Annotated in this window: 50 protein-coding genes, 1 tRNA gene and 2 pseudogenes; 32 read left to right on the forward strand and 21 right to left on the reverse strand. The window is 68.0% G+C overall.

What is annotated here, in order from left to right; all coding sequences use genetic code 11:
* Positions 1 to 33: 33 nt before the first annotated feature.
* The 6 genes from AC5Y4S_RS28695 to AC5Y4S_RS28720 all read right to left on the reverse strand — a co-directional run bounded on the left by AC5Y4S_RS28695 (position 34) and on the right by AC5Y4S_RS28720 (position 5,506).
* On the reverse strand, positions 34 to 1,011 hold the full coding sequence (locus tag AC5Y4S_RS28695; RefSeq protein WP_500035923.1) for an NADPH:quinone oxidoreductase family protein: 978 nt from the start codon (positions 1,009 to 1,011) through the stop codon (positions 34 to 36).
* Positions 1,011 to 1,631 (reverse strand): TetR/AcrR family transcriptional regulator, encoded by a 621-nt coding sequence (locus AC5Y4S_RS28700; protein ID WP_500035924.1) that lies wholly within the window; start codon positions 1,629 to 1,631, stop codon positions 1,011 to 1,013. Before AC5Y4S_RS28700 ends, AC5Y4S_RS28695 begins: the two co-directional genes overlap by 1 nt.
* Positions 1,612 to 2,895, reverse strand: a complete 1,284-nt coding sequence (locus AC5Y4S_RS28705; protein WP_500035925.1) for an acyl-CoA dehydrogenase family protein — start codon at positions 2,893 to 2,895, stop codon at positions 1,612 to 1,614. Before AC5Y4S_RS28705 ends, AC5Y4S_RS28700 begins: the two co-directional genes overlap by 20 nt.
* A gap of 75 nt (positions 2,896 to 2,970) precedes the next feature.
* Complete coding sequence (locus tag AC5Y4S_RS28710; protein WP_500035926.1) at positions 2,971 to 3,735, reverse strand: SDR family NAD(P)-dependent oxidoreductase; 765 nt, start codon at positions 3,733 to 3,735, stop codon at positions 2,971 to 2,973.
* A gap of 1 nt (position 3,736) precedes the next feature.
* Positions 3,737 to 4,768 carry a phosphotransferase family protein gene (locus tag AC5Y4S_RS28715; RefSeq protein ID WP_500035927.1) on the reverse strand — a complete coding sequence of 344 codons (1,032 nt, stop codon included), beginning with the start codon at positions 4,766 to 4,768 and terminating at the stop codon, positions 3,737 to 3,739.
* A gap of 66 nt (positions 4,769 to 4,834) precedes the next feature.
* Entirely contained in the window at positions 4,835 to 5,506 is a 672-nt protein-coding gene (locus AC5Y4S_RS28720; RefSeq protein WP_500035928.1) for a class I SAM-dependent methyltransferase, read from the reverse strand.
* A 77-nt stretch (positions 5,507 to 5,583) separates the two neighbouring features.
* Here AC5Y4S_RS28720 and AC5Y4S_RS28725 point away from each other — a divergent pair, with 77 nt between their 5' ends.
* Together AC5Y4S_RS28725 and AC5Y4S_RS28730 are read left to right on the forward strand one after the other, a co-directional pair.
* On the forward strand, positions 5,584 to 6,222 hold the full coding sequence (locus AC5Y4S_RS28725) for a histidine phosphatase family protein (protein WP_500035929.1): 639 nt from the start codon (positions 5,584 to 5,586) through the stop codon (positions 6,220 to 6,222).
* 64 nt (positions 6,223 to 6,286) lie between these two features.
* On the forward strand, positions 6,287 to 7,333 hold the full coding sequence (locus AC5Y4S_RS28730; protein WP_500035930.1) for a phosphotransferase family protein: 1,047 nt from the start codon (positions 6,287 to 6,289) through the stop codon (positions 7,331 to 7,333).
* A 102-nt stretch (positions 7,334 to 7,435) separates the two neighbouring features.
* Here the strand turns inward: AC5Y4S_RS28730 and AC5Y4S_RS28735 are convergent, their stop codons facing one another.
* On the reverse strand, positions 7,436 to 7,783 hold the full coding sequence (locus AC5Y4S_RS28735; RefSeq protein ID WP_500035931.1) for a LapA family protein: 348 nt from the start codon (positions 7,781 to 7,783) through the stop codon (positions 7,436 to 7,438).
* Between the two features lie 102 nt (positions 7,784 to 7,885).
* Here AC5Y4S_RS28735 and AC5Y4S_RS28740 point away from each other — a divergent pair, with 102 nt between their 5' ends.
* The 5 genes from AC5Y4S_RS28740 to AC5Y4S_RS28760 are packed head-to-tail and all read left to right on the forward strand — an operon-like array spanning position 7,886 to position 11,963.
* The gene (locus tag AC5Y4S_RS28740; RefSeq protein WP_500035932.1) at positions 7,886 to 8,839 is read left to right on the forward strand and encodes an ABC transporter substrate-binding protein; all 954 of its coding nucleotides are present in this window, start codon (positions 7,886 to 7,888) and stop codon (positions 8,837 to 8,839) included.
* Positions 8,836 to 9,927 (forward strand): ABC transporter ATP-binding protein, encoded by a 1,092-nt coding sequence (locus tag AC5Y4S_RS28745; RefSeq protein ID WP_500035933.1) that lies wholly within the window; start codon positions 8,836 to 8,838, stop codon positions 9,925 to 9,927. Before AC5Y4S_RS28740 ends, AC5Y4S_RS28745 begins: the two co-directional genes overlap by 4 nt.
* A 2-nt stretch (positions 9,928 to 9,929) precedes the next feature.
* Entirely contained in the window at positions 9,930 to 10,616 is a 687-nt protein-coding gene (locus AC5Y4S_RS28750) for an ABC transporter permease (protein ID WP_068179942.1), read from the forward strand.
* Positions 10,613 to 11,359: an ABC transporter permease gene (locus tag AC5Y4S_RS28755; RefSeq protein WP_500035934.1), complete on the forward strand. Its 747-nt coding sequence runs from the start codon at positions 10,613 to 10,615 to the stop codon at positions 11,357 to 11,359. Before AC5Y4S_RS28750 ends, AC5Y4S_RS28755 begins: the two co-directional genes overlap by 4 nt.
* 49 nt (positions 11,360 to 11,408) lie before the next feature.
* A complete protein-coding gene (locus AC5Y4S_RS28760; RefSeq protein WP_500035964.1) occupies positions 11,409 to 11,963 on the forward strand; it encodes a putative glycolipid-binding domain-containing protein in 555 nt (184 codons plus the stop codon).
* Here AC5Y4S_RS28760 and AC5Y4S_RS28765 read toward each other — a convergent pair.
* A complete protein-coding gene (locus tag AC5Y4S_RS28765; RefSeq protein ID WP_500035965.1) occupies positions 11,926 to 12,864 on the reverse strand; it encodes a prephenate dehydrogenase in 939 nt (312 codons plus the stop codon). The two genes, AC5Y4S_RS28760 and AC5Y4S_RS28765, sit on opposite strands and share 38 nt — an antisense overlap.
* A gap of 114 nt (positions 12,865 to 12,978) precedes the next feature.
* On the opposite strand from AC5Y4S_RS28765, the gene AC5Y4S_RS28770 reads away from it, so the two are divergent.
* The 4 genes and pseudogenes from AC5Y4S_RS28770 to AC5Y4S_RS28785 form a co-directional block, all read left to right on the forward strand.
* Entirely contained in the window at positions 12,979 to 13,500 is a 522-nt protein-coding gene (locus AC5Y4S_RS28770; RefSeq protein ID WP_068179924.1) for a tRNA adenosine deaminase-associated protein, read from the forward strand.
* A gap of 53 nt (positions 13,501 to 13,553) precedes the next feature.
* Positions 13,554 to 14,012: a nucleoside deaminase gene (locus AC5Y4S_RS28775; protein ID WP_500035935.1), complete on the forward strand. Its 459-nt coding sequence runs from the start codon at positions 13,554 to 13,556 to the stop codon at positions 14,010 to 14,012.
* Positions 14,013 to 14,137: 125 nt separating this feature from the next.
* Positions 14,138 to 14,227 (forward strand) — tRNA-Ser (locus AC5Y4S_RS28780).
* Between the two features lie 108 nt (positions 14,228 to 14,335).
* A pseudogene (locus tag AC5Y4S_RS28785) lies at positions 14,336 to 14,788 on the forward strand (arsenate reductase ArsC); the annotation flags it as partial.
* 28 nt (positions 14,789 to 14,816) lie between these two features.
* On the opposite strand, the gene AC5Y4S_RS28790 reads toward AC5Y4S_RS28785, so the two are convergent.
* Both AC5Y4S_RS28790 and AC5Y4S_RS28795 read right to left on the reverse strand, forming a co-directional pair.
* Positions 14,817 to 15,977: a cellulase family glycosylhydrolase gene (locus tag AC5Y4S_RS28790; RefSeq protein WP_500035936.1), complete on the reverse strand. Its 1,161-nt coding sequence runs from the start codon at positions 15,975 to 15,977 to the stop codon at positions 14,817 to 14,819.
* Between the two features lie 206 nt (positions 15,978 to 16,183).
* Positions 16,184 to 16,570 carry a hypothetical protein gene (locus AC5Y4S_RS28795; protein WP_500035937.1) on the reverse strand — a complete coding sequence of 129 codons (387 nt, stop codon included), beginning with the start codon at positions 16,568 to 16,570 and terminating at the stop codon, positions 16,184 to 16,186.
* A gap of 123 nt (positions 16,571 to 16,693) precedes the next feature.
* Here AC5Y4S_RS28795 and AC5Y4S_RS28800 point away from each other — a divergent pair, with 123 nt between their 5' ends.
* From AC5Y4S_RS28800 to AC5Y4S_RS28830, 7 genes are all read left to right on the forward strand, one after another.
* A complete protein-coding gene (locus AC5Y4S_RS28800) occupies positions 16,694 to 17,080 on the forward strand; it encodes a DUF2237 family protein (protein ID WP_500035938.1) in 387 nt (128 codons plus the stop codon).
* A gap of 28 nt (positions 17,081 to 17,108) precedes the next feature.
* Entirely contained in the window at positions 17,109 to 18,356 is a 1,248-nt protein-coding gene (locus AC5Y4S_RS28805) for a sulfotransferase family protein (protein ID WP_500035939.1), read from the forward strand.
* 14 nt (positions 18,357 to 18,370) lie between these two features.
* Positions 18,371 to 19,609, forward strand: a complete 1,239-nt coding sequence (locus AC5Y4S_RS28810; RefSeq protein ID WP_500035940.1) for an MBL fold metallo-hydrolase — start codon at positions 18,371 to 18,373, stop codon at positions 19,607 to 19,609.
* Positions 19,606 to 20,355, forward strand: coding sequence for an SDR family NAD(P)-dependent oxidoreductase (locus tag AC5Y4S_RS28815; protein ID WP_500035941.1), 750 nt, complete (start codon positions 19,606 to 19,608; stop codon positions 20,353 to 20,355). The genes AC5Y4S_RS28810 and AC5Y4S_RS28815 overlap by 4 nt, the downstream gene beginning before the upstream one ends.
* A 16-nt stretch (positions 20,356 to 20,371) precedes the next feature.
* A complete protein-coding gene (locus AC5Y4S_RS28820; RefSeq protein ID WP_500035942.1) occupies positions 20,372 to 20,851 on the forward strand; it encodes a VOC family protein in 480 nt (159 codons plus the stop codon).
* Between the two features lies 1 nt (position 20,852).
* Positions 20,853 to 21,824, forward strand: coding sequence for an LLM class flavin-dependent oxidoreductase (locus AC5Y4S_RS28825; protein ID WP_500035943.1), 972 nt, complete (start codon positions 20,853 to 20,855; stop codon positions 21,822 to 21,824).
* A 65-nt stretch (positions 21,825 to 21,889) separates the two neighbouring features.
* Positions 21,890 to 22,156, forward strand: coding sequence for a hypothetical protein (locus AC5Y4S_RS28830; protein ID WP_500035944.1), 267 nt, complete (start codon positions 21,890 to 21,892; stop codon positions 22,154 to 22,156).
* A gap of 7 nt (positions 22,157 to 22,163) precedes the next feature.
* Here AC5Y4S_RS28830 and AC5Y4S_RS28835 read toward each other — a convergent pair whose 3' ends face one another.
* Positions 22,164 to 23,048, reverse strand: coding sequence for a PfkB family carbohydrate kinase (locus AC5Y4S_RS28835; RefSeq protein ID WP_500035945.1), 885 nt, complete (start codon positions 23,046 to 23,048; stop codon positions 22,164 to 22,166).
* 93 nt (positions 23,049 to 23,141) lie between these two features.
* Here AC5Y4S_RS28835 and AC5Y4S_RS28840 point away from each other — a divergent pair, with 93 nt between their 5' ends.
* Positions 23,142 to 24,611 carry a hypothetical protein gene (locus tag AC5Y4S_RS28840; RefSeq protein WP_500035946.1) on the forward strand — a complete coding sequence of 490 codons (1,470 nt, stop codon included), beginning with the start codon at positions 23,142 to 23,144 and terminating at the stop codon, positions 24,609 to 24,611.
* Positions 24,612 to 24,613: 2 nt separating this feature from the next.
* On the opposite strand, the gene AC5Y4S_RS28845 is transcribed toward AC5Y4S_RS28840, so the two are convergent.
* From AC5Y4S_RS28845 to AC5Y4S_RS28865, 5 genes are read right to left on the reverse strand one after another with little or no spacing between them, the layout of a single operon-like run.
* Positions 24,614 to 25,723: an NAD(P)H-dependent amine dehydrogenase family protein gene (locus tag AC5Y4S_RS28845; RefSeq protein WP_500035947.1), complete on the reverse strand. Its 1,110-nt coding sequence runs from the start codon at positions 25,721 to 25,723 to the stop codon at positions 24,614 to 24,616.
* Positions 25,720 to 26,325: a TetR/AcrR family transcriptional regulator gene (locus AC5Y4S_RS28850; RefSeq protein ID WP_500035948.1), complete on the reverse strand. Its 606-nt coding sequence runs from the start codon at positions 26,323 to 26,325 to the stop codon at positions 25,720 to 25,722. The genes AC5Y4S_RS28845 and AC5Y4S_RS28850 overlap by 4 nt, the downstream gene beginning before the upstream one ends.
* On the reverse strand, positions 26,322 to 27,095 hold the full coding sequence (locus AC5Y4S_RS28855) for an SDR family NAD(P)-dependent oxidoreductase (protein ID WP_500035949.1): 774 nt from the start codon (positions 27,093 to 27,095) through the stop codon (positions 26,322 to 26,324). Before AC5Y4S_RS28855 ends, AC5Y4S_RS28850 begins: the two co-directional genes overlap by 4 nt.
* Entirely contained in the window at positions 27,092 to 27,586 is a 495-nt protein-coding gene (locus AC5Y4S_RS28860; protein WP_500035950.1) for a VOC family protein, read from the reverse strand. Before AC5Y4S_RS28860 ends, AC5Y4S_RS28855 begins: the two co-directional genes overlap by 4 nt.
* The gene (locus AC5Y4S_RS28865) at positions 27,583 to 28,653 is read right to left on the reverse strand and encodes an NAD(P)H-dependent amine dehydrogenase family protein (RefSeq protein WP_068184577.1); all 1,071 of its coding nucleotides are present in this window, start codon (positions 28,651 to 28,653) and stop codon (positions 27,583 to 27,585) included. The genes AC5Y4S_RS28860 and AC5Y4S_RS28865 overlap by 4 nt, the downstream gene beginning before the upstream one ends.
* 93 nt (positions 28,654 to 28,746) lie before the next feature.
* Here AC5Y4S_RS28865 and AC5Y4S_RS28870 point away from each other — a divergent pair, with 93 nt between their 5' ends.
* From AC5Y4S_RS28870 to AC5Y4S_RS28880, 3 genes are all read left to right on the forward strand, one after another.
* Positions 28,747 to 29,604: an SDR family NAD(P)-dependent oxidoreductase gene (locus AC5Y4S_RS28870; protein WP_500035951.1), complete on the forward strand. Its 858-nt coding sequence runs from the start codon at positions 28,747 to 28,749 to the stop codon at positions 29,602 to 29,604.
* Positions 29,605 to 29,679: 75 nt separating this feature from the next.
* The gene (locus AC5Y4S_RS28875) at positions 29,680 to 30,108 is read left to right on the forward strand and encodes a hypothetical protein (RefSeq protein ID WP_500035952.1); all 429 of its coding nucleotides are present in this window, start codon (positions 29,680 to 29,682) and stop codon (positions 30,106 to 30,108) included.
* Positions 30,109 to 30,123: 15 nt separating this feature from the next.
* On the forward strand, positions 30,124 to 30,504 hold the full coding sequence (locus AC5Y4S_RS28880; protein ID WP_068100416.1) for a DUF1330 domain-containing protein: 381 nt from the start codon (positions 30,124 to 30,126) through the stop codon (positions 30,502 to 30,504).
* On the opposite strand, the gene AC5Y4S_RS28885 is transcribed toward AC5Y4S_RS28880, so the two are convergent.
* Complete coding sequence (locus AC5Y4S_RS28885; RefSeq protein WP_500035953.1) at positions 30,501 to 31,292, reverse strand: lysophospholipid acyltransferase family protein; 792 nt, start codon at positions 31,290 to 31,292, stop codon at positions 30,501 to 30,503. The two genes, AC5Y4S_RS28880 and AC5Y4S_RS28885, sit on opposite strands and share 4 nt — an antisense overlap.
* A gap of 136 nt (positions 31,293 to 31,428) precedes the next feature.
* Here AC5Y4S_RS28885 and AC5Y4S_RS28890 point away from each other — a divergent pair, with 136 nt between their 5' ends.
* Genes AC5Y4S_RS28890 through AC5Y4S_RS28905 form a run of 4 tightly spaced genes read left to right on the forward strand, consistent with a single transcriptional unit; the run spans position 31,429 to position 35,444 of the window.
* Positions 31,429 to 32,784, forward strand: a complete 1,356-nt coding sequence (locus AC5Y4S_RS28890; protein WP_500035954.1) for a WS/DGAT/MGAT family O-acyltransferase — start codon at positions 31,429 to 31,431, stop codon at positions 32,782 to 32,784.
* 6 nt (positions 32,785 to 32,790) lie between these two features.
* Entirely contained in the window at positions 32,791 to 33,276 is a 486-nt protein-coding gene (locus AC5Y4S_RS28895; RefSeq protein WP_500035955.1) for an NUDIX hydrolase, read from the forward strand.
* A 1-nt stretch (position 33,277) separates the two neighbouring features.
* Entirely contained in the window at positions 33,278 to 34,183 is a 906-nt protein-coding gene (locus tag AC5Y4S_RS28900; protein WP_500035956.1) for a haloalkane dehalogenase, read from the forward strand.
* A gap of 31 nt (positions 34,184 to 34,214) precedes the next feature.
* Complete coding sequence (locus AC5Y4S_RS28905; protein WP_500035957.1) at positions 34,215 to 35,444, forward strand: cytochrome P450; 1,230 nt, start codon at positions 34,215 to 34,217, stop codon at positions 35,442 to 35,444.
* Positions 35,445 to 35,751: 307 nt separating this feature from the next.
* On the opposite strand, the gene AC5Y4S_RS28910 is transcribed toward AC5Y4S_RS28905, so the two are convergent.
* Both AC5Y4S_RS28910 and AC5Y4S_RS28915 read right to left on the reverse strand, forming a co-directional pair.
* A complete protein-coding gene (locus AC5Y4S_RS28910; RefSeq protein ID WP_068132742.1) occupies positions 35,752 to 36,120 on the reverse strand; it encodes a hypothetical protein in 369 nt (122 codons plus the stop codon).
* Positions 36,121 to 36,160: 40 nt separating this feature from the next.
* A complete protein-coding gene (locus AC5Y4S_RS28915) occupies positions 36,161 to 36,610 on the reverse strand; it encodes a hypothetical protein (protein WP_500035958.1) in 450 nt (149 codons plus the stop codon).
* 229 nt (positions 36,611 to 36,839) lie between these two features.
* On the opposite strand from AC5Y4S_RS28915, the gene AC5Y4S_RS28920 reads away from it, so the two are divergent.
* The gene (locus AC5Y4S_RS28920; protein WP_500035959.1) at positions 36,840 to 37,235 is read left to right on the forward strand and encodes a hypothetical protein; all 396 of its coding nucleotides are present in this window, start codon (positions 36,840 to 36,842) and stop codon (positions 37,233 to 37,235) included.
* Between the two features lie 13 nt (positions 37,236 to 37,248).
* Here the strand turns inward: AC5Y4S_RS28920 and AC5Y4S_RS28925 are convergent, their stop codons facing one another.
* Positions 37,249 to 38,319 (reverse strand): ATP-dependent DNA ligase, encoded by a 1,071-nt coding sequence (locus AC5Y4S_RS28925; RefSeq protein WP_500035960.1) that lies wholly within the window; start codon positions 38,317 to 38,319, stop codon positions 37,249 to 37,251.
* A gap of 11 nt (positions 38,320 to 38,330) precedes the next feature.
* Between AC5Y4S_RS28925 and ligD the strand changes: the two genes are divergently transcribed.
* Together ligD and AC5Y4S_RS28935 are read left to right on the forward strand one after the other, a co-directional pair.
* Entirely contained in the window at positions 38,331 to 39,368 is a 1,038-nt protein-coding gene (ligD, locus tag AC5Y4S_RS28930) for a non-homologous end-joining DNA ligase (protein WP_500035961.1), read from the forward strand.
* Between the two features lie 127 nt (positions 39,369 to 39,495).
* Positions 39,496 to 39,903, forward strand: a complete 408-nt coding sequence (locus AC5Y4S_RS28935; protein WP_500035966.1) for a universal stress protein — start codon at positions 39,496 to 39,498, stop codon at positions 39,901 to 39,903.
* A gap of 118 nt (positions 39,904 to 40,021) precedes the next feature.
* Here AC5Y4S_RS28935 and AC5Y4S_RS28940 read toward each other — a convergent pair whose 3' ends face one another.
* Complete coding sequence (locus AC5Y4S_RS28940) at positions 40,022 to 40,156, reverse strand: hypothetical protein (protein WP_255404410.1); 135 nt, start codon at positions 40,154 to 40,156, stop codon at positions 40,022 to 40,024.
* 284 nt (positions 40,157 to 40,440) lie between these two features.
* On the opposite strand from AC5Y4S_RS28940, the pseudogene AC5Y4S_RS28945 reads away from it, so the two are divergent.
* The 3 genes and pseudogenes from AC5Y4S_RS28945 to AC5Y4S_RS28955 all read left to right on the forward strand — a co-directional run.
* Positions 40,441 to 40,551: pseudogene (locus AC5Y4S_RS28945) on the forward strand (ATP-dependent DNA ligase); the annotation flags it as partial.
* Positions 40,552 to 40,639: 88 nt separating this feature from the next.
* The gene (locus tag AC5Y4S_RS28950) at positions 40,640 to 42,454 is read left to right on the forward strand and encodes an ATP-binding protein (RefSeq protein ID WP_500035962.1); all 1,815 of its coding nucleotides are present in this window, start codon (positions 40,640 to 40,642) and stop codon (positions 42,452 to 42,454) included.
* Positions 42,455 to 42,552: 98 nt separating this feature from the next.
* Positions 42,553 to 42,856: hypothetical protein (locus AC5Y4S_RS28955; protein ID WP_500035963.1), on the forward strand; the 304-nt coding region annotated here is incomplete at its 3' end.

Here is a 42,856-nt window from a genome sequence, read left to right on the forward strand (position 1 = left end):
CGCCGAACCTGTGCGATTCTGCGTCTGCTCGCGCTACGACGCGTCCACGTCGATGACCACCTTGCCCAGCACCTTTCGCTCGGCCACGTGCCGCAGCGCGGCCGGGGCCTCGGAAAGCGGGAAGCGCGCGCCGATGTAGGGCCGGATCGTGCCGGCGGCGAACATCTGCTCCAGCTCGCGCAGGTCGCGCGCGGCGTCGTCGGCCCGGTCGCCCATGAAGGTGCGGATCTCCATGCCGCGGATCGTGATGCCCTTGAGCAGGACCAGGTTCAGCGGGATGGACGGGATGGTGCCCGACGCGTAGCCGAGGGTGATGAAGCTGCCGCCGCGGGCCAGGCCGCGCAGCGCGGGCTCCGCGTACGGCCCGCCGACGGGGTCCAGGGCCACCCTGGCGGAGTCGCCGGTGAGCTCGCGGATGCGGGTCTTGAGGTCTTCGTGGTCGTAGTCGACGGCGGCCTCGGCGCCGCGCTGCCGGCACAGCTCGAGTTTTTCGGGACTCGACGCGGCGGCCAGCACCCGGGCGCCCATCGCGACCGCCAGGTCCACGGCCGCCAGCCCCACACCGCCGGCGGCACCCAGCACCACCACCCAATCACCTTGTGCCACTGCGGCAATCGACCGCAGCGCGTGATACGCGGTGCGATAGGTCACCCCGAACGCCGCGGCCGACGCGAAGTCGGCGCCGTCGGGTATCAGCGCGGCCGCTCTGGAATCGAGCAGCACCCGCTCGGCAAATGCACCGGTCGGGGTGGTCGCGGAGACCCGCTGCCCCAAGCGAAACGGGGTGCCGTCGCCGACCGCCACCACTTCGCCGGCCAGTTCGCTGCCTGGCACGAACGGAACCGGAATCTTGACCTGATACTTGCCCGCGATCAGCAGCACGTCGGGGAAGTTGACCGCGGCGGCGTGCACCCGCACCACCAGCTGGCCGGGCCCGGGGACCGGATCGGGAAGGTCTTCGACGACCAGGTCCTCCGGCGTGCCATACGAACGGCAGACGACGGCGCGCATCACCCGATCCCCAGGCCGCGCAGGCAAAAGCCCACCAGGTGGGCGATGTCCTCGAGCAGGGGGCGGTCGCCGGATCCCACATATCGGCGCATGGTCGCCGCGGTGCAGGAGAACACCGCCTCGACGTCGCGGTCGACGTCGGTGCTGCCCAGCGCCGCGATGGGCTCGATGAGGAGATCCCGTAGCGGCCGCAGCATTTCGGTGTCGGCCACCCGCCAATTGGGCGCCGACATCTGCCCGGCCGCCGCGCGGCTCATGCTGATCAGGTGCGGGTCGGCCACCTGGGCCAGCGTGCCCTCGATCCAGCGCGCCACCTGGTCTGCCGGCCTGGATTCCTTGGCCATCTGGTGCTGCAGGTAGGACTCGACGATGGCCACGCCGCGTTCCATGACCGCCAGGATGAGCTCGTCCTTGCCCGCGAAGTACCGGTAGAACGCCTTGTTCGACGAGCCGGCCTCGGCGACGATGTCGCTGACCCGCGGCTCCTCGGGCGCGACGCGTTCCATCACCCGCACCGCCGCGGCCAGGATCCGCTCGACCTCCTCGGTCGCCTCGCGCTGGCGGTCGTCCAGGGCGCGCTCGACCGCCGCGGTGACCCTGCTACTGGCCAACGAGCTCACCGTATTTGGCGCGGGCGGCCTCGAGCCGTACGTCCAGCATCTCGTTCGGCCAATCGCCCTCTTCGGCGTCGTAGCCCTTGAGCAGCATCCGCGCCAGGTTGACCTTGTGCGCCTCGGTCGGACCGTCGGCCAGGCCGAGCGCGATGCCGCCGAGCAGCACGTTGACCAGTGGCAGCTGGTCGGTGAGGCCGAGGGCACCGTGGACCTGAATCGCCCGCAGCGCAATCGATTTCAGCACCTGCGACGCCAGGATCTTGCAAGCGGCGATCTCGGCGCGCGCTGCGCGCTCGTCGCCGTTGTCGATGAGCCAGGCGGCGTGCAGCACGGTCAGCCGGAACGGGATCAGCTCCGTATATGAGTCGGCGACGAACTCCTGCACCAACTGCTTGTCGGCCAGCGAGCTGCCCTGGGTGAAGCGGCTTTTCGCGCGCCGCGACATCATCTCGACGGCGCGCTGCGCCATCCCGATCGAGCGCATCGCGTGATGCAGCCGGCCGCCGGCCAGCCGGGTCTGCAGGATCAGGAAGCCCTGACCGGGTTCGCCGAGCAGCGCCTCCGAAGGCACCCGCACCCCGTCGTAGCGGACCAGCGAATGCCCCGGCTCGTGGGGGTCGGCGCCGACGAGGTGGTGGGTGGCCTCCACGTTCAAGCCCGGGGTGCCGGCCGGAATGAGGAACGTCGAGGCGCCCTGGTGGACGGGCACGTCGGGATCGGTGATCGCGACGACGATGAAGAACGACGCGACGGACGCGTTGGAGGAGAAGTACTTTCGCCCGGTGATGATCCAGTCGTCCCCGTCGCGGACCGCGCGGGTGGTGAAGACCCGCGGGTCCGCGCCGCCCTGCGGTTCGGTCATCGAGAAGCAGGAAAAGATCTCCCCGGACAGCAGGCCGGACAGATAGCGGTCCTTCTGGTCCTGGGTTCCGAAGCGGGCGATGATCTCCGCGTTGCCCGTGTCGGGCGCCTGGGTCCCGAACACGATCGGCGCCCACGGGCTGCGCCCGAGGATCTCGTTGATCAGCGTCAGCTTGACCGCGCCGAACCCCTGCCCGCCGAGCTCCGGGCCCAAATGCGGTGCCCACAGGCCGTTGTCGCGGACCTGCTGCTTGAGCGGATCGACGATTCGGCGCCGCTCGTCGTTGAGCGGAAGGAATTCGCAGCCAGGGAACAGCACCTCGAGGGGCTCGACCTCCTCGCGCACAAATTCGCGGATCCAGGTCAGCTTCTTTTCGAACTCCGGTTCGGTGGAGAAGTCCCAGGACATTCGAATGCTCCTACTCGTTCGTTTGGTGGCGACCCGCGTGGCCCGGCTGCGCCGCGCCTGCGATCGCCACGTCTGCTACGGAATTCCGCCGTCGGCCCGCAGGATCGAACCGGTGGTGAAACTGGAGGCGTCGGACGCCAGAAACAGCGCGGCGCCGACGATTTCGCGGGGGTCGCCGGCGCGCTGCAACGCCAGGTGCCCGAACGGCTTGCCCTTGGCCCCCTCGAGGTTCCAGGCCTTGCTCACGTCGGTCAGGAACGGTCCGGCCATCAGCGTGTTGACCCGGACGTCCGGTCCGAACGCCTTCGCCAACGCCTCGGTCATGGCGTTCAAGCCCGCCTTGGCCGAGGCGTACGGGACGATGTCGGGGGCCGGCCGCAGCGATCCGGCCGTGCTCACGTTGATGATCGATCCGCGCCCGGCCGCGACCATCCGCTCGCCCACCAAGGCGGATAACCGGAAGGGGCCCTTGAGATTCAGATTCAGCACCGCGTCGAAGAGCTTCTCGGTGACGTCGGTCAGCTTGTCATACAGGGGCGACATGCCCGCGTTGTTGATCAACGTGTCGACCTTGCCGAACCGCTCGTAGGTGGCCTCGACCAGGCCGTCGAGTTGGTCCCACCGCCCCACGTGCACCTGGTAGGGCATCGCGGAGCGGCCGGTCTCGGCCTCGATCTCCTTGGCGGTCGACACGCAGTTGTCCATGTTGCGGCTGGCGATCACCACATCGGCGCCGCAGTGGGCGACGGCGAACGCCATCTCGCGTCCCAGCCCGCGGCTGCCGCCGGTGATCAGCACCACCTGGTCGGTGAGGTCGAAAAGCTGGTCCGCGTAACCCATTTCAGCGTGCCCCGGCCAGCGTGGCCGCGGTGGCGATGAGCCGCGGGATCATCGCCCCGAAGGTGTCCTGGATGTTCGGGTCGACTTTTCCGGTCTTGACCCCCGCCGCGTAGGTCTTCTCGAGCACGATGCCGAGCTTCCAGTTGGCCAGCACCAGGTAATAGTCGATGTTCTCGGTGGACAGCCCGCTGATCTTCTCGTAGTGCTCGAGCAATTCGCTGCGCGTCGGCATGCCGCGCATGTCGAGGTAGAACCCGTCGGTGCTGGGCTCCTCGCCGTCGTAGCCCAGCAGCGCCCAGGCGAGATCGAGCAGCGGATCGCCGACCGTCGTCATCTCCCAGTCCACGATCGCGGCCAAACGGGCGGGCGCACCGTGCGCGAACATCACGTTGGCGAACTGGTAGTCGCCGTGCATGATGCCGGGCTTGTAGTGGTCGGGCCGGTGGTTGCGCAACCAGTCGGCGGCCTCGTGCAGCCCAGGCAGCTCCCGCACCTTGTAGGCGTCGAGGAACGTCAGCCAGCGATCAACCTGTCGTTCGTGGAAGCCGTCCGGGCGCCCGAAGCCTTCGAGGTCTTGCGCGCGCCAATCCACCCGGCCCAGCTTGGCGGCGCCCTCGACCAGTTGGAACGCCAGCCCGCGACGGGCCTCCAGGTCGGTGTCGAACGGCGCCTGCCATCCGCCGTCCATCGGGCTCCACCCGTCGATCGCCTGCATCACGTAGAACGGCATGCCCAGCACGGTGCCGGTGTCATCGGCGGCGATCAGCGCCGCGTGTGGCACGTCGGTGCCCGACAGCGCGCGGACCAGCCGGATCTCGCGGAGCAGGCCGTCGATGCGGGCCGCGTCGGCGCGCGCGCCCGGCATCCGCAGCACCATTCGTTCGCCGCCGCGTTCGATCAGGTACAGGGTGTTCTGGGAACCCCCCTTGAGCTGGTTCAGCACCGGTTGCTCGCCGGCGCCGGGCGCCCCGCTCGCATCCAGCCAACGGGCAAGGACGCCCGGGTCCAGTTGGGTTTCGCTGACACTCGTCATAGGCTGCACACCCCGCTCTCCGTGGGGAGAATAGCATTCTCCACGGGGCGCGGAAACCCTCGACTGTTATCCGGGCTTGTGCGCGCTCAGCAGGAAGCCCGGCGCCATGAAGTGGCCGTCGGTGTCGTATTCGACCTCGGGCAACGGATCACCGGAAGCCGCGAGCGCGCCGGCGTTGCCGTAGAGCTTGGCGGGGCGCAGATCGTCGACTTGCCAGAGCTCTGCGACGGCGTCGTGCAGCTCCGTCTCGGTGAAGCCGCGCGGGCCGGGCCGGTCGGCGCTCTGAGGGCCCAGGGCCCCCGCGGCGAACGCCAGGATGTACAGCGCCGCCCCCGGCGCGGCGGCCCGAAAGATCGACTGCAGGTAGTCCTGGCGGCTCTCGGGCGGCAGCGCGTGGAACAGTCCGCTGTCCAGAATCGTGGAGAAGCGACCGTCATAGCCCCGGAAGTTGGTGACGTCGGCCTGCGCGAAAGTCGCTGTCGTCAAGCCTCGTTCGGCGGCCGTCGCGGTCGCTGCCTCGACCGCCGTCGCGCTGGCGTCCAGTCCGACGACGGTGTACCCGCGCGCGGCGAGGGCGAGCGACAGCTCGGCGTGGCCGCAGCCGGAGTCCAGGACATCGCTGCGGATCTTGCCCTCGTCGATCAGCGCCGCCAGCTCGGGCTGCGGCCGGCCGATGCTCCACGGCGGCGGCGTTTCCTGCCGGTATGCGGCGTCCCAATCCATCTGCGGCTGTGTCATCTCTCCTCCTCGGGATCGGTGTCGGGGGGCACGATGAGAAACTGGGCGCTGCCCACCATCCGACGACGGGAACAAACATGCAAGTGCTCTTGGTCCGGCATGCGCTACCGCTGCGCAGCGAACACGGCGAGGGTTCCGACCCGGACCTGTCGGAGCAGGGGTGGGCGCAGGTCGAGCGCCTGCCCGACGCGCTCGCCCGGTTTCCCATCGCGCGGGTGGTGAGCAGCCCGCAGCGGCGCGCCATTCAGACCGCCGAACCCGTCGCGGCCGCGCGCCGGCTGCGAGTCGAAATCGACGACCGATTCGCCGAATACGACCGCGACCTTCCCGTCTACATCCCCGTCGAGCAGATCAAAGCCGAACGACCGGAGGAATGGGCCCGCCTGGCCGAGGGGCATCTGCCCAGCGCGGTGGACGAGGACGCGTTTCGTGCGCGCGTCCGCGCGGGGGTCGACGACCTCGTCGCCGCCGCCGACCCCGAGGACACGGTCGCGGTGTTCAGCCACGGCGGGGTGATCAACGTGCTGTTGCACGAAATCCTGGGCACGACGCGGCTGTTGTCCTTCCCCGTCGACTACGCGTCGGTGACCCGGCTGCTGTTCTCGCGGACGGGTCAGGCGACGGTGGCGGGGGTCAACACGGTCGAGCATGTGTGGGATCTGTTGCCGCGAAACCAGCGGCTGCCCGGCGACGATGCAGGCCGTGGAACGGCCTGAGGTGGAGTCGGGCAAATCGGTGGTGGTGAAGTTGACCGACATCAGCGGTGGTAAACAAGTTCGAGTGACTTCAGTTGACCGACTCGACGGGCTCGACCTGGCCTCGCTGGACCGGTACCTGCGTTCGCTCGGGATAGGCCGCGACGGCGAGCTGCGGGGCGAGTTCATCTCCGGTGGCCGCTCGAATCTGACGTTCCGGGTGTACGACGACGCGACCAGCTGGCTGGTGCGCCGCCCGCCGCTGCACGGGCTCACGCCGTCGGCCCACGACATGGCGCGCGAATTCAAGGTCGTCGCCGCGCTGCAGGACACGCCGGTTCCGGTGGCGCGCGCGATCGCGCTGTGTGAGGACGACTCGGTGCTGGGCGCGCCGTTTCAGATCGTCGAATTCGTTGCCGGGCAGGTGGTGCGCCGACGCGCGCAGCTCGAAGCGTTCAGTCACACCGTCATCGACGCCTGCGTCGACTCGTTGATCCGGGTCCTCGTCGATCTGCACAGCGTCGACCCGAACGCCGTGGGGCTGGCCGACTTTGGCAAGCCCAGCGGTTACCTGGAGCGTCAGGTGCGACGCTGGGGTTCGCAATGGGAGCTGGTGCGGCTGCCCGACGACCACCGCGACGCCGACGTCGAACGGCTGCATTCCGGCCTGCGCCAATCCATTCCGCAGCAGAGCCGGACCTCGATCGTGCACGGCGACTACCGGATCGACAACACCATCCTGGACGCCGACGACCCGACGAAGGTGCGCGCGGTCGTGGACTGGGAGCTCTCGACCCTGGGTGACCCGCTGTCCGACGCCGCGCTGATGTGCGTCTACCGCGACCCGGCGCTGGACCTGATCGTCAACGCGCAGGCCGCCTGGACGTCGCCGCTGTTGCCGACGGCGGACGAGCTGGCCGACCGCTACTCGCTGGTGGCCGGGTTGCCGTTGGCGCATTGGGAGTTCTACATGGCGCTGGCGTACTTCAAGCTCGCCATCATCGCCGCCGGCATCGACTTCCGCCGGCGCATGTCGGACTTGGCCAGCGGAAAAGAATCCGAGCACACGCCCGAGGTCGTCGCGCCGCTGATTTCCCGCGGGCTGGCTGAGCTGGCCAAGCTGCCCGGCTGAGTGTGCGCTCAGGGCTTTCGGTGTGAGCCCAGGGCGGGAACCCGGCGATTTTCTCGCCGTGGTCTCACACGCAACGCCCTCGATTCACACCGAAACCCGGCGCTAGAAGTTCTGCGCGGACGCGTGGTGTTTCTTGGCCACGCGGCGCAGCTGGAGAATCCGCGCGGTGCCGACGGCCACGGTGATCAGGCCGCCCACCACGGCGCCCAGCAGAAACGCGACGCCCAGCGGCAGGCTCCAGTGCCAGCTCAAGAACGTAAACCGCGCCGAATCCGTGTTCTGGGCTATGAAGATCAACAGCAGGATCAGGATCAGGAAGCCGACGATCAGGAAGGTCCATAAAGCCCCGGCGCGGGTGAACCCGACGGCCGGTTCCTTGGGCGTCGCGCCGACGTGCGGATCCGGCGGCGGTGGAGGCGGGGGAGGGGGGACAGGAGTTTGGCCGCTCATAATCTCATCTTTGTCCCATCCTGCGCAGATTGAAACAAATCCACCCAAACCGACGCCCGCGGCCTGCCGCGTCGCAGCGGTTCTGCCGTTAGTGTCGGCGGTATGAGGATGCGGCTGCGCGCGCGCCGCGTGACTGTCCGGGCGGCAGCGTGGCTGGCGGCGGTAGGTCTGATCGCGGCGTGCAGCAATTCCGATCCGCTGGGGACGCAGATGCGCAGCCCGAAATCGATCGTGGTCGGCTCCGGCGACTTTCCGGAGTCGGAGATTGTCGCCGAGATCTACGCGGAAGCGTTGCAGGCCAACGGGTTCGAGATCGGGCGGCGGATGGGGATCGGCAGCAGGGAGACGTATGTTCCTGCGCTGAAGGATCATTCCATCGACTTGGTGCCCGAATACATCGGGAACCTGCTGTTGTACTTCGCGCCCGACTCCACCGCGACCATGCTCGACGACGTCGAGCTGGAGCTGTACAAGAAGCTCCCCGGTGACCTGTCGATCCTGACGCCGTCGCCGGCCTCGGACACCGACACGGTCACCGTCACCAGCGGCACGGCCGGCGACTGGAACCTCAAAACGATCGGCGATCTGGCGGCGCACTCGCCGGATGTGCGCTTCGGGGCGCCCTCGGCGTTCGAGACGCGCCCGTCCGGGCTGCCGGGCCTGCGACAGAAGTACGGACTCAACATCGCCCCGGGCAACTTCGTCGCGATCAACGACGGCGGCGGCGCGGTGACCGTGCGCGCATTGGTGGAGGGGAAGGTGACGGCCGCCAACATCCTCAGCACCTCACCGGCGATGCTGCAGAATCATCTGGTGGCGCTCGAGGATCCGCAGCACAACTTTCTGGCCGGCAACATTGTGCCGCTGGTGAATTCGCAGAAGAAGTCGGACCGCCTCAAGGACGTGCTGGATGCGGTGTCGGCGAAGCTGACGACCTCCGGTCTGGCCCACCTCAACGCCGCGGTGTCGGGCAACTCCGGCATCGATCCCGATCAGGCGGCGCGAAACTGGGTGCGCGACAACGGCTTCAACCACCCGATCGGTCAGCAGCGTTGATCGTCTTCGACAACGTCAGCAAGGTGTTCGCCGACGGGACGACGGCCGTCGACCGGCTGAGCCTGGTGGTCCCCAACGGCGAATTAACGGTATTCGTAGGCTCTTCGGGCAGCGGCAAGACCACGGCGCTGCGGATGATCAACCGGATGATCGAGCCGACCTCCGGCCGGATAACCGTCAACGGGGCGGATGTGTCGACCGTCAATCCGGTACGACTGCGTCTCGGGATCGGCTACGTAATCCAGCACGCCGGCCTGATGCCCCATCAGCGCGTGATCGACAACGTCGCAACGGTTCCGGTGCTCAAGGGCAGGTCTCGCCGGGATGCCCGCAAGGCCGCCTACGAGGTGCTCGAGCGCGTCGGGTTGGACCCCAAGATCGCCACCCGCTATCCGGCGCAGCTCTCCGGCGGCGAACAACAACGCGTCGGCGTGGCGCGCGCGCTGGCCGCCGACCCGCCGATCCTGTTGATGGACGAGCCGTTCTCCGCCGTCGACCCGGTGGTGCGCCACGAGCTGCAGAACGAAATCCTGCGCCTGCAAAGCGAACTGCACAAGACCACCGTGTTCGTCACGCACGACATCGACGAGGCGCTGCGACTCGGCGAACGGATCGCGGTATTCAGGGACGGCGTGCTGCAGCAGTACGACGAACCCGCGCATCTGCTGTCGCGTCCGGCCAACGAATTCGTCGCCCGGTTCATCGGTCTGGGCCGCGGGTATCGGTGGCTGCAGCTCATGGGCGCGGACGGGCTGCCGTTGCACGACATCGACCGGGTCGCCGCGGCCAGCCTCCCCGACGCGAGCCTCCCGGACGGCTGGGCGGTGGTGGTCGACGACGCCGGCGTCCCGGTGGGCTGGATCGACGCCGAGGGCCTGCGCAAGCACCGCGCGGGCGCGTCGTTGTCCGACAGCATGGGCGGCGTCGGGTCGGTGTTCCGCCCCGACGGCAACCTCAGCCACGCCCTCGACGCGGCGCTGTCCTCGCCGTCGGGCCTGGGGGTCGCCGTCGACGACGGGGGCAAGCTGATCGGCGGCGTGCTGGCCGCCGACGTGCTGGCCGCGGTGGAAGCCCGGCGAAGGGCTTAGGCATGCACTACCTGCTCACCCACCTCGACGACGCCTGGGCCCTGACCGTCGTCCATCTGCGGCTCTCGCTGGTGCCGGTCGTGATCGGGTTGGCCATCGCGGTGCCGCTGGGCGTGCTGGTGCAGCGCGCACCGATCGCCCGGCGGCTGACGACCGCCACCGCAAGCGTCGTGTTCACCGTCCCGTCGCTGGCGCTGTTCGTGGTGTTGCCGACGATCATCGGGACCCGGATCCTCGACGAGGCCAACGTCATGGTGGCGCTGACGGCATACACCGCCGCGCTGTTGGTGCGGGCGGTGCTCGAGGCGCTGGACGCGGTGCCCGCCCAAGTGAGCGACGCCGCCACCGCCATCGGCTACCCGGCGATCAAGCGGATGCTGAAAGTCGAACTGCCGCTGTCCATTCCGGTTCTCGTCGCCGGGCTGCGCGTCGTGGTGGTGACCAACATCGCGATGGTCTCGGTGGGTTCGGTGATCGGCATCGGCGGCCTGGGCACCTGGTTCACCGAGGGCTACCAGACCGACAAGAGCGATCAGATCGTCGCCGGCATCATCGCGCTGTTCGTGCTCGCGATCGCCATCGACGCGCTCATCGTCCTGGCGGGCCGGCTGGCCACGCCGTGGGAGCGGGCCGGGCGCACGCCGCGCCGCCGGTCGGTGGTGGCCCCAGTCGTGGGCGGTGCGCGATGAACTTCGTGCAGCAGGCCGTCTCCTACCTCCTGACCGCCGACAACTGGACCGGCCCCGTCGGCCTGGCTTCGCGCATTCTCGAACACCTGGAGTACACAGCGATCGCGGTGGGCGCGTCGGCGTTGATCGCCGTCCCGGTCGGGCTCATCATCGGGCACACCGGGCGCGGCACGCTCCTGGTGGTCGGCGCCGTCAACGGCCTGCGCGCCCTGCCGACGCTGGGCGTGCTGCTGCTGGGGGTGCTGCTGTTCGGGCTGGGTTTGGGGCCGCCGCTGGTCGCCCTGATGTTGCTGGGCGTGCCGTCGCTGCTGGCCGGCACCTATGCGGGCATCGCCAACGTCGAGCCGACGGTCGTCGACGCCGCCCGGGCGATGGGCATGACGGAGGCCCAGGTGCTGCTGCGCGCGGAGATACCCAACGCGCTGCCGCTGATCCTGGGCGGGCTGCGCAACGCGACGCTGCAGGTGGTCGCCACCGCAACCGTCGCCGCCTACGCCAGCCTCGGCGGCCTGGGCCGATACCTGATCGACGGGATCAAGGAGCGCGAGTTTCACCTCGCGCTGGTCGGCGCGCTGATGGTGGCCGCATTGGCGCTGATCCTCGACGGCCTGTTGGCGCTCGCGGTGTGGGCGTCGGCGCCCGGTACCGGCCGGTTACGCGGGCGGGTACGTCGGCGCGACCACGTGACGCCGACCGCACTTGTCGACAAACGTGCCGCCGTCGGTGGACAAGTTTTACGGTAGAAGAGTGAACACGGCCTCCTCCGACCCCGCCCGGCGCGTATGGCAGGCGATGTTGACCTGGCGCGCACAGGACATCTCGCGCATGGAATCGGTACGAATTCAGTTGTCCAACAAGCGGATGAGGGCTAACGGGCGCATCGTCGCCGCCGCCACCCCGACCAATCCGGCGTTCGGCGCCTACTACGACCTGCAGACCGACGAGACCGGCGCCACCAAGCGGCTCGGGTTGACCGTGACGTTGGCCGAGCGCGAACGAGTGCTCTCGATCGCCCGCGACGAGGAAAACATGTGGCTCGTCACCGACCACCAGGGCGAGCGGCGCGCCGGTTACAACGGCGCGCTCGACGTCGACGTGGTGTTCAGCCCGTTCTTCAACGCGCTGCCGATCCGGCGCCTCGCTCTGCACGAACGGGCGGACACGGTGACGCTGCCCATGGTCTACGTGAACGTGCCCGACATGAGCGTCACCGCGGCGACCGTCAGCTACACCAGCGAGGGCCGTCTCGACGGAATCAAGTTGCGCTCTCCCGTCGCCGACACCACCGTGAGCGTCGACGAGGACGGCTTCATTGTGGACTACCCAAGCTTGGCAGAGCGGATCTGATCACCCCGCCCGCCCGGCCCGCGGCGGCCAGTTCCTCGCGCCACTTCTCCTCGCCGATGACGATCGTGAAGATGTCGGAGCGCGGGAAGCTGTCGTAACGCGTCCGCGCGGCGTGGCCGGCATCGATGAGGTCGGCCAGTGAGTTGTGGCTGGCCAGCGAGTCGCGGGCGCGGCCCAGCAACTCGATGACCTGGTCGACGGCCGGGAGCAGCTGCTCGGAGTTGCCCTCGCACATCGCCCGGACCAGGTCCGGGGCGGTGCCGGCGACCCGGGTGCCGTCGCGGAACGAGCCGGCCGCCAGCGCGAACGCCAGCGGGACCTCGCCCGCGGTGACCGCCAGCGCCTCGGCGAGCAGGTGCGGCAGGTGCGAGATGGCGGCCGCCGCGGCGTCGTGCTCGTCCGATTTGGCCGGTACCACCAGCGCCCCGCAGTCCAGCGCCAGCGTCATCACCATCGACCACACCACGGGGTCGACGTGGTCGTCGACGCTGATGACCCACGGGGCCCGGGTGAACAGACCGGCGTATCCGGCGGCCCAGCCCGAGTCCGCGGTGCCCGTCATGGGGTGGCCGCCGACGAAGCGTTCCAGCAGACCGGCCTCGGTCACCTCTTTCAGCACCGCGCTCTTGACGCTGGTGACGTCGGTCAGCGGGCAAGCGGGGGCCAGCTCGCTGATGTGGGCGAGCATGCCTGCCAGCGCCGGCATCGGCACGGCCACGACGATCAGCGCATCGGTATCGGCGGCCCGCGTCAGGGTGTGGCTGAGATCGGTGCTGGCGTCGAAGCCGTCGGCGGTGGCCGCGTGCGCGCCCTCGACCGATCGGTTGTAGCCGAACACGTCGCGGCCTGCCGCGGTCGCGGCCCGCATGATCGAGCCGCCGATCAGGCCCAGCCCCAGCACGCAAACCGGAGTCTTGGATACAGGGTGCGCCACCGTCTTAGGTTTGCACACTTTCGGCGGGCGGCGGTGTTCCGTCTGGTCAGTTGGGCTGGTCAGCGACTAGCGTAGGCGCCCATGGGAGCACAGCGCGCTCCAGCGCAAGGCCCGTCCGCGGACGCACCGGACGGCTTCGGCGTTGCCGTCGTGCGAGAAGAGGGTAAGTGGCGCTGTTATCCCATGGGCGCCAAGGCGCTGACGAGCCTTCAGACCGCCGAGACGGAGCTGCGTGAGCTGCGCAGCTCGGGCGCGGTGTTCGGGCTGCTTGACGTCGACGACGAGTTCTTCGTCATCGTGCGCCCGGGCCCGTCCGGGACCCGGCTGCTGCTCTCCGACGCCACGGCCGCGCTGGACTACGACATCGCCGCCGAGGTGCTCGACAACCTCGACGCCGACATCGATCCCGAAGACCTCGAGGACGCCGACCCGTTCGAGGAGGGCGACCTCGGGTTGCTGTCCGACGTCGGGCTCCCCGAGGCGGTGCTCGGCGTCATCCTCGACGAGACCGACCTGTACGCCGACGAGCAACTCGGCCGCATCGCCCGCGAGATGGGCTTTGCCGACCAGCTGTCGGCGGTGATCGACCGCCTCGGTCGGTGATCGCGAGCGCGGCGGAGCCGGGCGAAGCGGGTCGCCGCCATCAAGCCGGGTCGGTGAGTACTGACGAAGACCTGATCCGTTCCGCACTCAAGGTCGCCGCGACGGCGGGGCCGCGCGACGTGCCGATCGGTGCGGTGGTCGTCGGCGCCGACGGGAGAGAGCTCGCCCGGGCGGTGAATGCCCGTGAGGCCCTTGGCGATCCGACCGCGCACGCCGAAATCCTGGCGATGCGGGCGGCCGCTGGCGTGCTCGGCGACGGTTGGCGGCTGGAGGGGGCCACGCTGGCGGTGACGGTCGAGCCGTGCACCATGTGCGCCGGCGCGCTGGTGCTGGCCCGCGTCGCGCGGCTGGTGTTCGGGGCGTGGGAGCCCAAGACGGGAGCGGTCGGGTCGCTGTGGGACGTGGTCCGCGACCGTCGGCTCAACCACCGCCCCGAGGTGCGCGGCGGCGTGCTAGCGCGGGAGTGCGCCGCGCCGCTGGAGGCCTTCTTCGCCCGCCAGCGATCGGGGTGAGTTCCTGCCGCGTCGAGATTGCCCTGAGGGCGGTGATCTCGCCGCGAGCACAACCATGGCGGCAATCTCGGTGGCCAGAATCAGCGATTGGGGCGTGCGGCCTCCGGTTCGGTAAGCTGCCTGGCGGTGGCGTGTCCGAGCGGCCTAAGGAGCACGCCTCGAAAGCGTGTGACGGCTAAAACCGTCCGAGGGTTCAAATCCCTCCGCCACCGCCACGGAAAGAATAGGAACGGCAGGTAACGCGCCTGCTTAACGCCCCAGCGCTGCTGAGTGGCGACGTTTGGGCACAAAATGTGCAAATTTCGAATCAAAAATTCCATAGGTTGGCGGTGCGCAATCCACTCCCGGAGCCCCCGCCGATGACAGAAAAACCCAGCGTCTTGTTCGTCTGCGTGCACAACGCCGGCCGCTCTCAAATGGCCGCCGGGCTGCTCACGCACCTCGCAGGTGACCGCATCGACGTGCGCTCCGCCGGAACCCAACCCGCCTCGGTGATCAGCCCCGCCGCCGTCGCGGCCATGGCGGAAATCGGCGTCGACATCACCGCCGCGGCCCCCAAACTCCTCACCCCCGGCGCCGTGCGGGCCGGCGACATCGTGATCACCATGGGCTGCGGCGACATCAGCCCCCACTTACCCGGAGTCACCTACCGCGACTGGAAACTGGCGGACCCGGAAGGCCAGCCCGCCGACATCGTTCGCGCCATCCGCGATGACATCGCCAAGCACGTCCACGCACTCATCGCCGAACTGCTTCCCACCACAAACACCCCGTAGTTGCCTCTTTGCGCAGCTCGGAGGCGTCTTACGTGGGGCCGCCGCCGCCCAGGCTGCGGGCCGTCTGGAATTCGCTGTCCCGATAGGGCCGGCCATCGGGTTGCAGCAGGTCGTGAAACCACACCTTCGGCGGCGCCGCGTAGGGGTGATCCCACGAGTCCCACGGGAAGTACGTCTGGGTCTTCCCGGCGACCAGCCCCCAGTTGAACGCGCCGATGTTCCGGCGCTTCGCGATGGGCAGGATCGACTCGATGGTGCTGCCCTGGGGGCGGGCCATGTACTCCGTGCAGATGATCGGCCGCCCATGCGGTTCGAGCTCGGCGACCCGCGACTCGAAGCCCGCCGGTTCTGCGTAGGAGTGGAACGTGATGACGTCGGCGTTGCTGAGCTGGATGTCGCTGATCGCGCTGGCGCCCGCGCGCTCGCCCTGGTCGGCGCCTCGCCACACGCCGCTCGTCAGGGGTTGACTGGGATCGACCGAACGGGCCCAGCGGAACACCTGGGGGAGCAGCTCCGCGACCCGCTCCAGCTTGTCCTTCCGCTCGACCTTGGCGTACACGCGCGCGGGATTGTCCGGCTCGTTCCACATGTCCCAACCCAAAACCCGGTTGTCACTGCGGAATTGGGTCAACACGCTCGTCACGTAGTCGTGCAGGACTTGGGTGTAGGCGGGGTCGCCGAGGCGTTCCGCGCCGGGGCTCTGCACCCACCCCGAGTTGTGGACGCCGGGCCTCGGCGCGCGCTGCGGGCCGAGTTTGGGGAACGGGTCCCAGCACGAGTCGAAGAACACGAACAGCGGCCGGATGCCGTGACTGGCGGCGACGCTGACGAACTGCGCGAGGCGATTGTGAAAACCCCTCGCATCCTGCGCCCACAACTGGTCATGCAGGAAAACCCGCACGCTGTTGAAACCGTAGGCCCGGGCCCAGCTCAGCTCGGTGTTGATGCGCCGAAGGTCGTAGGTGGCGGGCTGGAACATCTCGAGCTGATTGATGGCGTTCGACGTGATGTAGTTCGCGCCGACGAGCCATCCTTGCGCCTGATACCAGCGGTTGGCCCGGTCGGGCGACCACCGGGTGATCTCACCGGAGGAGCGCGGCGCCGGGTCCGCGGAGGCGCCTGGTACGTGAGCCAGGGCCGTGCCCGCCGCCAGCAGCAATGGAAGCTTCAAGGCTGTACGACGATGCACCAAATGACGATAAATTTCCCGCGGCCCCGGACCCGGTATTTGGCCAGCGCGTCGCGCCGCCTTCTCGGCGCCGCGGAAATTGTTATCTTGTTGTGACCTAGGGGCATTCGCGCCTAGGGTCGGGCGTCATGACGGGCCGGCCACCCCGACAAAACGGATTTCCTTGGTGTGCAAGGCCATTGCGCGCTAAGCGAAAACGGCCCTGCTCAAATGTCAAGGGACGGCGGCGCCCACCCGGTCACGACAAGCGGCAGCGAGACCGCCGTATCACCGCAACTGACCTCGATCGTCCAGCGGCCGTCAACGGGCAGCCGCGCCTCGATTTCGAAGAAGGCGAACCCCGGAAATTCCCCGACGGCGGCCTCGGGCGCGTCGAACCACTTGTATTGCGCCGCGTCGAGCGTCGGCGGTTTGAGTTCCACGTCGACCCGTCGGTCCGAATCCTCGCTGTCGGCCTGCGTCAGTACCACGAGGACAACCCGGGCGTACCGGTCGGGCCCGACCGTAAACTTCGACAGCACGCCGCCCTGCACGTTGAGCTTGTTGTCGACGGTCGCGGCCGCTTCCGCCAGGAAAGCCCCGGAAAGTTTCACAGGCAGAACCTACCGCGCAGCCCGGCCGCTCGGGCGCCGAATGCCGGCGGCGGCAAAAAATCGGCCGGAGCGGATGGGCAAAGTGACTACAAATTTCGCACCCGGGGGCGCGATACTAAACCGGTGCCTGATCGCAACGTGCTCGGCGGTCCGCTGGAACCGTGCGGCACCGACCCGCTTACAGGTTTCTACCGCGACGGCTGCTGCTCGACGGGCGAGGAAGACCTCGGCCGGCACACGATCTGCGCGGTGATGACCGCCGAATTCCTGGAACACCAGCGTTCCATCGGCAACGACTTGCTGACGCCCGTCCCCGAGCACCGGTTCCCCGGCCTGCTGCCCGGCGACCGCTGGTGCGTCACCGCCCTGAACTGGCTCCGGGCCCACAACGACGGGTGCGCAGCGCCCGTGGTGTTGGCGTCCACCCACGAGCGCACGCTCGAGGTGGTGCCCCTGGAGGCGCTGCAGGAACACAAGGTCGACGTTCCCGACGACCTGGCCAACCTGTAGAGCTCGCGTGGCTTCTACGGTCGGCGGCGTGGATGACATCGACTTCGACGACCTGACGTCGCCCCGGCTGACCGACGTCCAGCGCCAGATCCTCGAATTCACCGAGGCGAGGCGCGTCGACTTCGACGTCGACCGGATGCTGGCCGAAGCGGTCGAGCAAGCGGGGGCCGACGACCTGGACGACACCGACGGGTTCGGCGACCGGCTGGCCGCACACGTGGCGGCCATCGAAGCGGACGAAGGCCTGACCCAGCTCAGCCGTTCGTCGCTGCGGCAACGCGTGGTTCGACTGCTGCGCAACCGGCTGTCGCTGACCGATCTGGTCAAGCGGTATCCGGAAATCGAATCGATCCCCATCGAGAAGCCCTTCATCGTGGTCGGGATGCCGCGCTCCGGAACCACGCACCTGGTCAACCTCATCGCGGCCGACCCGCGCCGGCGCGCGCTGCCCTACTGGGAGAGCCAGGAACCGATACCGGCGCGCGGCCAAGGCCCCGACATATCCGGCGTCGACCCCCGCTACGCGCGGGCCAAGGCCGAACACGACGCGCTCATGGCCAGCGCCCCGGTGGTGGCCGCCATGCACGACCGCTTCCCCGAGGCGATCGAGGAGGAGGTCGAACTCCTCGACCTCGACCTTGCCGGCTACGTCCTGGAATGGCATGCGCGCGTGCCGGATTGGCGCGACTATTACCTGGGGCTCGACCAGACCCGGCATTACGCGTACCTGAAGAAGGTTCTGCAGGCGCTGACCTTCCTGCGTGGTCCGCGGACCTGGGTGCTGAAGAGCCCGCAGCACTGCGAGCAGCTCGGCCCGCTGATGGCGACCTTTCCCGACGCGACCGTGGCTTTCACCCACCGCGATCCCGTCGCGGTGGTCCAGTCGGCCATCACGATGATGGCCTATTCGGACCGGCTGCGCCGGACCACCATCGACCCGGAATGGCTGCTGGACTACTGGAGCGACCGCGTGCAGCGGCTGCTCGGCGCGTGCGTGCGCGACCGGGACCTCGTTGCGGCCGAACGCAGCATCGACGTCAGCTTCCACCACCTCAACGGCAACGAAATGCCGCTGCTGGAGCAGCTGTACCAGCGCGGGGGAGTCGAGCTGACGCCCAAGGTACGCGCCCGCTTGCAGAACTACCTGGACGGCAACCCGCGGGGCAAACACGGCCGCGTCCGCTACGCGCTGCAACGGCACTTCGGCATCTCGCCCGACGAACTGCGCGGGCGCTTCGAGTTCTATTTCAACCGATTCGACGTCCGGCCCGAATGAAGGAGTCAACAACGATGTTCGAGCCGATCTATCGCGAGAGGCCCGGCGCCGACGGCCTGCGCCCGGCGGCTGCCGAAAAGGCCGAGCAGATCGCGCCGGGACTGTGGTGCTCGCCGGGGCTGTCGAACGCCTACCTGCTGACCACCGCCGAGGGCCGGGTCGTCGTCAACACCGGCATGGGCTTCGAGGGGCCGGTGCACCGCGCCAACTTCGACGCCGTCGACCCCTCGCCGGTGCGCTACATCATCTTCACGCAGGGCCACGTCGACCACGTCGGCGGCCTGGACAGCGTGCGTGACCCCGACACGACGGTTGTCGCGCAAGCGAACTGGACGGCGTGGCGCGACGACAACGAAAGGCTGATCCCGTACCGCGCCGCCCGCAGCGCGTTCGCCTTCAAGGACACGTTGGCGTCGGGAATCCAGGACATCCAGCGCCGGCTCGGCACCAAGCGGCTGCCCGCCCAGAGTGTCCCCGCCGTCGATCTCGACTTCGGGGACACCCTGACCCTGGAGCTCGGCGGGCGGCGCATGGAGTTGATAGCCGTGCCAGGCGGTGAGACCACCGACTCGCTGGTGGTATGGCTGCCGGACGAGCGGATCTGCCTGTGCGGAAACACCTTTGGTCCGATATTCGGCCACATCCCCAACCTCGTCACCATGCGCGGCGACCGGTACCGTGACGCCCTGACCGCCATCGAGTCGGTCGAGCGGGTCCGCGACCTCGAACCCGAACTCCTGGTGACCGGTCATTTCGAACCGATCGCGGGAGGGGAGCGCATCAACGCCGAATTGACCCGCCTGCGTGACGCGATCCGGTACGTCCACGACCAGACCGTCGCCGGGATGAACGCGGGCAAGGACGTCCGCACCCTGATGCGCGAGATCAGCCTGCCCCCGGAATACGAAGTGGGCCAAGGCTACGGAAAGGTCGACTGGGATGTGCGCGCCGTGTGGGAGAACTACTCGGGTTGGTTCCATCATCGTTCGACCACCGAACTGTATCCGGTCGGTTTCGAGGCTGTCGCCGCCGACGTGGTCGAGCTGGCCGGCGCCGACGCGCTGGTGGACAGGGCGCGGGCGCACCTCGAGGCGGGGCGGCCACTGCACGCCATCCACCTCGCCGAGCTGGTTCCCCGCGACCACCCGGGGGCCCGTGACGTGTTGAACGGTGCGCATGAGACGCTGCTGGCCGGCAGCACCAACTTCTGGGAAAGTGCTTGGCTCAGAAACCAACTAGCGAGGAACGCATGACGGCGCGAGTCAGCTTCGACTTCACCGGGACGACCGTCTTGGTCACCGGTGGCACCAGCGGGATCGGCCATGCCACCGCGACGCTGTTCCGGGACGCCGGAGCCGACGTCACCATCACAGGAACCAAACCCGCGGCCGCGGACTACGACACCGACCTGTCGGGCATGACCTATCAACAGTTGCGCATCACCGACCCCGAATCGGTGGACGCGTTGGCACAGACGTTCGCGGGCCTCGACGTCCTGGTGAACAACGCCGGCGCGAATTTCCCCGGCGGACTTGACGAGTCGAAACCCGACGGTTTCGACGCCTCGGTCGCTCTCAATCTGATCGGTCCCTACCGGCTCACCGTCGCGTTGTACCCGGCGCTGAAGTCGTCGACCGCCACCGGCGGCGCCAGCGTGGTCAACGTCGCGTCGATGTCTGCGCTGCGCGCCGTCCCACTGGTCCCCGGCTACGGCGCCGCGAAGGCCGGCGTCGTCTGCATCACGCGCAACCTCGCGGTGAAGTGGGCGCGCAAGGGAATCCGGGTGAACGCGGTGGCGCCGGGCACGATCGACACCCCGATGACCGCGCCCATGCACGGCGCGGCCGAGCTGGTCGAATCCGAGCTGGCCCACATCCCGTTGCACCGCTTCGGATCGGTCGGGGAAATCGCGCCGACGGTGGCCTTCCTGTGCACGGAGCAAAGCAGCTATACCAGCGGCGCGCTCTTCGTCGTCGACGGCGCGTCGGACTGTGTCTGAAAGCAAGGGACTCACAATGACATTCGCTCTGCACCCGCAGGACTTCTACCACACCGGCGTCGTCGTGCCCGACCTCGGCGCGGCGATGGCCAGGCTGAGCGCGCTGGCCGGCTACCGGTGGATCAATCCGATGAGCTATACGCTGCCGTTTCGCACCGCCTCCGGCGTCCGCGAATTGACGTCGACGATTGTCTACTCCTTGCAGAGCCCCCACGTCGAACTGGTGCAGGAGGTTCCCGGCAGCCCGTGGACGGCGGCGCCGGGTAACGCCGTCCATCACCTCGGCTACTTCAGCGATGATTTGGCCGAGAGCGCGCGGGCGTTGGAGGCCAACGGCTTCACTCTCGAGATGACCGCCGATACGCCCGGGTCCGAACTTTCGCTGTTCGCCTACTTCACGGACGCTTCGGGCACCCGCATCGAGATCGTCGACCGCGCGCTTTTCCCCGACTTCCCCGCCTTCCTGCAGTCGATGGCGGGGCAGGAGGAGGCGTGACGTGCTGCTGAGCGTGCTGCGCTTCAATTTCGCGTCACCGCAAGGTGATCCGCGCACCCAGAGCGCGCTGCTCCGCGCCGCGCTCGAGCTGGCGCAGTGGGGCGAGTCGCGCGGCATCACCTCGATCAGCGTCGACGAGCACCACGCGACCGGGCATGGGTGGAGCTGCAACCCGATCATGGCCGCGTCGATGTTCCTGGCCCGAACCACGACGCTGATCGCCAGCGTCGACTGCGCGCTGGGACCGCTGTGGAATCCGGTCCGGCTCGCCGAAGACATCGCGCTCGTCGACAACATGAGTCGCGGCCGGCTGCTCACGACGGTGGGCCTGGGCTATCGAACGGTCGAATACGATTCGCTCGGAATGGATTTCGGCCGCCGCGGCGAGTTGATGGACGGCCTGGTCGAGCGGATGCTCTCCGTGTGGTCCGGCGCTGGCGCGGACGCGGGAGTCTGCACCGGCACCTGGACCCGGCCGCACCCACCGTTGTTCGTCGGCGGCGGTTCGCGGGCGACGGCGCGGCGCGCCGCACGTTTTCGGCTCCCGCTCAGCCTCGCCGACCACTTGCCCGACATCGCCGCCTACTACCGCGAGCTTTGTGCCGAGGTCGGCCTCAAGCCGCTCGTCGTCATGCCCGCAGCGATCAACCGCGGGATGATCTTCCTGCACGAGGACCCCGATCGCGCCTGGGCGGAGCTCGGCGATCACATCCTCTGGGAGGCAGTCACTTACGGCGCCTGGTCACACGAGCAGCGTTCACTCATGCACCTGCCCGGCGTGCGGACCCTGGACGAGGTCAGGGCGTCGGGACGATACCGGTTCCTCACGCCCGATGAGCTGATCGCCGAGGTGCGTGACGCAGAGGACTTCGGGCCGCTCGTCATGCACCCGCTGGTGGGCGGCATGCCCGTCGACGAGGCGTGGAAGTCGGTCCAGCTGCTCACCGACAAGGTCCTGCCCGCGCTCACCTGATTGCGCACCCGAATAAGGGGTATGGCCCTTGCGTCCGGAACTGAGATCACAAGGATGGGGAACCCGTGAAATCTGTAGCCAGCAGGGGAGTCGCACTCTTCGGTGGTGTCGTGATGGTCGTCTTCGGGGTCGCCTTGGGTGGCACCGTCAACGCCTCCGCGACCAACGCGCCCGCGGCGCCGCCGACTTCGTCCAGCCCCGCTCCGCCGCCCCCACCGTCGTCGGTGCCCTCGTACGGCGGCGGCTCCGGCAGCGTGCCCCCCGCCGGGGGAGGCGCCGGGGGAGGCGCGGGCGGCGGCGCTGGTGGTGGCGCCGGGGGCGGTGGCGGCTAGGCCGCTCTCACGAAGCGAGCCCGGTCAGGTCGGGCCGTCCGCCGAGGCGCTGCACCGTCGAACTGGCGGCCGCCGCCGCGCGCCGGCCCGCCTGACGCGGCCCGGCACCGTCACGCAGGGCGGCGATGAGCCCGGCCACGAAGGCGTCTCCGGCGCCGGTGGGATCGACCACCTTCACGTCGGCGAACTCGAGCAGCTCGCGGTCGGCCTGCCAAGCCAGTAGGTCGCCGACGTCCGGGACGGCGAGCGCCACCAGCTCGGGACCGCGCGTCAACAAGTCGTCGGCCACCGCCGCCGCTTGCTCCACGGTGGTGACCTCCGTGCCGGCGATCAGGGCAGCCTCGGTCGAATCTGCACGCAGCACGTCGACCATGGCGAGGAGGTCGTCGCGGACATCGGGTGCCGGCACGCCGTCCGCGACCACCCGCAGTCCCCGCCGCCGCGCCCGCCGCGCCGCCGCCAGCGCGGTGTCGGGCGGCTGCTGCAGCTGGATGGACACGGTGTCGGCGTCCTCCCATAAGGCGGCGCTCCGGTCGAGGTCGGCCACGCGAACCAGGGAGCTTTCCGGCACGTCTTCCAGCAGCATGCGTTCCGCCGGCCGGCCGACGATGTCGATCAGCAGCGCCGTGGTGCCGCGGCGCACGACACCGTCGACGTCGATGCCGTCACGCTCCGCTTGTTGCAGCACCGAGGTGCCGGCCGAGTCGTCGCCCACCACGCCGATGAGCGCGACCGGAGCCCCGAGCTGAGCCAGACCGACCGCCTGATTGGCGCCCTTGCCGCCGAGCAGCTCGTCGCGCTGCAGGACGGTCTTCGCCTCGCTCGCCGACGGCGGCCCGTCCGTACGCAACACCAGATCGCGCCCGATTTGCCCGATCACCACAACGCTCATGGGAATACTGTGCCCATTCAGCTCGCCGCGAATCGCCGGGCGGCGAGGTGTCGCCGTGTGGTTCGATCAGCACAAGACGAGGTCAGGAGAAAAGTGACTCGACGATTCGGCCGGATCTTTGTGATCCCGTTCATCTGGGCGTTGGCGATGCTGATCGCGCCATCGGCGTGGGCCGACGCCTACACCGACCAGGTGGTGGGCAGGTTCAACGCGCAGACGCATGTGGTTGCGGACCCGGCGGGCAGGCCGCCTCTGCAGAACCCGGACAGGGTGAACGACCAGATCCTGACCACTCGATGGGCGTGGAGCTCGACACCCCGCCTCTGGATCGCCGCGGTGGCCCCCGACCAGACCGGCGTGACGACGGCGGATGCCATTCACAACGTCATCCTGGGCCGCGATCCCGGGTTCAGCGGCGTCATCCTTGTGATCGACGCCAGGGGCTACCACGTGCGGGCCTACAACGTGCCGCGGGAGGTCGCCGACAGCGTGAATTCGCTCCTAGACCAGTCGGCCCGGGCCCACCGCAACGATCCCTACGGCGCGACCAGTGAGTTCGTCAGCAAGCTGGCCGGTGTGAGCGTCGCGTCGGGCGGGCCGGTGACGACCTCCCCGGTCGGCACCGCGAAGCACACCAGCTGGACTTGGCTGTGGGTGCTGCTGATCTTCGTCGGCGTGGTGCTGGCGATCTGGTTCGCCGTGGGGCGAAACCGCAAGCGCCGCAAGGACGCCGAGGCGCGCGAGCGGATCAAGGAACAGTTGATCGCCGCCGAATCCGAGGCCGCCGACCTCGATAGCGCGGTAATCGCCAATGCCGACATAGACGTCAGCGCCGAGTCGTTGAAGGCGAACGCCAGCCTGTCCGACGCCCGCAAGGCGTACCAGGCGGGTGATTACACCGCGGCCCGGGCACACCTGCGGGCCGTGCAGTCCACCGTCGACAAGGCCAATCGCAAGCTGAACCCGGCGGCAATCCCCAATGTTAACGCCGTGACCTCCGTGCCGCCCGGGGAGCGCAAGCAGGCCACGGTGCAGGCGAGGAACCCGGACACCGGGCAGGTCGTGACGATCAACAACAACAACTACAGCACCACACCGCAGCCGGGCTACGCGAACTACTACCCCGGTGGCTACCACAACGGAATGTTCTTCTACCCCGGCTACTACCCGTACGCGTTCTGGGGTCCGGGCTGGGGCTGGGCCATCGCCGATGTGCTGCTGGTCGATGCCCTGCTGGACGACCACTGGGGCGGCAGCTACGACCGCGGGTTCGAGGACGGGCGGGATTCAGCGCTGGCCAATTCGGGCTATGACGGTTACCAGGGCGGCTACGACAGCAACTACGACAGCCAGCAGGGCGACGTCGGCTTCGACGGGAATTACCAGTACTCGGGTGGCGGCGACACCGGCTTCGGCGGCGACTCGTACTCCGGCGGCGGCGACGTCGGTTTCGGCGGATTCGATTCGGGTGGCGGTTGGGACTCCGGCGGCGGGTTCGACTCCGGCGGCGGCTTTGACTCCGGTGGGGGCTTCGACTCCGGCGGAGGAAACGACAGCTTCTGACCTCAGAAGGCGGGGATCCCGTCGCGGTGCGGATGCAGCGCTCCGATCGGGGAGGTCAGCGGAAGGTGCAGCGCGTCAACGATTCCGGGCTCGGCGGCGCAGACCCACGGGATGGCGTTGACCGCGCGCATGCCGGTGGCCAGCAGTCCGTGATCGTTGTGGCTGTCACCGGGCCGATGTCCCACCTCGAACTCGGCGTCGAAGCTCGGTTCGCCGTCGACGATGACGCGCCAGATGCCGTCGGTGCCGCCGGTTCGGCCCTTCGGCCAGTCGGGGGCGAGGTCGTCGGCGATGCGGTCGACGTGCTCGATGGTGATGACGTCGACGCCGTCGACGACGCCGATGCAGCGGGCCCGGGTGGCGCCGACCGTTCCCGCCTCGACAAGCCCGAAGGCGGTGGGGATTTCGCGTGGCGTGGGCAAGAACTCGCACGTCTCGCGGATGTCGTCGAGCTCCACCCCCAGCGCCTCGGCGACCATGGTGACGGCGGCGCCCCAGCCCCAGCGCAGCACGCCGGGCATCATCAACCCGCCCTGGTAATCGAGGGGTTGGCCGAAGCCGAACAGCTCGCGCATGTCGTATTCGGCCGGGTACTCGGAATAGTTGGTGATTTCGATGCCGCGCACCGAATACACCTTGTGTGACATCGACATCAGTGCGATGGGGAACAGGTCGGCGCCGAATCCCGGCTCGATGCCGCTCGAGAACAGCGAGCTGCCACCGGCTTCGGCCGCGCCGCGGATCGCATCGGTCACCTTGGCGGGCATCGACCCTCGCGGGTAGACCAGTCCCGGTATCGCGGTGGTGACGACATTCTTTCCAGCGGAAAGGATTCGGCACAGATCGCCGATCGCTTCCTTCATTCGTGGCGGCGCCGGCGCAGCGTAGACGACGCAGTCCGCGTCGCCACGGAGGATGTCCGACTCGTCCTGGGTGGCGGTGACGCCGAGTGGGTCGATGCCCGCGAGTTCGCCGGCGTCCTTGCCGTTCTTGCTGTCCGAGTGCACCCATACCCCGACGAGGTCGAGGTTCGGCCGGTCGGCGATGGTTCGGATCGCGTACTTGCCCACTCCGCCGGTGGCCCATACCGCTACCTTGTACGTGTCGTTCACGATTTCGACTTCCTTCGCCAATGCGGGCTCTTGATGGCCTCGACGGCGTCGGTGACGTAGCCGTCGAGCGGACGGGGTTTCCTGGTGGACTGGCGCACCCACCGCTGGAACGCGAAATCGCCTGCGGCGAAACCGAGTTGGACCAGCAGGCCGGGCCGGATGTCGGTGTCGGGGTTGGTTCCCATCCGCTCGCCGATCAGCTTCGTCGCGCGCTCCTTGTCCGCGGGTGTGTGCAGCGTGACCTTGTCGAGCAGGCCGGGCGCCACCAGCAGCGCCTCGCGCCACTCCTCGCAGTCGGCCGGGTCGAACGATCGGGTGCGGACGACGATCGCGTTGACCAGCGCGACGTCGGGTGATTCGGTGGCGGGCCGCTCCTCGAGCAGGCTGACGATCGCCGCGCCACCGTGGCGCAGCGGCGCGAGCAGCAGTTCCTCCTTGGCCGGCACGTGCCGGAAGAAGGTGCGCGGTGAAACACCTGCGGCCGAAGCGATTTCCTCCGTCGTCACGGCGTCGTAACCGCGCTCGACGAACAGCCGGAACGCCGCGCGACGGATGTCGGCGCGGATCTGGGCGCGCTGTCGTTCCCGCAACGACTGGCTCAACGGAAGCAGCCGATCCCGCCGTCGACCTGGATCGTCTGGCCGGTGATGAACGTGGCGTCGGTGCTGAGCAGGAACGCCACCAGTGCGCCCACGTCGGTGCGGACGTCGCCGATGCGTTTCATCGGGACCCGCCCGACGGCCTTGGCATAGTCGTTGGGCGCGAACTGCTTCCACGCTTTGACGCCGTCGGACTCGGCGAACGGGCAGATGACGTTGACGCGGATGTTGTCGCGTCCCCACTCCAAGGCGGCGACCTTGGAGAGCCCGCGGATGCCTTCCTTGGCGGCGGCGTAACCGCCCCACTTGGGTTCGCCGCCGGTGCCGGTGCCGGAGCCGAGGTTGACGATCGACCCGCCGCCGGCCTCGACCATCAGCGGGTACACGGCCTGCATCAGCAGGAAGGTGGCCCGGGGTCCGACGTCGTACCCGAGCGCCAGGTCCTCGGTGGTGATGTCGACGAATCGCTTGGGCTCGTTGGTGGCGATGGCGTTGTTCACCAGGCCGTGCACGGTGCCGAACGCGTCGACCGCGGCCGCCGCGATCCGCGGTGCGCTGGCCGGGTCGCGCAGGTCGGCGACCAGTTGTTCGGCGCGCCCGATCTGCTTGAGTTCGGTGGTGGTCGCGTGCAGGACCTCGTCCTGGATGTCCACGAGCAGCACCGACGCGCCGCGTTCCAGCAGCGCCGCGGCGATGCCCTTGCCGACGCCCTGCGCGGCGCCGGTGACGATCGCGGCGTGGCCGCGCATCGAGTCGGGGTGCGAGTAGCTCATCGCGCCGGCCCCAGCTGAAGCGGCACGCCGCGGTGCATCTCGTAGGTGCTGCGCGCGCCGTCGGGCAGCTCGATGAACTCGACCGGAGTTCCGTCGGGATCCTTGACGAAAAACATTCGCACCCCGCCGATTTCGAACGGATCCTGGTCGGGCGGATAGCCGGCGGCGGCGATGCGGCGGTGGGCGTCGTCGAGATCGGGCACCCGCAGCGACACGTTGTGGATGCCGGTGATGCCGCGCCGCTGCTTCTCGGTGCCGGGTTGGGCGCCGAGTGAGAGGAGCTCGACCATCAGCCCGCCCAGCAGGCCGCCCACCACCCGACCCTCCTGCTTTCGCTTCGCGTGCAATGCGGCGTCGAAGGGCTCGCCCGAAATCAGCGTTTCGAAGACGACGTCCATGCCGAGCGTGTCGCGGTAGAACGCCAGCGCGCGGTCCATGTCGGTCACCCCGACGACGAGGTGACAGAACGACACGTCGTTCAGCACGGTCACGGCTTTTCCGCGAGATCCGGTGCCGGGCGCCCGGCGAACAGCGGGAGGTCGAGGTAGGTCTTGATGCCCGGCTCGGCGGCGCAGACGTCGGGGATCGCGTTGACGCAGTGGTTGGCGGTGGCCACGACGCCCGGATTCTTCACCAGCCCTTCGGCGATCGTCTCCGGTTGCAACCCCTTGAAGGTGAGGCTGACGCTGGGGTCGCCGGTGATCTCGACCTCGAAGCGTTCGCCGCGCCCGCCGAAATTCCAGGCCGGGTCCAGGTTTTCCTCACCCATCAGCCAGTTGACCGCGGCGGTGATGACCGGCTCGCCGTCAACGAGCGCCTGCCAGCGGAACCGGCGCGCGGCCACCTTTCCCGTAGTTATCGGGAACGGGGCGTAGTCAATGTCGGAGGTCGCCACAGCGACGTCCTGGATGGTCCTGATGTTCGGCTCGATGCGAAATCCCATGTGATCGGCCACCATTCGCACCGACTGCTTGAAACCTGCCTCGAGCAGGCTGGCCATGGGTCCCTGCATCGCTTCCTCGGGGGTGCCGCCGAATCCCATGATGTGGCGCACGACATCCGGGGCGTTGTAGGTGCGGATGTCCGAAAACTCCTCGGCGCGCACGTGGGTGACCGCCGAGGAGAGCGAGGACAACATCAGCGGGAATCGCTCGGTGATGCCGCCGGGGTGGATTCCCGAGCCGTGCAGCGTCACACCGTTTTCGAGCGCGGCGTCGGCGATGGCCTGGTGACGCGGGTTGCTCAGGTCGGGGTACACCCAGCCGACGGGGGTGACCACGTTCTTGCCGGACCGCAGGATCGCCAGCACCTCGTCGTCATTGGGGACCAGCGGGCTGTACACGACGCAATCCGCGTCGAGGGCCAGCACGTCGTCGACGCTGGTGGTCGCCGTGACACCCAGGGGCGGGGCTCCGATGATCTCGCCCACGTCCACGCCGTCCTTGTTGGCGCTGTGCACCCAGCACCCGACGAGTTCGAGCTGCGGATGATTCAGCACGCATGCGATGGCGGCCTTGCCGACGCCCCCGGTCGCCCATTGGATGACCCGAATGCTCACCTGTGACCTCCCGAGTGCTTTACACGCCAACGGCTGGAATGGCACAGTATGACCCGCTGACAGTCACTGTCAATAATGCATGGGAGGCTGGCGATGGGCGCACTCGACGGCAAGGTCGCGATCGTCACCGGCACCAGCCGCGGCGTCGGCGTCGGCATCGCACACGAGTTGCTGCGCGCCGGTGCCACGGTCGTCGGCTGTTCCCGCTCGCCCCTGGACACCATCCCCGGCATCGACGCCGACTGGGAGAGCCGCGCATCCCAAAAGGTTTGCGATCAAGGCGATTACCGCTCGATCGACTCGTTCGTCGCCGACGTCGTGGCCGCCCACGGGCGTGTCGACATCCTGGTGAACAACGCCGGCGGCACGGTGCCGGCGCCGCACGCCGAAAGCATTCCCCCGCTCGTCTCGCGCATTCAGGGCGCACCGGACAGCGACGACGACTACGAGCGCACGGCGCTGTTTCACGCGTTCGCGGTGCAGATGAACCTCATCAGCCCGCTCTGGTTCGCGATCCGCGCGTACCGGCAGATGTGCACCCAGGACGGCGTGGGCTGCATCATCAACATCTCCAGCGGCGCGGGGCACCCGGCCGGATCTCCGACCCTGGTCTCCTACGGGGCGGCCAAGAGCGGGCTGAACCATCTCACCCGGTCGCTGGCCGAGGAATGGGGGCCTAAGGTCCGGGTCAACTGCGTCGCCCTGGGACCGACCATGACCGAGAACTTCCGGTCGTTCGTGTTGCCCAAAGACGACCCGACCGGCGAAAAGTACTTCGCCGCAGTGCCGTTGCGCCGTGCGGGGGAGCCCGCGGAGGTGGGCCGCGTCTGCGTGTTCCTGGCCGGCGGGGACGCGGACTTCGTCAACGGCACCACCATCGAATGCGACGGCGGCATGCTGCCGGGCGTGCTCTACGACGCGGGCCTGAAGACCATCACCGATCTGCTATAGCAATCGCCCACCTCGACCGACGTCGATCTGCTACTTTCCGGACACGCCAACGGTTCCGCGAGGCTGGGAGGCATCGTGCATCGGACAGTCGCTGCCGCACTGGGGGCCGCACTGGGATTCGTCGTGCTCGGGTGCGTCGGGACGCCCCGGGCCGCCGCCGACAACCCGGTCTGCGGCCAGACGTGGTGTGCCTTCTTGTCCCCGTCACGCAACATCAGCTGCGAGATCAACTATCAACGTAGCCCCGGCATACCGGACGGGACGTATTGCCAGACGATGTCGCCGCCGCAGTCCGTGCACATGTCCCCCGACGGGACGTACAAGAGCTGCACCGGAGAATCCTGCCTCGGAAACCCCGGTGAGGGCACGCCCGCCCTGCCCTACGGCCAAACCGCATCGCTCGGCCCCTTCAGCTGTCAGTCGGAACCCAGCGGCATCACATGCAAGGCGACGTCAGGTCGCGGCTTTTCCATCTCCAACGCGGGGATCACGCCCGCCGGATGATTCGAGGAGATTCGCATGAGCAGCTCGCTTGAGCCCACCCCGGAGCAGTTCGCGGCGCTGGCCGCCAGGCCCGCCGACGCGCCCGTGCTGATGGTCAACCTGCTGAAATTCAAGACCGCCGGCGGGCTCGAGTCCTACCTGCAATACGGGCAGGAGGTCGCGCCGCACCTGCAACGCGTGGGTGCGACGCTGCGGTACGCCGGTGCGGCGCCGACCGTCGTCATCGGTGACGGCGAACGGCCTTGGTGGGACGCGATTCTCATCGTCGAATACCCGACGCCGCAGGCGTTCATCGACATGGTGACCACGCCTGAGTACGCGAAGGTGCACGAGCATCGCGCCGCCGGGCTGGAGCGCGGCGACCTCATCGCCACCTCGGCGTGGGCGGTCGCCTAACCCAGGATGGGCACGCGGCGTTCGCGTCCCAATCGATCGAGCGCGGCCTGCATGACCGAGCGGACGTAAGCGTCGACCTCGTCGACGTCGGGATCCTCGCCGAACCGCTCGGCGACGTCGATGGGCTCCAGCACCTGGTAGACGATCTTGGTGGGCAACGGCATGTTGGCCGGAAAGAACACCGACATGCCGAACGGGAAGCCGATGGTAACCGGGAGAATCTCGATCCGAAAACGCTTGAGCCCCAGGCTCTTCGCCAGCCAATTTCCGCGCGTGAGGAAAAGCTGGGTCTCCTGCCCGCCGATCGACACCGCCGGCACGATCGGCACGCCCGCTTCCAGGGCGGTCCTCACGTATCCGGTGCGGCCATCGAAGTCGATGACGTTCTGGCGCAGCGTCGGACGGAACGCGTCATAGTCGCCACCCGGGAAGGCCAGCACCACCGCACCCGAACGCAACGCCTCGCCGGCGTTCTCCCGGCTGGCGTGGATGACGCCGAGTCGTCCCAGTGCGGCGCGAAACGGTGTGAAGAACACGCCGTAGTGGGCCACGGTGTATAGCGGGCGGTCGTAGCCGAACTTGCCGTACAGCGCCGGCGCCAGCACGTTCCAATCGGGCGTCAGCACGCCGCCGGAATGGTTGGACACCAGCAGCGCGCCGCCGGCCGCCGGGACGTTTTCCAGGCCCCGAACTTCCGGGCGGAACCAGCGCGTGATGACCGGATTCACCGCGTTGATCAGCATCTCGGTGAAGGTCGGGTCCCACTTCGCGATTTCGGGATAAGTCATTTCGTCACCCGCCGACTCGTCGCTATTCGAGTGTTGCGATGGTCCCGCAGTGGCGGCCGCCTCGACAGGGCCGCAATCCCCGGACGGAGGGGACTAAAGACCTTGCGTCTTGCGCTGTTCGCGGTCTAATGGGTGCATGGAACCGATGGCGCCCACCGACGGGGTATTTCTTCTGGGCGAATCCCGTGAGCATCCCATGCACGTGGGGGGCTTGTCGTTGTTCGAACCGCCGGAGGGCGCAGGCCCCGAATTCGTCCGCGAGTTCACCGACGCGCTGATCGCCAACGACGAATTCCAGCCCACCTTCCGCAAGCACCCCGCGACGCTGCTGGGCGGGATATCCCCGATGGCGTGGACCTATGACGACGAGGTCGACGTCGACTACCACGTCCGGCGCTCGGCGCTGGCAGCACCGGGCCGGGTTCGCGAACTGCTGGAGCTGACGTCCAGGCTGCACACCGGTTTGCTCGACCGCCACCGCCCCCTGTGGGAGCTTTACGTGGTGGAGGGGCTGAACGACGGCCGGTTCGCCATGTACAGCAAGATGCATCACGCGCTGATCGACGGCATTTCGGCGATGAAGCTGATGCAGCGCGCAATGTCGATCGACCCGAACGACAACGAGATTCGGGCGATGTGGAGCCTGCCCAGGCGAAAGCGCACGTCCGGCCCCGCATCTCGGTTCGGCTCACTGGTCAAGACGTTGGGATCGCTTGCGGCGCTCGGCCCTTCGACGGTTTCGCTCGCCCGCGCGGCGCTGTTCGAGCAGCAGGTGACGTTGCCCTTCGGGGCCCCGCGCACCATGCTGAACGTCAAGATCGGCGGCGCGCGGCGCTGCGCCGCGCAGTCGTGGTCGGTGGACCGCATCAAAACCGTCAAGGCCGCCTCGGGTGTGACTCTGAACGACGTCGTGTTGGCGATGTGCGCGGGCGCCCTGCGCTACTACCTGCTCGAGCAGAACGCGCTGCCGGACACCCCGCTTGTCGCGATGGTCCCGATGAGCCTGCGCAGGGAGGACGAGGCAGACGCCGGCGGCAACCTCGTCGGAGCGATCCTCTGCAATCTGGCAACCGACACCGACGACCCCGCAGAGCGGCTGCAGACCGTCAGCGAGTCGATGCACAAGAACAAGAGGGTGTTCTCCGAGTTGCCCCGTGCCCAGGCGCTGGCGCTTTCGGCGGTGAACACGGCGCCGCTCGCCCTGGCGGCGGTTCCCGGGTGGGTGTCGTCAATGTCGCCGCCGTTCAATCTGGTCATCTCGAACGTGCCGGGGCCTCGCGAACGGATGTATTGGGGCGGCGCCCGGCTCGACGGCAGTTATCCGCTTTCTATTGCGTTGGACGGGCAGGCGCTGAACATCACCCTGGTCAGCAACGCGGGCAACCTCGATTTGGGACTGGTCGGATGCCGTCGCAGCGTTCCACACCTGCAGCGCCTACTCACGCACCTAGAGTCGGCGCTCAAGGATCTGGAACGGGCCGTCGGGGTCTGACCGTCCATGCCCACGCTCAGTGCGGGTGTGTTGTTGTACCGGGCGCGTGACGGCGTCGTCGAAGTCCTGATCGCGCATCCCGGTGGTCCGTTCTGGGCCCGCAAAGACGAGGGGGCCTGGTCGATACCGAAGGGGGAATACGCCGACGGCGAGGACCCCTGGACGGTTGCGCAACGCGAGTTTTCCGAGGAGTTGGGGCTGCCGGTGCCGGCCGGGCCGCGGCTCGACCTCGGCCCGCTGAAACAACCGAGCGGCAAGGTGGTCACCGCCTTCGCCGTCGGGGCCGACCTCGACGTCACCGACGCACACAGCAACACCTTCCAGATCGAGTGGCCAAAGGGCTCGGGCCGGATGCGGGAGTTCCCCGAGGTCGACCGGGTCGGCTGGTTCGCGGTGGCGCAGGCGCGCACGAAGCTGCTCAAGGGCCAGCGTCCGTTTCTCGATCGGTTGATGGCGCATCCGGCACTGGCCGGCCTAACCGAGGGGGGTTGACATGCAAACACTGCGCACACCCGACGAGCGGTTCGACGACCTGCCCGATTTTCCTTATGCCCCAAGGTATTGCGAGATCGCCGACGGTGACGGCGGGACGGTGCGGGTCGCCTGGGTGGAGGACGGGCCGCCAGGCGCCGACCCGGTTCTCATGCTGCACGGCGAGCCGTCGTGGTCGTTCCTGTACCGCAAGATGATCCCGATCCTGGCCGCCGCGGGGCATCGGGTCGTCTGCCCCGACCTGGTCGGGTTCGGTCGTTCGGACAAGCCGACCCGTCGCGAGGACCACAGTTACGCGCGCCACGTCGAATGGATGCGGGCCGTCGCCTTCGACGTCCTCGACCTTCGTCATGTGACGCTGGTCGGCCAGGACTGGGGCGGGTTGATCGGCTTGCGGCTGGCGGCCGAGCATCCCGAACGGTTCGCCCGCCTGGTCGTCGCCAATACCGGCCTGCCGAACGGCGAGCAGCCGATGGCCGAGGACTGGTGGCGCTTCCGCAAGGCCATCGCCATCGCTCCGGATCTGAACATCGGCTGGTTCGTGCAGGGCGGTTGCAGCACGCAGCTGAGCGGCGAGGTGCGCGAGGGCTACAACGCGCCGTTCCCGGACGACCGGTTCTGCGCCGGCCCGCGCGCCATGCCCACCCTGGTGCCGACCTCGCCGGACGATCCCGCGGCCGCGGCAAACAAGGCGGCGTGGGCCAAGCTGTCCGTGAGCCCGACGCCCATGCTCGTCGCGTTCAGCGACGGCGATCCCATCACCGGGCCGATGGCCGCGATCTTTCAGCGCGAGATGCGCGGCGCGCAGGGCATCGATCACCCGACGATTCGCGGCGCGGGTCACTTTCTGCAGGAGGACGCCGGCGAGGAACTGGCCAACCACATCGTGGAGTTCTTGCGGCGCTGAGCGTCCCGTGCGGTGCGGGCAGAATGTGAGGATGACGACCGCCGCCCAAGCCGAATCGCAGGGTCTCCTGCTGCAGCTGCTCGACCCGGCCAACCGCGCCGACCCGTATCGGCTCCTTGCGCAGTTTCGCGAGCGCGGACCGATCGTGCTGCCGGAGACGACGCTGGTCGTCTTTTCGGCTTACCGGGACTGCGACGAGGTGTTGCGGCATCCCTCGTCGAGCAGCAGCAACGCGAACTCGACGGTGGCGAAGCGCCAGCTCGAGGCGGGCGTGGTGCAGCCCCGGCTTTTCCCGCCGGGATTCCTGTTCCTCGATCCTCCCGATCACACCCGGCTGCGCAAGCTGGTCGCCAAGGCCTTCTCGCCGAAAGTGGTGAACGCGCTGCAGCCCGAAATCACCGCGCTGGTCGACGGGCTGCTCGATCGGATCGCCGAGAAGGGCGAGTTCGACGTCGTCGAGGATTTCGCCTATCCGCTGCCCGTGGCGGTGATCTGCCGGCTGCTCGGCGTGCCGCTCGACGACGAGCCGCACTTCAGCCGCGCGTCGGCGGTACTCGCGCAGGCGCTGGACCCGTTCTCGACGATCACCGGCGTGCCGCCCGACGTCATGGACGAGCGGATGCAGGCGGTGCGGCGGCTGCGCGGATATCTCCACGAGTTGATCGAGCGGCGCCGGTCGAAGCCGGGCGACGACCTGCTGTCGGGCCTGATCGCGGTGGAGGAGTCCGGCGATCAGCTGACCGAAGAAGAGATCGTCTCCACCTGTAACCTGCTGCTGATCGCGGGGCACGAGACCACGGTGAACCTGATCGGCAACGCCATCCTGGCCATGCTGCGCAACCGCGTGCACTGGTCGGCCCTGGGCGCCGACGCGGGTCGGGCGCCGGCGATCGTCGAGGAGACCCTGCGTTACGACCCGCCAGTGCAACTGGCCGGGCGAGTCGCCCTGGCGGACATGACGATCGGCGACGTCGACGTGCCGGCGGGCGACATCATGATGGTCCTGCTGGCCGCGGCCCAGCGTGACCCCGCCGAGTTCGACCGGCCCGACACGTTCGACCCAGACCGAGGGACCGTGCGGCACTTGGGTTTTGGTCGCGGAATCCATTACTGCCTGGGCGCGCCCCTGGCGCGGCTGGAAGCCGGCACAGCCCTGTCGGCGGTGACCGCCCGCTTCCCGGACGCCCGGCTGGCCGGCGAGCCGCAATACAAGGCGAACGTCACCCTGCGCGGTTTGTCGCAGCTGAAGGTCTCCGTCTAGCGGCGAACGTTCACATGATGCGCTGGCGGTAGGCCTCGTCGTGAATCCCGCTGTGCGCGAACGGCCGTGCGTGGGGCGCGGGAGATTCGCCGCGGCCCGGCCGATTGTTTTCCGTTCCCTGAGGTGTCAGGTGGCGTGCGGTAAGGCAAATGACCATGATTGCCTGGGTGGCCCAGCAGTACCACGTCATTGACGTGCTTCTTGTCCTAGCATGCCATCACCGTACGAAAGTGCTGTTGCGGCAACGCTGCCGGCGATGATCGACTTGCTACAACCTGCTCACCGGCAACTGTCGCGGCTGGTGAGATCAGCCGCGTTCCCAGGGCGCGGTCTCGTCCATCTTCTTGTAGTACTTCGCCAGGTGACTTTTGACGCGGTCGATGTCGGCCTTGGGTAAATCGATGCCGCCGCGTGCGCCGTCCATGATCGCGCCGGCGATCATCACTCCGCGCGGGACCGCTTTGAGTTCGCCGCCGATCACGTCGGCGAACAGCAACTTGTATGCGGTGAAGTTGTCCTTCTTGTCGCTGTCGTACCAGATGTGGGCGTCCCGGTATTTCTGGTTCGGCTTGTCCTCGGCACCGGCCCACTTGCGGACGCGCTTGTCGGCGGCGTCCCCGTCCCACTTGCGGTCCCGATCGGCCAACGGCAGGTCCTTAAATGCTGTTACTGACATTCTTTTCGCGTGCCCGCTCCCGGGCCGGGATAAACGCCGCTCAGGCCTCGGGTTCGGTGCCTTCCCCGTCGTCGGCCCCCGGGCTTGCCTCGACCAAGGAAATCGACACCGGGATTGGTGTGGCCAACTCGATCTTTCCCTGCGGGTCGTAATAGGCGCCGATTGTGTACTCGCCCACCGACTCGACGGAAATGATGAGGTCTTGGGTAAAGCACCGATACTTGGACGGCTTATCGCCGTCGTCCGGCCAATGCCACTTCCCCTCCAGGCTGCCGCGGGGTGTCCCGCCGGGATCTTTGCACACGACATGTAGTTCCGGGTCGTAGTCGCCGCCGCAGCGTGCGTGCACCACCAGCACGACCGGAACCTTTGCCGTTAAAGGGATTTGCGGAACCTGAAAGCCCGTCGTGGGGATGCGGGTGGCGTAGATCGCGCCGGTGTCGTCGAGCGCGGCGGTGCCGGCCACGAAAAGCGCGGCGATATTGAGCATCACGACAGCTTAGTGGGCGTCCCGCAGCCGAATTCGGGGGTTTCCATTCGGTGCGGCAGTCGCAAGAATTTCGCAAGTGGGCGGCGATAGGTTACGGCCCACAGTGGCGAAAGGAACCCTCGGCGCCGAAATTGGGACCGGTAGCGGCGCCGGCGATGTCGACTTTGTTCAGTACAGCGGCCCACCCGGGCCTCGATCGGAAAGGACAATGATGAACAACGTTCGTTCCATGACAGGGCGAATCGCGCGGCTGGCGACCACCGCGGTGGTGGCCGGCGGTCTCGGCGTTGCCGGCCTGGGTCTGACCGTGGGAACCGCGTCGGCCCATCCCGGTCCCGCGCCACTGAACGCGTGGCCCGGTTGCCCGGAGGACCACCCGCAGGGGCCGTGCCACTGGTGCCCGGGACAAGCGCTGCCGCCGACCGGCAACCACGTCACCAACCCGGTGATCTGGGACAACAACATCTGCCACACCTACTACTACGTGTACTTCGGGCAGGGGAACGTCGCCCAAAACATCTGGGACGGAGACAATCCGCCGCCGCCACCCCCGCCGGCGCCACCGGGCCTGATCAACAGGGACAACTGCCAGCAGATCCTCGGGATGTTCTGCCCTCACGCGTGATCCGACGGTGCCCCTAGTCGGGCCCCAGCCCGGGGACGATGTCGCCGAGGCGGAAGGTGACCGGCTGTTCGAGTTGCGCGTAGGTGCACGAGCGCGGCTCGCGGTCGGGGCGCCACCGGCTGAACTGGGCGGTGTGGCGGAACCGCGGGCCCTCCATGTGGTCGTAGCGGACCTCGACCACCCGCTCGGGCCGTAGCGGCACGAACGAGAGGTCCTTGCCCGCGTTCCAGCGCGAGAATTCGTTCTTGCGTGGGGTGCGTTCGCCGGCTTCGTGCGCGGCCCAGTTCCACGGGTGGCCGTCGAAAGTGGTTACCAGCGGCTGCAATTCGGTAAACAGCCGCCGCCGTTCGGCCATCGGGAAGGCGCCGATCACGCCGACCGACGCGAGCTGGCCGTCGTCCGTGTAGAGCCCGAGCAGCAGCGAGCCGATCGCGTCGCCGCCGGACTTGTGCACCCGGTAGCCGGCGACCACGCAGTCGGCGGTCCGTTCGTGTTTGACCTTGAACATGACGCGCTTGTCCGGCTGATACGTGATGCCCAGCGGCTTGGCGATGACCCCGTCGAGGCCGGCGCCCTCGAACTCCTTGAACCATCGTTGCGCGGTTTCCATGTCGGTGGTGGCCGGCGTGACGTGGATCGACGGCCCGGAATCGGCCAGGGCGTCGACGAGGGCCGCGCGCCGCTCGCTGAACGGGCGCCCGGTGTAGTCGTCGTCACCCAGGGCGAGCAGGTCGAACGCGATGAAGGAAGCCGGCGTCTTCTCGGCCAGCATCCGCACCCGCGAGTCGGCCGGGTGGATCCGCTGTTGCAGCGCCTCGAAGTCTAGGCCGTGGTCGGTGGCGACGACGATCTCGCCGTCGATCACGCAGCGCTGCGGCAGCTCGGCCCGCACCGCCGCGACCAGCTCAGGGAAATACCGGGTCATCGGGCGCTCGTTGCGGCTGCCCAGTTCGACGTCGTCGCCGTCCCGGAAGCAGATGGACCGGAATCCGTCCCATTTGGGTTCGTACGACGCTTCCGGCGGCATCGAGTGCACCGGCTTGGCGAGCATCGGCGACACCGGCGGCATGACGGGTAGGTCCATAAGCTGAGGATATGGCTGCTGCAGAAGAGCTCGACGTCGACGGCATCGCCGTGCGGGTCACGAACCCCGACAAGGTGTACTTCCCCGCCCTGGGCGCTCAGGGCACCAAGCGTCGGCTCGTCGAGTACTACCTGGCGGTGGTCGGGGGTCCGATGCTGACCGCGCTGCGCGACCGGCCCACCCATCTGCAGCGCTTCCCGGACGGCATCGACGGCGAGGAGATCTACCAGAAGCGGGTGCCGCAGCATCATCCCGACTACCTGGAGACCTGCCGGGTGACCTTCCCGTCGGGCCGCACCGCCGACGCGCTGAAGGTGACGCACCCGTCGGCCATCGTGTGGGCGGCGCAGATGGGCACGGTCACGCTGCACCCGTGGCAGGTGCGCTGCCCGGACACGGACCATCCCGACGAGTTGCGGATCGACCTGGATCCGCAGCCGGGCACCGGATTTGGGGAAGCGCGGGCGGTGGCCGTCGACGTGTTGCGACCGCTGCTCGACGAACTCGGTCTGGTCGGTTATCCGAAGACGTCCGGGGGCCGCGGGGTGCACGTGTTCCTGCGCATCGCCCCCGAGTGGGACTTCGTCGCGGTGCGCCGGGCGGGCATCGCGCTGGCCCGCGCGGTGGAGCGCCGCGCACCCGATGCGGTGACCACGTCGTGGTGGAAGGAAGAGCGGGGCGAGCGGATCTTCATCGACTTCAACCAGAACGCCCGCGACCGCACCATGGCGTCGCCGTACTCGGTGCGGCGCACGCCGATCGCGACCGTGTCGACGCCGCTGACGTGGGACGAGTTGGCCGGCGCCGATCCCGACGACTACACCATGGCGACCGTGCCCGACCTGGTGAAGAGCCGGGACGATCCGTGGGCCGCTATGGACGACGTCGCCCAGTCGATCACGCCCCTGCTCGAGCTGGCGGCGGCCGACGAGGAGCGCGGGCTGGGCGACATGCCGTATCCGCCGAACTACCCGAAGATGCCGGGCGAGCCGAAGCGCGTTCAGCCGAGCCGGGACACCGATCTGACTAGGAAAAACAAGCCGAAATGAGTAGTCAGCCTGCTAGCGGCTTCTATCACGCGCGGGCCCGTTACGCGCGACCTCATCGGCCCCTACACTGTGGCAAATGAGCGGCTATCAGACCGTCGTGGTCGGCACCGATGGCTCGTACACGTCGATGCTGGCGGTCGACCGCGCAGCGGCGATCGCTGCGGATCAGGGCGCGAAATTGATCGTTGCTACGGCGCATGCCCCCGTCCGCGAGGAAAAGGGCCGCTACGCCATCCCGCCGGGAAGCGACCACGGCGCGGACTACCGGACGCAGCGCGAAACCCCCTTCCGCGAGATCCTGCGGGACGCCAGCGACCGGGCGTACAAAGCCGGGGCCAAGAACGTGCTGCAGGAGGCGATCGTCGGCCATCCGGTCGACGCGCTGGTAAATCTGGCCGAGGAGGTCCATGCCGACCTACTGGTCGTCGGCAACGTCGGGCTCAGCAAGGTCGCCGGGCGGTTGCTGGGAGCAGTCCCATCCGAAGTCTCCCGCAGGGCCAAGACCGACGTGCTGATCGTCCACACCACCGATTGAGGCTCGCTAACAACCCCGCCGGGGAATCGTTGCGTCTTGACCGCCGCCAGTCAGAAAGTCGCGTACTGCGCGCAGAGGTGCGATGGCTGGGTAATGACGGCGGTTTGCGTGCTCATGGTCAGGCTTGTACGAGCAGGCTGATCGCCAGCCGGTCTACGGCTTGGTCGATCCGGTCTTGGCTTTGTAGCTCGATGGCGACGAACGCGCGGGTCAGGTGGTAGTCGATCCGGTCGGGCGTGGCGTGAACATTCATTTCAAGGCTCCGATCTTTCGCGTCCTTGATTGAAATGAACGGTTTATGCGTTCGAATTGATCTCCGCCCAACCGGCATTGAGTAGAGATCATGATCACAAAGCTCCGTTGTGCCGCACCAGCTGCGCCAGCGGTGAGCGGCCCCGACTTACTGGCGTAGTTGGGCCATGTCCCGGGTCTGGTTGGCGGGAAAGGCTCTTCGACCGGATTGCCAGCAGTCTTCAAGCTTCCGCAAAACGGGGCGAAATTCACCCGATAACACCCTGCACAACGCCACCGACGGATCTGCGTTTCCGCAGTGAGAACAACGCTCAAGGCTTAGGCACCCCGAAGATGCCGGAGGAGCCCAAGCGGGTGCAGCCGAGCCGGGACACCGATCGGAAGATGGCGACCTAGCGACTTTCAAGTTGCGGGGCCGTCAGCCGTATAGCGCCTTATCCTGAGCGTGCCGTGTGATTCGGGGGCCGGGATTGGCGGAGGTCGGATGACGGCCGTATTGGCGTGCCGCGTGTGCGGCACCGAACCCCTGGAGCATGCGCGCTTCTGCCACGGATGTGGTTCACGAGTCCAACAGGGCGATACCCGTGCAGAGTACAAGCAGGTGACGGTTCTGTTCGCCGATGTTGCGCGCTCGATGGACATCGCCGCGGCGGTCGGCGCAGAGCGGCTTCGCGAAATCATGACCGAGCTGGTCGAGCGTTCGGCTTTGATGGTGAAGCGCTATGGCGGCACCGTCGACAAGTTCACCGGCGACGGGATCATGGCGGTGTTCGGCGCACCGGTGGCGTTGGAGGACCACGCCATTCGCGCGTGTTTGGCGGCCCTGGGCGTTCAGCAAGAGGTCAAGCGGCTTGCCGTCGACGTCCAAGAGTGCGACGGAGTGGACCTTCAGTTGCGCGTGGGATTGAACTCCGGTCAGGTGATCGCCGGTGAAATCGGTTCGAGACCGTTGGGTTACACCGCCGTCGGTGAGCAGGTCGGCTTCGCGCAACGACTGGAATCGGTCGCTCCGCCCGGAGGGGTAATGCTCAGCGAATCGACTGCTCGCCTGGTGCAGGATTCAGCGGAGCTGAGCGATCCGCAATTTGTGCACGTTAAGGGTGCCCGGGATCGTGTACCCGCGCGGCTACTGCTGGGTGTAAGCAATAGGACCGCGATCGAGCGTCGGCAGTCGACATTCGTCGGCCGCACCAGTGAAATCGCGACACTGGCTGGTCACCTCGAGCGGGCGACCAGCGGCGAGGGCCAGGTAGTGATCGTTGTCGGGGCACCCGGTATCGGCAAAAGCCGAATCGCTTCCCAGCTGGCGACCCTCGCCCGTGACCGTGGTGCTGAGGTGGTCAGCGTGGAGTGCCAATCCCACGCCACTGACGTCCCACTCGGGGTGGCGGCCCAGCTCCTACGGGAGACGTTCGGCGTCGGCGGGACCGAACCCAATGTCGCCCGGGCCAGACTTCGAGCACAGTTCGCCGACAGCGATGGTGATGACGTTCTGCTGCTCGAGGACCTGCTCGGCGTCGCAGACCCGGGCGATCCGATGCCCGACATTCCGCTGGACGCCAGCCGAAGGCGCCTCGCCCGTTTGATCAACACCGCACTGCTCGAACGAAGTGCACCTGCACTCTATGTCGTCGAAGACGTCCATTGGATCGACGAAGCCAGCGATGCTCTACTCGCTGAATTAATTTCCGCGCTGGCGCAGAACCGGTCGATGGCCCTCGTTACCCACCGACCTGAGTACGGGGGCGCGCTTCTGCAGGCAACGAGCACAACGACGATAGGGCTTGCGCCGCTTGCCGACGTCGACACGAGGGCTCTCGTCACCGAACTCCTGGGTCCGCAGGACTCGGCCGCTGCGCTCTTGCCACAGATCTGTAACCATGCCGGCGGCAATCCGTTTTTCGCCGAAGAGATCGTGCGTGACCTTGCCGAACGCGGCGTCTTGACCGGCACCCGAGGTGCTTACACCTGCCCGGGCGGCTCGGCCGAAGTGAAGGTGCCGGCAACCCTGGAAGCCGCCATCGCAGCGCGCATCGACCGTCTCGACGCCGCAGCCAAACAAACGCTGAATTCGGCGGCCGTGGTCGGCTCTCCGTTCGATGCCGACATGATCGCCACCCTCGTCGATGGTGACACCGACCGTTATATGGCCGCGTTGGTCGATGCCGAACTCATCGACGAGGCCAAACGTGAACCGCAGGTCGAGTACGTTTTCCGGCACCCGTTGCTCAGGACCGTCGCCTACGAGTCGCAGCTGAAATCTGCACGGTCAAACAACATCGGCGTATTGCCGCAGTAATCCAAGAACGCGACGCGCATTGCCTCGACCAGAGCGCGGCGGTCATTGCGGCGCATCTCGAGGCTGCTGAGGACCTCCGTGCGGCGTTCATGTGGCATATGCGGGCGGGCGCATGGTCGTCGACCCGCGACATTCGGGCGGCCCGCACCAACTGGCGACACGCCCGCGATGTCGCCGACAGGCTGCCCTCGGCGGACGCCGACCGGACCGCGATGCAGACCACGGCGCGCACGGCGCTGTGCGCCACGGCCTGGCGGGTCGGCATCTCCACCGCCGACACGGGATTCGACGAGCTCCAGCAGTTGTGCAGTGCATCCGGAAACGAACTGGCACAGGCGGTCACTACGGGTCTGCTCGCGGCGGCCCGCTATCGCGACGGTGATCTGGCCGAGGCATGCCGGC

The sequence above is a fragment of the Mycobacterium sp. NGS64 genome (assembly GCF_059812245.1).

Bases quoted from the DNA above. Each gene is read 5' to 3' on its own strand.
- AC5Y4S_RS28695 (WP_500035923.1), bottom strand. From the start codon at position 1,011: ATGCGCGCCGTCGTCTGCCGTTCGTATGGCACGCCGGAGGACCTGGTC.
- AC5Y4S_RS28705 (WP_500035925.1), bottom strand. From the start codon at position 2,895: ATGTCCTGGGACTTCTCCACCGAACCGGAGTTCGAAAAGAAGCTGACC.
- AC5Y4S_RS28710 (WP_500035926.1), bottom strand. From the start codon at position 3,735: ATGGGTTACGCGGACCAGCTTTTCGACCTCACCGACCAGGTGGTGCTG.
- AC5Y4S_RS28715 (WP_500035927.1), bottom strand. From the start codon at position 4,768: ATGACGAGTGTCAGCGAAACCCAACTGGACCCGGGCGTCCTTGCCCGT.
- AC5Y4S_RS28720 (WP_500035928.1), bottom strand. From the start codon at position 5,506: ATGACACAGCCGCAGATGGATTGGGACGCCGCATACCGGCAGGAAACG.
- AC5Y4S_RS28725 (WP_500035929.1), top strand. From the start codon at position 5,584: ATGCAAGTGCTCTTGGTCCGGCATGCGCTACCGCTGCGCAGCGAACAC.
- AC5Y4S_RS28735 (WP_500035931.1), bottom strand. From the start codon at position 7,783: ATGAGCGGCCAAACTCCTGTCCCCCCTCCCCCGCCTCCACCGCCGCCG.
- AC5Y4S_RS28740 (WP_500035932.1), top strand. From the start codon at position 7,886: ATGAGGATGCGGCTGCGCGCGCGCCGCGTGACTGTCCGGGCGGCAGCG.
- AC5Y4S_RS28750 (WP_068179942.1), top strand. From the start codon at position 9,930: ATGCACTACCTGCTCACCCACCTCGACGACGCCTGGGCCCTGACCGTC.
- AC5Y4S_RS28755 (WP_500035934.1), top strand. From the start codon at position 10,613: ATGAACTTCGTGCAGCAGGCCGTCTCCTACCTCCTGACCGCCGACAAC.
- AC5Y4S_RS28760 (WP_500035964.1), top strand. From the start codon at position 11,409: ATGTTGACCTGGCGCGCACAGGACATCTCGCGCATGGAATCGGTACGA.
- AC5Y4S_RS28770 (WP_068179924.1), top strand. From the start codon at position 12,979: ATGGGAGCACAGCGCGCTCCAGCGCAAGGCCCGTCCGCGGACGCACCG.
- AC5Y4S_RS28810 (WP_500035940.1), top strand. From the start codon at position 18,371: ATGTTCGAGCCGATCTATCGCGAGAGGCCCGGCGCCGACGGCCTGCGC.
- AC5Y4S_RS28815 (WP_500035941.1), top strand. From the start codon at position 19,606: ATGACGGCGCGAGTCAGCTTCGACTTCACCGGGACGACCGTCTTGGTC.
- AC5Y4S_RS28820 (WP_500035942.1), top strand. From the start codon at position 20,372: ATGACATTCGCTCTGCACCCGCAGGACTTCTACCACACCGGCGTCGTC.
- AC5Y4S_RS28835 (WP_500035945.1), bottom strand. From the start codon at position 23,048: ATGAGCGTTGTGGTGATCGGGCAAATCGGGCGCGATCTGGTGTTGCGT.
- AC5Y4S_RS28855 (WP_500035949.1), bottom strand. From the start codon at position 27,095: ATGAGCTACTCGCACCCCGACTCGATGCGCGGCCACGCCGCGATCGTC.
- AC5Y4S_RS28870 (WP_500035951.1), top strand. From the start codon at position 28,747: ATGGGCGCACTCGACGGCAAGGTCGCGATCGTCACCGGCACCAGCCGC.
- AC5Y4S_RS28880 (WP_068100416.1), top strand. From the start codon at position 30,124: ATGAGCAGCTCGCTTGAGCCCACCCCGGAGCAGTTCGCGGCGCTGGCC.
- AC5Y4S_RS28885 (WP_500035953.1), bottom strand. From the start codon at position 31,292: ATGACTTATCCCGAAATCGCGAAGTGGGACCCGACCTTCACCGAGATG.
- AC5Y4S_RS28890 (WP_500035954.1), top strand. From the start codon at position 31,429: ATGGAACCGATGGCGCCCACCGACGGGGTATTTCTTCTGGGCGAATCC.
- AC5Y4S_RS28895 (WP_500035955.1), top strand. From the start codon at position 32,791: ATGCCCACGCTCAGTGCGGGTGTGTTGTTGTACCGGGCGCGTGACGGC.
- AC5Y4S_RS28900 (WP_500035956.1), top strand. From the start codon at position 33,278: ATGCAAACACTGCGCACACCCGACGAGCGGTTCGACGACCTGCCCGAT.
- AC5Y4S_RS28905 (WP_500035957.1), top strand. From the start codon at position 34,215: ATGACGACCGCCGCCCAAGCCGAATCGCAGGGTCTCCTGCTGCAGCTG.
- AC5Y4S_RS28910 (WP_068132742.1), bottom strand. From the start codon at position 36,120: ATGTCAGTAACAGCATTTAAGGACCTGCCGTTGGCCGATCGGGACCGC.
- AC5Y4S_RS28915 (WP_500035958.1), bottom strand. From the start codon at position 36,610: ATGCTCAATATCGCCGCGCTTTTCGTGGCCGGCACCGCCGCGCTCGAC.
- AC5Y4S_RS28920 (WP_500035959.1), top strand. From the start codon at position 36,840: ATGACAGGGCGAATCGCGCGGCTGGCGACCACCGCGGTGGTGGCCGGC.
- AC5Y4S_RS28925 (WP_500035960.1), bottom strand. From the start codon at position 38,319: ATGGACCTACCCGTCATGCCGCCGGTGTCGCCGATGCTCGCCAAGCCG.
- ligD (WP_500035961.1), top strand. From the start codon at position 38,331: ATGGCTGCTGCAGAAGAGCTCGACGTCGACGGCATCGCCGTGCGGGTC.
- AC5Y4S_RS28935 (WP_500035966.1), top strand. From the start codon at position 39,496: ATGCTGGCGGTCGACCGCGCAGCGGCGATCGCTGCGGATCAGGGCGCG.
- AC5Y4S_RS28940 (WP_255404410.1), bottom strand. From the start codon at position 40,156: ATGAATGTTCACGCCACGCCCGACCGGATCGACTACCACCTGACCCGC.
- AC5Y4S_RS28950 (WP_500035962.1), top strand. From the start codon at position 40,640: ATGACGGCCGTATTGGCGTGCCGCGTGTGCGGCACCGAACCCCTGGAG.